Raw genomic sequence first — 54,786 nt, 5'->3', positions numbered from 1 at the left:
TCCAGGTGCAGGTCGGCGATGAACAGCGTGGTCATCGCGACATGATAACGGGATGGCGACGCGGATCGGTTGGCGATGCGGCGGCAATCCGGGCCCCGTCCTACAATGGAGGGCCTTGCCCATCATTGCCTTGCCATGACCGTCCGTACCCGCTTCGCCCCCAGTCCCACCGGCTACCTGCATATTGGTGGCGCCCGCACCGCGCTGTACTGCTGGCTGGCCGCGCGCCGCGCCGGCGGCCAGTTCGTGCTGCGGATCGAGGATACCGACCGCGAGCGCAGCACTCAGGGGGCGATCGACGCGATCCTGGAGGCGATGGACTGGCTGGGCCTGGATTACGACGAAGGCCCCATTTTCCAGACCTCGCGCCTGGCGCGCTACCGCGAGATGGCCGAGCGCCTGGTGGCCGAAGGCAAGGCCTACTACGCCTATGAAACGAAGGAAGAGCTGGACGCGATGCGCGCGGCGGCGATGGAGAAGGGCGACAAGCCCCGCTACAGCGGTGCATGGCGCGAGCGCGGCGGCGAGACGGAGCTGCACGAAGCCCGCCGCGATGATCCCAACCGGGTGATCCGCCTGAAGAATCCGCAGGAAGGCAGCGTGGTGTGGGAGGACAAGGTCAAGGGCCGGATCGAGATCGCCAACAGCGAGCTCGACGACCTGGTGATCTTCCGCCCGGACGGCTATGCCACCTACAACTTCGCAGTGGTGGTGGACGATATAGACATGCGCATCACCGACGTGGTGCGCGGCGATGACCACGTCAACAACACGCCGCGCCAGATCAACATCTACGCGGCGCTGGGCGCGCCGGTGCCGGCGTTCTCGCACCTGCCGATGATCCTCGACGAGCAGGGCGCCAAGCTCAGCAAGCGCACCGGTGCCGCCGACGTGATGCAGTACCGCGACGCCGGCTACCTGCCGCACGCGCTGCTCAATTACCTGGTGCGTCTGGGCTGGTCCCACGGCGACCAGGAGGTGTTCTCGATCGAAGAGATGCAGGGCCTGTTCGACCTCAAGGACGTGAATGCCAAGGCTGCGCGGCTGGATCCCGCCAAGCTGGGCTGGCTCAACCAGCAGTACCTGAAGAGCGATGCCCCGGAAGCGGTCGCGGCGCATCTGCAGTGGCATCTGGAGCAGGCTGGACTGGACCTGTCACGCGGGCCGGCGCCGGCCGACGTGGTGGTGGCCCTGTGCGACCGGGTGCAGACCCTGGCCGAAATGGCCGAGCGCGCGGCGGTCTGGTACCAGCCGTTGACCACGTACGACGACAAGGCCGTGGCCAAGCATCTCAAGCCGGAAACCGGTGCCGTGCTGGCCGATGTGCGTGATCGCCTGGCTGCGCTTGGCGAGTGGAATGCAGAGGCCATCAGCGCCGAACTCAAGCAGGTATCCGAGGCCCAGGACGTGGGCATGGGCAAGGTGGCCCAGCCGATGCGGGTGGCGATTACCGGCACCCAGGTCAGTCCGGATATCGGCCATACGGTGTACCTGGCGGGGCGCGACGAGGCGCTGGCCCGGATCGACGCGGCGATCGCGAAGATTCCCGCAGCTTGAGAGAGGGGTGGTTCGCCACCATCATCAAGTCATGGTCAACGCCTGCACCGATCCCAAGCACCATGTCCACGATGCCGTCGGCTTCGTGGCCGCGGTCAAGGCTGCCTGCAAGGAGCGCGGCCTGCGGCTGACGCCGATCCGCGCCTATGTGCTGGGGTTGATCGCCGAGGCCGACCGCCCGCTCAAGGCCTACGACCTGCTCGATCGGGTGCGTGATGGCGGGGGGCCGGGCGCTGCGGCGCCGCCGACCGTGTACCGGGCGCTGGATTTCCTGCTCGGCAACGGCTTCATCCACCGATTGGCTTCGATCAACGCATTCGTGGCCTGCCACCATCCCAGCAGCCGCCCGCACTCGGTGCCGTTCCTGATCTGCGATCAGTGCCACGAGGCGGTGGAGCTGGAAGACGAGCGGGTGGTCGAGTCGCTGGAGTCCCGCGCCCGCGCGCTGGGCTTCACCCCGCTGGCGCAGACCCTGGAAGTGCACGGCCTCTGCGCCGCCTGCGCAGAAAAAGCCCAGTTGTAGGAGCGCGCCATGCGCGCGAAGCCGCGTGACGATTGGCTTCGGGCAATGGCGTCGGCCGGTCCACCGGGACCGACGCCCCGCGGCAATGATCATATTCACGCGGCTTCGCGCGCATGGCGCGCTCCTACAGGTGGAAGGCGCAGGCGGTGATCAGAAGAACACGCGCACGCCGGCGGTGACGTTGCGGCCCGGGAGCGGCGCCAGGTCACTGAGGAACGAGGTGTGCGGCCGGGCTTCTTCATCCAGCAGGTTGTTGCCGTCGACGAACAGTTCCCAGGCCCGCCCGCTGGCGGTATCCAGGTGCCAGGTCAGGCCGGCATGGACCATGGTGTAGCCGGCCGAAGGATCCTCATGCTCGGCGGTGCGTTTCTGCGAGTCGTAGCGGATGGCGCCCAGGTTGGCGCGCAGTCCGTCGCCCGCCGAACGCCAGCGCAGCTCGGCGCCCAGGCGGGCCGGTGCGATGCGGGGCAGGTTGCCATCCAGTGCGATCTGCGCGGTGTAATCGTGGCTGTGGCTGCCGTGTGGAATGGAGAACGACACCTCGCGGGTGCCCGAGCCGTCCAGCCGCGCACGGACCACGTCGCCAAACGAGCGCAGGGTCCACTGCCCGCGCTCGTCATCGATGAAGGTCCACTGCACTTCCAGTTCGCCGCCGGTGAACCGGGTATCGGCCTGGTTCCAGACGCGCGCCGGTGCGCCGTCATCCACCACGCCGGTGTCGGCCTGGTAGATGAAATCGTCGTAGCGCACGTGGTACAGCGAGCCGCTGATCAGCAGGCCGTTGTGGTGCCAGTGCATGCCCAGCTCGGCGCGGTTGGCGGTTTCCATGTCCAGATCCGCGTTGCCGAACTCATGGCTGCGGGTAGCCACGTGCAGACCGTTGGAGTAGAGCTCTTCCGCGGTGGGTGCGCGCTGGGCACGGTCCAGTCCGAAGGACAGATGGAGCCGGTCGGTGAGATGCCAGCGCGCAGCGATCGAAGCGCTCAATGCGTCGAAATCGCGTGAGGGGCCGGAAACCAGGTCAAGCCGGTTCTGGTCGTAGCGGGCGCCGAGCTCGACATCCAGCCCATCGAAGCTGCGCTCACCGATCCAGAACACGCCCGTGTCCCGGGTGCGGGAATCGGGTACGAAGGCTTCGGCGCCCAGCGCTTCGAACTTGCGCCGCGATGCCTGCAGGCCGAAGGCGCCGTTCCAGCCCGCCAGCGGCTGATGCACCAATTCCAGCCGGCCTTCAACCGATTCGTTATCAAACACCGTGCCGGCGACGTTGTCCTCGTACTCGGTGTGGGTATAGACGTTGTGGGCGAGCTTGATGCGCAGGCTTTCAAACCCGTCCAGGTCGTCCAGCCCGCCGCGCAGTTCGCTGCGGCGCTGGTCCATCACGATGTGTACGCCGTGGTCTTCGTGATCGTCATGGGCGTGACCGTGACCGTGGCCGTGATCATCGTGCGCATGCCCGTGATCGTGATCGTGCCCGGGGTGCACGTGGCCCGGCACGCCATAGCGCGAGTTGAACAGGCTGTGGCCCACGCCCAGGAAGCCGCGATCGCCCACCCACGACATGCCCAGCGCAGCGCTGTCGGTCCTGAGAAAGCTGTCCGGCAGCCGGCCGTAGGCGGCGTCATCCCCCTCGGGCTCAAGCTCCGCGTAGCCCGGGATGCGGTAGTCGCCGGTCTCCCGGTGCAGGGCATCGAAGTGGAAGACCAGATTGCCCGAGGCCGAGGTGCCGTCCAGGCGCATCATGCCGCTGCGTTCGTCCGCCACGCTGCCTGCACGCAGTTCGGCGCGGCCCTCCAGGGGCTCGAAGGTGGTGGTTTCCGGAATGCGGCCGTCGATGACATTGACCGCACCACCGATCGCACCGCTCCCGTACAGCAGGGTGGCGGGGCCTTTGAGCACTTCGATCTGGTTGGCCATGAACGGCTCGATGCTGACCGCATGGTCGACGCTGACCGTGGAGACATCTCCGGAGGCCAGGCCGTCGCTGAGCACCTGCACCCGGGCGCCGTCCATGCCGCGGATGATCGGGCGGCCTACGCCCGGCCCGTGGTAGGACGACTGGATGCCGGGCAGGCGATTGACGGTCTCGCCGAGCGAGGAGGCCTTCATCTCGTCCAGGCGCTCACCGGCCAGCACTTCGATCGGCTGGGTCAGGTCTTCGGCCGATTTGGCCAGCGGGCTGGCGCGCACGATCACCGCGTCCAGATCGGCCGGTTCGGAGTGGCGGGGATCCTGCGCCCAGGCGGCCAGCGGGGTGGCGAGGGCGGCGGCGAGCAGGGCAATGCGGGGGGCGGGGAGGCGTTTCGGGGACATTTGGCAGATGGGTATCACGGGGAGACGGAATGTTATAATATTTCATCACTGTGCATCAGCGGCCGAAGGTCATGGGCATCACCGACTCCAATCTGCGCAAAGCCGATCGCGTTGGACTCGCGGCGTCGTTCCTGTGCGCCATCCACTGCGCGCTGCTGCCCCTGGCGCTTGCGGTGCTGCCGGCGCTGGGCCTCAACGTGGGCGGCTGGATCGATTTCGACCAGGCCTTCGTGGTGTTTGCCACCGTGCTCGGCTTGACCACGATGACCCTGGGCTACCGCCGCCATCGCGCCTTCCGGGCCTGGGCCCTGCTGGTGCCGGGGCTGGCGCTGGTGTGGGCGGGCTCGTTCACTTGGCTGCACGACCACGGCCCGGCCCACGTAGGAATCATGGTGACCGGTGGATTGCTGCTGGCGGCGGCGCATTTGCTGAATCTGCGCCTGACCCACGCCCGACCTGGCTGATTGCAGGCCTCGCGCATGCTAGCATTTGCAGGTTACGCGCCGGAAACCCGGCGTGCTGGCCTCATCTGCATATTCAGGAGCACACAATGGGCAAGGGCGATCGCAAGACCCTCAAGGGCAAGCGCTACAACTCCAGCTACGGCAACAGCCGGCTGCACCGCGTCAAGCAGGCAGCCGCTGCCACGGAATCCGCTTCCACCGCTGGCAAGCGCGTGGCCAAGCCGACCAAGAAGGTCGTGTCGAAGAAGACCGTTGTAAAGGAATAATCGTCCCTGAGGCGATTTGAAAAAGCCCGCTTCCAAGCGGGCTTTTTGGTTTCCGCGAGCCAGGCCCGGTGCCGCTGGCCCGGGGGCTTCTTTTCCTGTTGCGCGCACCCATGCGCGGATGGTATTTGCGGGGTGCAACCAAACAGGAAGGTCGTCATGAGAATCAATGGAAACCGTTTTCTGGTCATCTATTCCGGGCTGCTCACCGCAGTCATGTGCACGGTCGTGCTGACCGGGGCCACCTCCACCGGCAAGGCATCGTTCCAGGAGATTGATGTGCAGCGGCTCAACCTCCGCGAGCCCGATGGAACGCTGCGCTACGTGCTCTCCAGTTCCGCGCATTTTCCCGGAGCGATCATCCGGGGCGAAGAGTATCCGCACCCGCGACCACAGGCCGGCATGCTGTTCTACAACGACGAGGGCACCGAGGTTGGGGGACTGATCTTCGCCGGCGCTCGTGATGGGGAAGGCAACGTATCTTCGGGAGGTAGCCTGACTTTTGACCGCTATGAACAGGACCAGATCGTGCAGATCATGGGCTTGGACCGTCGCGGTCGGCAGCTGGCCGGGATGCAGGTGTCGGATCGGCCGGATCGGTCGATTGCCGAGGACTTCCAGGAAAATGCGCAGCTGGACAATCTGCCTGCGGATGAGCGCAGGGAGCTGATGCGCGAGCGCCATGCGGAAAGCTACTACGGCGCCAACCGTCTGTTTGTTGGCCGCAACGGTGGCGGTGACGCCACTCTGGTGCTCAACGATGCCGCGGGGAACCCGCGCATGGTCCTGAAGGTGGCACCGGAGGGGGAGGCTTCGATCGAGTTCCTGGACGATGCTGGCGAAGTGGCCCACCGCCTGGCACCGGAGGTTTCGGCGCAGTAGGCGGGCTGAACAGGGCATTGGCATCTGCATGCGGACGCCAATGCCCTTCAGTCAGTGCGATGGAGCTTCAGCGCCCGGCGGCGGCTTCGATCGCGGTCCAGGTCCGCAACATGTTTCCACCCAGGATCTTGCGGATGTCGTCATCGCTGTAGCCGCGCTGCTGCAGGCCGGCGACCAGGTGCGGGAAGTCGGCCACTGTGCGCAGGTTCTCCGGCAGGTCGCCGCCCACGCCATCAAAGTCCGAGCCCAGGCCGATGTGGTCGATGCCGACCAGCTTCACGCCGTGGTCGATCTGGTCGAGCACCGGCTCGATGGTGATGTCCGGCACGGGGTGGGTTTCTTCCCAGTTGCGTTCGAACGCGCTGCGGTCTTCGGTGGGCTCGCCGGCAGCCCGCAGCTCGGCGTTGCGGCGTTCAAACTCGTCGGCGGCTACGAAGTAGGCCTGGATGTCAGCGGCTGCCTGTCCATCCAGGAACATGGTGCCGAACGGAATCTGGATCACGCCGCCGGTTGCTGCGATCTCCTTGGCCAGTTCGTCATCCAGGTTGCGCTCGAAGCCCGGGGTGAAGTGGCGGAAGCCCGAGTGGCTGGCGATGACCGGGGCGGTGCTGACCTCGATCACGTCGCGTGCGGTCTCGTCGGACACGTGCGACACGTCAACGATCATGCCCAGCCGGTTCATCTCTGCAATCACTTCGCGGCCGAACGGGCTCAGTCCGTTCCACTTGCGCTCAAGCGTGTAGGACGAATCACCAATGCGGTTGTTGCCGCTGTGGGTCAGGCCGATGTAGCGCACGCCGCGATTGAAGAAAGCCTCCACCTGGGAGACGTCGTCGCCCAGCGGCCCGGCGTTCTCCATGCCCATGGACAGCAGCACGCGACCGCCTTCGCGCAATGTTTCCACATCGCCGGGCGAGGTGAGGATGGCGAACTTGTCCGGGTGCCGGCCTGCCAGCGCTTCCACCGCGTCGATCTGGTTGTGGGCATGCTGGCGCGCGGTGCCGGCCTCGTCGCGGCCATGCGAGGTGTAGATCGCCATGAAGCCCACGTCCAGGCCGCCGGCGCGTGCGCGTGGGTAGTCGAACTCGCGGTCCGGGGCGTCGACACCGAGATCGGCCCAGCGGCTGAGCAGCAGGCCGGGCGCGTCGATGTGGGTGTCGACGATGATCGCGTCCTGTGCGAGCTGGCGGGCCGCTTCGGGCGCATCCTGCGCGGTCACGGTGGAGGCGGCGAACATGACGGCGGCGGCAAGCAGCGAGCGACGAAGCATGGAATCTCCAGAGGTGCGAAAAGGCAGCCCCGAAAGATACGCCATCCACACTCGCGTGTAGAACGCGATCAGATGATGCGCTGGCCTGCGGCGTGCACGCTGCGGGCTAGCTGGCCGCCCAGCCAGTAGCAGAGCTCGGCGGGCTGGGCCACGTTCCAGTGCACGAAGTCCGCGCGCATGCCCGGGCGCAGCACGCCGCGGTCATCCATGCCCAGCGCCCGCGCCGCGTTGACGGTGGCCGCGCGCAGCGCTTCTTCAGGGGTCAGCCGGAACAGGGTGCAGCCCAGCTGCATGCCCTGGCGCAGGGACAGCAGAGGCGCGGTGCCGGGATTGCAGTCGGTGGCGAGCGCCATTGGCACGCCGTGGGCGCGGAAAGCATCGATGGGCGGCAGCCGGGTTTCCCGCAGCACATGGAAAGCGCCGGGCAGCAGCACGGCCACGGTGCCGGCCTGGGCCATCGCTTCCACGCCGGCCGTCGAGGTGTATTCCACGTGGTCGGCCGACAGGCCGTCGAACTGGGCCACCAGTCCGGCACCGCCGCCATCGCTGAGCTGGTCGGCGTGCAGCTTCACCGGCAGGCCGAGCGCACGTGCGGCTTCAAAGACGCGCCGGGTCTGTTCGATGCTGAAGCCGATGGTCTCGGCGAACGCATCCACCGCATCCACCAGGCCCTCGTCGTGCAGGCGCGGCAGCCATTCCACCACGGCGTCGATGTAGTCATCGGCGCGGTCGGAAAACTCGGGGGGCAGGGCGTGTGCGGCCAGGTAGGTGGTGCGGACCTCGACGCCAAGCTCTTCACCGATGCGTCTGGCCACGCGCAGCATGCGGCGTTCGCTGTCGAAATCCAGGCCGTAGCCGGACTTGATCTCCAGGGTGGTCACGCCATCGGCCACCAGTGCCTGCGCGCGCGGCAGTGACTCGGCCAGCAGCTGGTCCTCGCTGGCCGCACGCACGGCGCGCACCGAGGACACGATGCCGCCACCGGCGCGGGCGATGTCCTCGTAGCTGGCGCCCTGCAGGCGCTGCTCGAACTCGCCGGCGCGGTTGCCGGCAAACACCAGGTGGGTATGGCAATCAACCAGCCCCGGCGTGACCAGGCCACCGCCCAGGTCGATCACGTTGCCCGACAGCGTGTTGGGGTCGGCAGGCAGGGCGGTGCGCGGCCCGGCGTGGACGATCACACCATCGCGCCAGCCCAGCGCGCCGTCTTCCACCAGGCCGTAGCCGCTGTCGCCGTCCAGCGTGGCCAGCGTGGCGCCGAGGACCAGTCCATCCCAGGGAGTACGTTCGGATTCGCTCATGCGGCTGATTCTACGGGAGCGCCACGTAGGGTTCTGTGCAAGGCGTAGCTGCGCATGGCCACCGCACGGGCCACAATGTGGTCATGGACAATCCCGTGACCCGCACTGCCAGCGGCTGGCGCCTGCCCGCCATTCCCAACCTGCATTCGCATGCGTTCCAGCGCGCCATGGCCGGCATGGCCGAACGGCGCACCGACCCGGCCGATTCATTCTGGACCTGGCGCGAAACCATGTACCGCTTCGCCGGACGGATGACCCCCGACAGCATGCGCGCGGTGGCCGCGCAGCTGTACGTGGAAATGCTGGAAGCCGGTTACGGATCCGTGTGCGAGTTCCAGTACGTGCATCACCAGCCCGATGGTCGGCCCTATGACGATCCAGCGGAAATGTCGCTGGCGCTGGTGGAAGCGGCGCGCGACACCGGCATCCGCATGACCCTGCTGCCGGTGCTGTACATGAGCGGCGGGTTCGATGGCCGGCCGCTGACGGATCGGCAGGCGCGCTTCGGCCACGATGTGGACGCCTACCTGCATCTGCTGGATCGCCTGCAGAAACTCGAGGATTCACAGCTCAAGGTAGGCGCCTGTTTCCACAGCCTGCGCGCGGTGCCCGAAGACGCCATGCGCCGTACCCTCGCAGCGTTGCCGCAGGACATGCCGGTGCATATCCACATCGCGGAACAGACTGCCGAGGTGGAGGACAGCGTGGCCGTGCGCGGCGCGCGCCCGGTGGAGTGGCTGTATGACCACTTTGAAGTCGACGCGCGCTGGGCGCTGGTGCATGCCACGCACCTGACCGCGGACGAGACCCGCCGTGTTGCCGCCAGCGGCGCCACGGTGGTGCTGTGTCCGACCACGGAAGCCAACCTTGGCGACGGCCTGTTTCCGCTGCGTGCTTATCTGGATGCCGGCGGCCGCTGGGGGATCGGTTCGGACTCCCACATCTCGGTCTCGCCAGTGGAGGAATTGCGCTGGCTGGAATATGGCCAGCGGCTGGTGGCCCAGCGCCGCAACATCGCGGTGGAGCCTTCTGAGAGCGTGGGCGAAAGCCTGCTGCACGTCGCATTGCAGGGTGGCGTGCACGTGACCGGCTTCGGGCCGCTGGATGACTGGATCGAGCTGGACGCCGAAGCCCCGGTGCTGGTGGGCGCAACCGCAGGTGACGTGGCGGACCGCTGGGTATTCAGCGGCAACCGGCCGTTGGTGGAGACGGTGTGCATCGATGGCAGCACGCTGGTCAGCGACGGCCGGCATCGCGATCGTGACGCTATTGCCGCGCGGTATCGCAGGGCGATTGGGGAGCTTTCCGGGTCCTGACCGGGGCCTCCCGGCTACGGCGGGGCCCTTCAGTCCCCCGCGGCGAAGAAGGGGCCTTTTTCCCGGTCCATGAAAATTTCCGCGCCTGGCCGCGACCAATCTTCATGAGTCTCGGAAATAAGGAACTGATGCAGCAGATGGATACCCAAGCGGCGTTCACCGCCATGCTGGAGGAAAACCAGCCCGCGCTGGCGCGCCTTGCGCGGCGTTACGCCGGCCCGGATGACTGGCACGACCTGCTGCAGGACATGCACCTGCAGCTGTGGCGCAGCTTTGACAGCTTCGATGGCCGCGCGCAGCGCTCCACCTGGGTATACCGGGTAGCGCTCAATACCGCGCTCAGCCAGCTGCGCAAGCCGCGTCGCGATCACGTGCCACTGGACCAGGCGCCCGAGCGTGGCGACCTCGGCCATCCGCTTGATCCGCTGGACGTGCTGGACGCCTTCCTGGCCACACTCGATCCGGTCCCGCGAAGCCTGCTGCTGCTGGATCTGGAAGGACTGCCGCGCGAGCAGGTGGCCGAAGTGCTGGGACTCACCCCCAACGCCGTGGCGGTGCGCATGACGCGCCTGCGCCAGGCCTTCGAGCGCTTCGTGGAGGAATGACAATGGACAAAATGGACTGGGACAAAATGAAGCAGCAGTGGAGCGATCAAGCTCCGGTCGCCCCCGCCGCGTCTGTCGACAGCCTGCGGCGGCAGGATCAAAAGCTGCGCACGCGGGTGAAGTGGCGCGACCGTGTGGAGACCGCCGCGGCGGTACTGGTAGCAGTGTGGTTTGCATTGACGGCGATGGGTCTGGCCGTAGAGCAGGAGTGGGTGGGAGCTGGATTTGCTCTGTTGCTGGTGACGTGGGCGGTGCTGGTGCCACTTTGGCTGCGGCGCACGCGCCGACAGGTTCCGGAGCCAGAACCCCATTTGCCACTGATGGAAAACCTGGTGCGCCAGCGTGACGGGGCGCTGGCCCAGGCGCGGATGCTGGAGCAGGTGTGGCTGTGGTATCTCGCACCACCGCTGGTGGGCCTGGTGGGGCTGACGTTGGCCAAGAGCGGCCTGTCCACCTTTTCCTTCGTGTACCTGCCGGCGGTGGGGATGCTGTGCGCCGTCCTTGCCTGGGTCAACCGACGCACGGCGAAGCGGCAATTCCGCGCCCACGCCGAACGCCTGCAGCACCAGATTGATACAGTTTCCGGAGAGGGAGAAGAACCATGAATGGAATATTTTCTGCCGTGCTTGCCAGTACCCTGATCGCAGTTTCCGGAGTAGTGAGTGCCATGGACGACGCATCACTGGGCGACATCCTCGACCGACGCGTGCTGGGCGACAGCAGCGGTGTCTGTATCGCCGCCGCCGTGGTCGAGGGCGACCGCGTTAGCCGGGCGTGGCGCTGCGCCGACCCGGCGGATGCCGGACGGATCGGTCCTGACGTGGCCTTCGAGATCGGTTCGGTCACCAAGTCCATGGCCGGCATCCTGTTGGCTGATCTGGTGCTGAGCGGCGGCGTGTCGCTCGATGATCCGCTGGCAAACCACCTGCCCGAGGGCACGGTGGTGCCGGATTACGAGGGCCAGCCGATCCTGCTCCGGCACGTGGTCACGCACACCTCGGGGCTGCCGCGGCTTCCGTCCCGGCTGCAGGTCGAAGACGTCGGCGATCCCTATGCCGGCTTCACGCCCGTAGCCCTGCTGGCCTCGCTGCAGGACGTGGCCTTGGAACAGGTCCCGGGCGAAACGTTCGAATACTCGAATTTCGGCACGATGCTGCTGTCCCTGGTGCTGTCCCGCACGGGCGGCAGGGATTTCGAACAGCTGCTGGACGAGCGGCTATTTGCCCCATTGGGCATGGCGCACGCCCACGTGGCCGACCGGCCGGAAGGTGTGCAGGTTGCCGCGGGGCACACGCCGGACGGTCAGGAGACTCCGCCGTGGACTTTCGTGCCCGAGCTGGCTGGGGTGGGCGGCGTACGCGCCACGCTGGATGACATGGTGCGTTACGTCCGTGCCCAGCTCGGCGGCGCGGCCGGGTCGCTTGGTGAAGCGATCCAGCTGGCCCAGCAGCCGATTGAAACCGGCGCCGACCAGGCCATGGCGATGAACTGGCTGCTGATGCCGATCGGTGACCGGCTGGTCCATGCGCATGATGGCGGGACCGGCGGATTCTCTTCGATGGTGGCCTTTGATCTTGAACGCGACCGTGCGGTGGTGGTGCTGGCCGACACGGGGCTCGCCGCCTCGGGCGGTGTCAACGATATTGCCGGCCATCTTCTGGATCCGAGTATTCCGTTGAGCCAGCCGCGGCGCCCGGTGGATCGGCCGGCAGTGGCCCCCGTGCTTTCACCCGAGCAACTGCGTGATTACGCGGGCACCTGGGCGCTGATGCCGGGTTTCGATCTGGTGGTGCGCGAACATGAGGGTGTGCTGCACGCGCAGGCGACGGGGCAGGGCGAATTCCCACTGGATCCGGTCGCCGAAGACACGTTCGAGGCTGCGGCATACGGCATAGAGATCCGGTTTTCGCGTGATGCCTCGGGCGAAGTCATCCGGTTGGATCTGCACCAGGCTGGGGATGTGATGCGTGCCCAAAAACGCTGATGCGCGCATCCGGCCCGGCATCCGGATGGCCGATCGGCGAAAATGACCTGGATCAAGGCGCCGACCGCCTTGGGCGGTCACGCTGACTGGTTCCGGATCAGGAGTTGCAGGCATGAAGTTTGACGTGGTGGTGGTGGGTGCGGGACCGGCGGGGCTGTGCTTCGCCCGCTCGCTGCGTGGCAGCGGTCTGTCGGTTGCAGTGGTGGAAAAGCAGCCGATGGAGGCGATTGCCGATCCTGCCTTCGACGGCCGTGAAATCGCCCTGACCCACGCCTCACGCCGCATCCTGGAAGCGCTGGGGCTCTGGGAGGCATTTGATCCGGCGGATATCTCCGATCTGCGCGATGCCAGGATCAGCAATGCGGACTCTGCCCATGCGCTGCGGATCAGCGCCAGCGACGGTCGCAGCGAGCGGCTCGGCTGGCTGGTGCCCAACCACGTGATCCGGCGGATCGCCTACCAGGCGGTCAGTGCACAGGACGATGTGGAGCTGGTGGCAGGCTGCGGCGTGCAGGCGGTTGCCCACGTCGACGATGGCGTGGCCGTGACCCTTGAAGATGGTCGCCACATCCAGGCGCGATTGCTGGTGGCAGCCGACAGCCGGTTCTCACAGCTACGGCGGATGCTGGGCGTTGGTGCCCGGTCGCGCGATCACGGGGTGCGGATGATGGTGTGCCGGTTCAAACATACTCAGCCGCATCGCCACGTGGCCTGGGAATGGTTCGATTACGGCCACACGCTGGCCCTGCTGCCGCTGAACGGCAACCTGTCTTCCGCCGTGCTCACGCTCAGCCCCGCGCAGATGGAGAAGGTCCATGCGATGGACGATGCGGAGCTGGCGGCCGACCTGCAGCGGCGCATGCGTGACCGCCTGGGCGAAGTGACCATGACCGGCACCCGCCACGTGTACCCGCTGGTATCGGTCTACGCCGACAGCTTCGTTGCCCGGCGCGCGGCGCTGATTGGCGATGCGGCAGTGGGCATGCACCCGGTGACCGCGCATGGGTTCAACCTGGGACTGCAGGGCCAGGCGCGCTTGGCCGAAGCGGTGCTGGCCGCCCATCGGGCGGGCACGGATATCGGTTCCGATGCCGTGCTGGCGCGCTACCAGCGCAAACACCATGCAGCGGCATTGCCCATCTACGCCGCGACCCGCACGGTCCTGCGGCTGTACAACGATGAGCGGCCGGTGGCCCGGCTGTTACGCAGTGCCACCCTGCGGGTCGCAAACCGGCTGCCGCCGTTCCGGCGTGCGATCGCCGCGCACCTCACCCAGGCGTAGGCGCGGCTAAACCGGGCTGGCGGGCAGGGCGCCCTCAAGTTCCAGCAGGAACTGCTTGGTAGGCAGGCCGCCGCCAAAGCCGGTGAGCGCGCCGCTGGCGCCGATCACACGATGACAGGGCACCACGATCGGCAGCGGGTTGCGGCCGTTGGCAGCACCGACGGCGCGCGAGGCCGTAGGGCTGCCGAGGCTGGCGGCCAGCTGGCCGTAGCTGAGGGTCTGTCCGTAGCTGATTGTTTCCAGCGCCTGCCACACCCGGCGCTGGAACGGGGTGCCCTGCGGCGCCAGCGGCAGGTCGAAACTGCGCCGGGTTCCGGCAAAGTATTCCCGCAGCTGCTGCTCCGCGCGCTGCAGCAAAGGATGGTCACCTTCCTGCCAGCTGGAGTCCCGCTTCACCGGGTGCTTTGCATCGTGGAATTCGATGGCGCGCATGCCCGCGTCGGACGCGGCCAGCAGCAGCGGGCCGATGGGGCTGTCAATGCGGGTGTGGAAAATGATCATGGTTGCCTGACTTTGTGGGCGGGGTCGTTACTGATCGGCGTGCTGGTGCAGGGCCGGCAGCAGGGCGGCAGGGTCGCCGTCATGGTCCGCCGGTTCCACTCCTATCAAACGCGCCAGCAGCGGATAGACGTCCACGTTGTCGATCGCGGGGATGCGCTTGCCGCTGGCGAATGACGGGCCGTTGGCGATGAACAGCGCACGCATCGACGGCAGTGCCGGGTCATAGCCATGCGAACCGCGGGTGCCGGGCGGACGCCGCTCGATGAACCGGGCCGGCAGGGCATCCCAGCCTTCGTCCATCTGGCAGACGATGGCGGGGATGCGGCGGTGGGTGCCGTAGTGCCAGCGTGCGGGAAGCTCTTCCTTGCGCCAGCAGGCGTAGCGTTCATGCTCGCCCAGCAGTGCCGCAGCGGCAGCGGCCTCGCGTCCGGCGACGGGCTGGAAGCCGACCACCTGGCCGAAGCTGACCGGCTCGACATCGTCCGGATCCACCATGCTTTCAAAGGCCACCACGTTGCCTTCCGGCACTTCGGCCATGCCGTGATCGGACACGATCACCAGATCCACGCTGTCCTGCAGCCCGGCGGCGCGGATGCCTTCCACCAGCCTGCCGATCTGCGCGTCTACCGCACGCATGGCTTCGCGCATTTCCGTAGAGGTCGGGCCGTTGGCATGCGCGGCACTGTCGGGATGTTCGAAATACAGGGTGGCCAGGCGCGGGCGACTGTCCGCCGGTGCGCCCAGCCATTCCAGCACCGTGCCGACGCGGTCCGCCTTGGGCAGCTTGGCGTCGAACAGGTTCCAGTGCGTGGGACGCACGCCGCGCACTGCGGCCTCGCTTCCGGGCCAGAACATGGTGGCGGTGACCAGACCGGCGTTCTCTGCGGTCACCCACAGCGGCTCGGCGTCATTCCACCAGCGGGCATCGCCCACCGCGTCGCGGTCGCTGAGCATGAAGCGGCCGAGCTCCAAGCTGGACATGGAGTTGTGGACCACGCCGTGCCGGTCGGGCCGCAGGCCGGTGACCAGGGTGTAGTGGTTGGGGAATGTGAGGGTGGGGTACGAAGGGTTCATCCACTCCGCCTGCACGCCCGTGGCAGCCAACCGGGAAAGATGCGGTGTGTCCCCGCGCGTCAGGGCGTCAGGGTGCACGCCGTCCAGCGAGATCAACAGCAGGGTGTAGGGACTGGTTTGCGCCGGACCCTGAGTTGGGGCGGAGGGGGCTGAAGCACAGGCGGCCAACAGCAGCGTCAGCAGCAACGCGAGGGTGCGGTGTGGGAGGAGAATATTCATGGGTTGGAATGATAAGCGGCAAAGATGACTGCGGCTGGCGCCTGAGGCGGCGATGAACACTGGTATATGAATGGCGCCATCTCCACGCGCGCTTTTCAGCGCGGGTCGTATTCTGCCAAGTTCCACCGTGACGCCTGCGAGGTACCCCATGAACAAGTTGCTCATTGCCATGGCTGCGTCCACAGCCCTTGCGTTGGCCGGTGCAGGAGCCGGCGCCATCGCCCAGGAAATCGAGCCCGAGGAGCAGGGCCGCGAAGAGGCCAGGGAAGACCGGGCCGAGCGCGATCGGATCTCAGACCGCTTCTGTATCCAGCAGACCGGCTCGCGCATCATCGCCAACCGCAACGCCCGTTCGAAGGCGGAGCGCACAGAGTGCGTGGCTTCGGGTGGCCGGGTTTACACCCGTGAAGACATCGAGAGAACAGGCTCCACCGATCTGATGGACGCGTTGCGACGCCTGGATCCAGCCATCCGCTGATCGCCCACCGTCCGCAGTTGCTTTCGACGCCCGGCTCTGCCGGGCGCTTGCGTTTGCGCGGTGCGATAATCGGCGCGCCCGCCAGCGCGTGGGCATCGACCCACCTGCGTTATGGAGCCACCCATGCCCGACTCCCAGTCCGACCCCCGCCTTGATCCTTCCCGCACCATCCGCGCCCCGCGGGGAAGCGAGCTGTCCTGCCGCTCCTGGCTGACCGAGGCGGCCTACCGGATGATCCAGAACAATCTGGATCCGGAGGTGGCCGAACGGCCGGAAGAACTGGTGGTGTACGGCGGCATCGGCCGCGCCGCGCGCGACTGGAAAAGCTACGACGCCATCCTCGAATCGCTGCGCAATCTGGGCGACGACGAGACCCTGCTGGTGCAGTCCGGCAAGCCGGTCGGCATCTTCCGGACCCACCCGGACGCACCGCGGGTGCTGATCGCCAACTCCAACCTGGTGCCGGCCTGGGCCAACTGGGAGCACTTCAACGAGCTCGATCGGAAAGGCCTGATGATGTACGGCCAGATGACCGCCGGCTCGTGGATCTATATCGGCTCGCAGGGGATCGTGCAGGGCACCTACGAGACGTTCGTGGAAATGGGTCGCCAACATTTTGGCGGCAGTTTGAAGGGCAAGTGGATCCTGACCGCGGGCCTCGGCGGCATGGGCGGCGCACAGCCGCTGGCGGCGAGCCTGGCCGGCGCGTCGTCGCTGACCATCGAATGCCGGCAGAGCTGCATCGATTTCCGCCTGCGCACGCGCTACGTGGACGAGCAGGCGACCGATCTGGACGACGCGCTGGCGCGGATCGAAAAATACACCTCCGCCCGTGAAGCCAAGTCCATTGCGCTGCTGGGCAACGCCGCGGAGATCCTGCCGGAGCTGGTCAGGCGCGGCGTGCGCCCGGACTGCGTCACCGACCAGACCAGCGCCCATGATCCGGTGCACGGTTACCTGCCCATTGGCTGGACGGTTGAGCAGTGGCTGGCGCGGCAGAAATCGGACCCGGTGATGGTTCGCGATGAAGCGATGAAGTCGATGCGGGTACACGTGGAGGCGATGCTGGCCTTCCATGCGCAGGGAATTCCCACCGTCGATTACGGCAACAACATCCGCCAGATGGCTTTTGACCAAGGCTGTGCGAAGGCGTTTGATTTCCCCGGGTTCGTGCCGGCGTACGTGCGGCCGCTATTCTGCCGCGGCATCGGCCCGTTCCGCTGGGTGGCCCTGTCCGGCGACCCGGAGGACATCTACAAGACCGACGCCAAGGTCAAGGAACTGATCCCCGACGACGAACACCTGCACACCTGGCTGGACATGGCCCGTGAGCGGATCAGCTTCCAGGGCCTGCCCGCGCGGATCTGCTGGGTGGGGCTGGGCCAGCGCCACAGGCTGGGCCTGGCGTTCAACGAGATGGTCCGCAACGGGGAGCTGAAGGCGCCGGTGGTGATCGGTCGCGACCATCTGGATTCAGGCAGCGTGGCCAGTCCCAACCGTGAGACCGAATCCATGCTCGACGGCAGCGACGCGGTCAGCGACTGGCCCCTGCTCAACGCCATGCTCAACGTGGCCGGTGGCGCCACCTGGGTCAGCCTGCACCACGGCGGCGGCGTGGGGATGGGCTACAGCCAGCACAGCGGCGTGGTGATCGTATGCGATGGAACGGAAGAAGCCGACCGCCGTCTTGAACGCGTGCTGTGGAATGACCCCGGCACCGGCGTGATGCGCCACGCCGATGCCGGCTATGAGATCGCGCGCCAGTGCGCGAAGGAACAGGGGCTCAAGCTGCCGATGCTCTGAAAACCACGCAGGAGCGCGCATAGCACGCTCCTGCCGCCGGGGGTCAGCCGGCGTTCGGATCGTCGAACAGGGCCTCGTAGTTGGAGACGGCACCCTGCATGTCCTGCACGGGAGCGGTGTCCGAGGAGTCCGCCTGCAGCGCCTGGCTGCCGGCCATCAGGCGGGCAAGTATCGCGTGCAGGGCCACGTCGGGTTCGGTGGGCAGGCTGCAGTTTTCGAACATGTAGTCAATCGCAGCGTCGACCTCGGTGGCCTGTGACTGCACGGTGGCTGCGTCCGGATCGCTTGAAAGACTGGCGACGGCCCCACGCACCCGCGACATGCCTTCGATCAGCGGTGCATCGGGTTGCCACGGGGTGTGGTTGTCGGGCACCGGGAAATCGACGCCCACGGCGTGGGAAACATCGTGGTCATCGTGTGCGGCATGGGAATCATGATCGCCGAGCGGGTGCACTTCGCTGTCAGCCGCGGTCACCTGGGCGGAAGCCGTGGTGTCCTGATCAACGGGGGCCGGAGCTTCCTGCGCGCAGCCGGCGGCGAGCGTGCCGAGTGCCAGGGCCAACGCAAGCACGAGAGGAATCTGTATCGGTTTCATGGAATCTCCTGCAGGTGGATTTATCACTCGATACTCGCATGTGCCAGCAGATGTCGCCGTGACCTGGATCAGGTGAAAGGGATGCACGCGTTCTCAGGGGGAGTTCGGCGACCCGGGCATTGCTACAGCGCCGCGATCCTGAACCTGCGGCCCTTGATCTTGCCCTCGCGCAGGCGCGCCAGTGCCTGCGGCGCCTGGGCCCGCGCGATGGCCACGTAGGAACGCGTGGCCTGTACGACGATCTTGCCGATCGCTTTTGCGGGCAGACCGGCATCGCCGGTGAGCGCACCAAGGATGTCGCCCGGGCGCAGCCTGTCGGTTTTGCCGGCGTCGATGCGCAGGGTTGCCATCAATGCTTGCGGCACGTCCTTGGGCTTGCCAGCCACCGGCTGGGCACGCTCGCGGGGCAGGGTGCGGGACTGGTGCTCCTCGATCGCCTCCATCCGCCGCAGCTCCTGCGGCGTGCACAGCGTCAGCGCGAGGCCCTCGCGGCCGGCGCGCCCGGTGCGGCCGATGCGGTGCATGTAGGTGTCCGGATCCGAGGGCACGTCGTAGTTCACGACCGCCGACAGGTCGTCGATGTCCAGGCCGCGGGCGGCGACGTCGCTGGCTACCAGCACGTTGCAGCTGCGGTTGGCGAAGCGCAGCAGGGTCTCGGCGCGGTCGCGCTGTTCCATGTCGCCGTGCAGGGCCAGGGCGTCGAAACCGTAGTGGGCGAGCGACGCGGCAACCTCGTCCACGTCGCGGCGCATGTTGCAGAACACCAGGCACGATTCAGGACGGTGCCCGAGCAGCAGCGCGGCCAGCAGCGGTGCCTTGCGCGCCGGGTCAGTATCGATCACCACCTGCTTGATGGCAGGAGCATTGGCGGCGCCCTCGACGCTGACCTCGGCCGGGTTGCGCAGCGTGGTCTTGGCCAGCGCACGGATCGCATCGGGGAAAGTGGCGGAAAACAGCAGGCGCTGGCACTTGGCCGGGATGTGGCGGGCAACCTCGCGGATCTGCTCTTCAAAGCCCATGTCCAGCATGCGGTCGGCTTCATCGAGCACGAAGGTTTGGACACCCCCCAGCTGCAGCGCTTGCTGGCCGAGCAGCTCGAGGATGCGCCCGGGCGTGCCGACCACGATGTGCGGCGGATGGGTGAGCGATGCCAGCTGCGGGGCCAGCGGAATGCCGCCGCACAACACGCTCAGCTTCACGTTTGGCACGCCGGTGGCGAGCCTGCGCAGCTGGTCGCCGACCTGTTCGGCCAGCTCGCGGGTCGGGCACAACACCAGCGCCTGGGTTCGTACTGCAGTCGCGTCCAGCCGCTGCAGCAGGCCCAGGCCGAAGGCGGCGGTCTTGCCGCTGCCGGTCGGCGCCTGCGCGATAACGTCGCGGCCTTCCAGGATGGGGGGCAGGGCCTGCGCCTGGACCGGGGTCATGGCGGTATAGCCGAGGGCCTCCAGCCCCTGCAGCAGGGTGGGAGGGAGCGGAAGGAGGGTAAAGGGGGGCGAAGTATCCATGCCTCCATGATCGCACCGCGACGCGCGCAAGGTGAGAGTTGTCTGCTCAAGTTGCCTGCAGCTGGCAGCCGACTGGCGGAGCAGTGGTTTTCATGTGTGGGTCAGGCCAGCGGCGGCGGGTAGGGGCGCTCGTGCAGCAACCGGGCCAGGTGCACGGCGTTGCTGGCCAGCGTGGCGGTCGCGGAGGCGGTCTTTTCCGGTGTCTGCGGCAGATCCTTGTAGTCGGTTTTCTGCATGGCTTCGCCAACCCAGTAGGTCGCGCCCGCGGCGGGAATGGTGAAGCCGAGGTCGGCCAGGCCTTGGTAGAGCTCGGCGACCACGTGGTGGGCGCCATCCTCGTTGCCCACCACCGCGACCGTGGCCACCCGGCCGAAGGTGGGAAAGCAGCCGCTTTCGTCGATCTCACCGAGGAAGGCGTTGAGGCGCTCGAGGACGCGCTTGGCAATGCTGCTGGGCTGGCCCATCCAGATTGGAGTGGCGACGACCAGGATGTTGGCGTCGAGGATGCGTTGGCGCAGGCCCGGCCAGGCATCGCCATCGCCTTCGTCTGCGCGCACACCTGGCTTCACATCGTGGTCAACGACACGCGCGCTGTCGCCGCTGACATCGTGCCCGGCCAGGGCCTTGAGCACCTGGTCGAGCAGCAGCTGGGTGGAGGATGAGGCCGGGGAGGCGGTCAGGGTGCAGTTTAGGCCAAAAGCGGAAAGGGGCATGGGGTGCTCCTGTTGGTTCAGGGTCGACGCTAGCGCCTGGCCCGCTAAGCGCGCGTCAACCCGAGATCCCAGTGATCCCCGTGATCCGGGTGAGAGTCCGTGCACGCGGCCTTACGTTCGCATCCGCCACGATTTGGCGGAGTCACGGTGCAGGAACGGATTGCATGGGCGTAATGGATCAGGTGGGGGCGGCGCTGGCAGCCGAGTTCGCGATACCGAGCGCGGGCACGATGACAATCATTGTGGTGCGGGTGCTGTGTGCCGCGGTGCTGGGCGGGATCATCGGCTGGGAGCGCGAGAGCAAGGGGCGCGCGGCCGGGCTCAAGACCCACATGCTGGTGTCGATCGGCGCGGCGCTGTTTGTGCTGGCGCCGCTGCTGGCCGGCGTCGATTCCAGCGATATCACCCGCGTGATGCAGGGCATCGTCCAGGGCATCGGCTTCCTCGGTGCAGGTGCCATCCTGCGCGGCGAGGACGGCAGTCGGGTGGAAGGCCTCACCACTGCGGCCGGGATCTGGATGACCGCGGCGATCGGCATGGCCGCCGGCATGGGCCAGGAAATGGTGGCCGTCGTGGTGACGGTGATGGCCCTGGTGGTGGTGGGCGTGCTGCCCAAGCTGGAGAAAAAGAAGCAGGATGAGCCTCTGGATCGGGGCGCCTGATCCAGCCCTGCCCCATGCCGGGCATGCGTCATCTTCACGTATTGATGAATGCGGGCCGCGCATCATCCAGTCGATCAATTTTCTGACGGAGCATCAAGCAATGGGCAATGGACAGGGTTCGACCGGCAATGTCATTGCCGCAATCTGCAGCTTCTTCATCCCGGGCCTGGGCCAGCTGGTGCAGGGGCGCGTGCTGTCGGCGATCCTCTGGTTCGTTGCGGCCTGCATCGCGTTCGTCATCACCTGGCTGGTGACTTTGTCGCTGCTTCCGTTCGGTTGGTTTCTGGTGAGCGTGCTGTCGTGTATCAATGCGGCGGTTTATCGACGCTGAGTCCCCCTTTTTGGGAGTAGAGGATTTTCGGAGTAAAGGAAATGCCCGTCGAAATCCAGATGCTGGCCTGGTCAATCCTGTTGGGAGTCGCGCAGCTGTTCCTGGCCGCTGCGCTGATGACCAGGCAACGCGGTCTGAAATGGAACGCGAGCGCGCGTGACGGCGACCCCGAGCCGCTGACCGGCGTAGCCGGGCGGGCCGACCGCGCGATGCACAACTTCCTGGAAACGTTTCCGTTCTTCGCAGCCGCCGCGTTGGCGGTGGTCGCCACCGGCAGCGGGGACGCGATCACCGCGTTGGGCGCCCAGCTCTGGTTCTGGGCCAGGGTGGTTTACGTGCCGCTGTACCTGGCAGGAATCCCCTATGTGCGCTCCATGGTCTGGGCCCTGGCGCTGCTGGGCATGCTGATGGTGTTGTCCGGCCTGCTTTGACTGGCTGAGTCCTGATTCACCCGGCATTACAACGCGCCCGCACGCGGCCCCTAGACTGGACGCCTGATGCCGCGTCCATGATCGCCCGGCACTCGCGTTGCGGAGATTTCATGCTGTTTCAATCGTTGAAAGCCTGCCTGCTGCTGTCCGTGCTGCTGCTGGCCGCGTGTCGCCCGCCGGCGCCTGGGCAGGACGCGCTGATGGTGGAAACAGAGGAAGTGGACATTGCGACCGATGGCGGCGCGGTGAGCATGGCACCGGTGGATCCGTCCGCTGCTGCGAATCGGGACAGTCAGCCATCCCTGCCGGATCCGGCTCCCGTCGAAGAAGCGCTCGACTGGACGCCAATCCCGTTGGAGGAAGGCAGCGTTTCCATCAGCTGCGAGCTGGACTACGTCTCCGCCGGCGACGGTGAGCCGGTCGCCGTGCTGGACCATGAGTCATTGACGGCCGCCCTCAGCCCCTGTGCAGAGCGCGGCGTGATGCGCATGCGCTACGAAGGCCGGTTGACGGGTGAGTTCACCGACCTGATCGAGCGGGTCATCGCGGTCGCCGACGAGCTGCACATCGACAAGCGCGTGCTGGATCTGGATTCGGCCGGTGGCCAGGTGGAGGATTCGATGGAAGCCGGCGACATGATCGCCGAATCGGGTTGGGCCCTCTGGGTACGCGAAGGCTCGGTGTGCCACAGTTCCTGCGTGTTCATCCTCAGTGCCGGCGACAGCCGCCTGATCACCGGCCGGGTAGGGATCCACCGGATCATCCGCATGAGCTCCTCCGCCACCACGCGGCGCGAGCTCAACGCCGAGTTGCGCACCGTGTACGACCGGGTCCGGGCCTACCTGGAGCGCAACGGTGCGGCGGTGGCCGTGGCCGACATGATGATGGTGGTGCCCAACCGCAGCCTGCGTCTGCTGACCGTCGATGAGCTGCAGCGCTACGGGCTGGATGGGGTCAATCCGGCCCAGGACGACCTGGACCGGCTGCGGCTGATGCGCAAGTGCGGCGAGGATTTCGTGCGTCGCCGTGACTCGTTCGTGCGCGCCTTCGACACTCGTTGCAAGTTGCCGGGCACTGACCTCGAAGCGCTGAGTGTCTGTGGTCTGGACCTGCGCGCCAGCTACGGATTCCCGGACGAAACCTGCCCGGCCGAAAGCCCGCTGTCGGAGTTCGACCTGGCCGCAGACTTCGTGTTCGCCCCCGGCGCCGAGACCGCTCAGGGCGAGGTGGAAGGCGCGGCAGGTGCCGAAGTGGAAGCGCCCACATCCGGTGATGCGTCCGGCTCGCAGTCGATGAATCCCCCGGACTGACGCTGCCACAGCCGGGCGTACAGGCCACCTGCCTGCACCAGTTCCTCGTGCGGGCCGTCCTCGACGATCCGGCCCTCGTCCATCACGATCAGGCGGTCCATGGCGGCGATGGTCGACAAGCGGTGCGCGATCGCGATCACCGTCTTGCCTTCCATCAGCCGCGTCAGGTTGTCCTGGATCGCCGCTTCGATCTCTGAATCCAGGGCCGAAGTGGCTTCGTCCAGCACCAGGATCGGCGCGTTCTTCAGCAGGACCCGGGCGATGGCCACGCGCTGGCGCTGACCGCCGGACAACGTCACGCCGCGCTCGCCAACGTGGGCATCGTAGCCACGCCTGCCCTTGTTGTCGGTCAGGGCGAGGATGAAATCGTGCGCGCGCGCCTGCCTGGCAGCCTCGATCATTTCATCGTCGCTGGCATCTGGGCGCCCGTACAGCAGGTTCTCGCGCACCGAGCGGTGCAGCAGCGAGGTGTCCTGCGATACCACGCCAATATGCGCGCGCAGGGTGTCCTGCTGGACGCCTGCAATATCAGTGCCGTCGATGAGGATCTGTCCGGATTCGCGGTCGTGGAAACGCAGCAGCAGATTCACCAGGGTCGACTTGCCCGCGCCCGAGCGCCCGACTACGCCTATTTTCTCGCCCGGGCGGATATGCAGCGTCAGGTCTTCAATCACGCCGCTGCCCTTGCCGTAGTGGAAGCTCACCCGGTCAAAGCGGATGTCTCCGTTGACCGCGGACAGGGGCGGGGCGCCGGGCGCATCGTCCACGGTGGGCGGCAGCGAGATCGAGTTGATCCCGTCATGCACGGTGCCGATGTTCTCGAACAGCTGCGAAATTTCCCACATGATCCATTGCGACATGCCGAGGATGCGCAGGGCGAATGCCACGATCACCGCGATCGCGCCAGGGCCGACCGCGCCCTGATGCCACAGCCACAGGGACAGCGCCACGGCGCTGAACAGCAGGGCCATGTTCAGCGCGTAAAGCAGGGTCCAGGCTCCCGTTGCCAGGCGCATCTGCCGGTACACCGTGCCAAGGAACCCGTCCATCGCCTCGCGCGCGTAGGCCTGCTCGCGCTGGGAGTGGGAAAACAGCTTGACCGTGGCGATGTTGGTGTAGCTGTCCACCACCCGGCCGGTCATCACCGAGCGCGCATCGGCCTGATCGCGCGCCACCCGCTCCATGCGCGGCACGAAGACCCACATCAGCAGCGTGTAACCGCCGGCCCAGGCCAGGAATGGCAGCATCAGGCGCCAGTCGGCTGCCCCGGCCACCACCAGCGCGCCAATGAAGAACACCAGCACGTAGTTGCCGATATCCAGCAGCTTGAGCACGGTTTCCCGCACCGCCAGCGAGGTCTGCATCAGCTTGGTGGCGATGCGTCCGGCAAATTCATTCTGGAAATAACCCATTGACTGGCGCAGCAGGTAGCGATGCACGTTCCAGCGGATCCGCATGGGGAAATTGCCCAGCAGGGTCTGGTGCTGGATCAGCGAGTTGGCCAGCACCAGCAGCGGCAGCACCAGCAGGATCAGCAGGCCCATGCCCAGCAGGCGCCGGCCTTCCTCGGCCATGAATTCGGCCGGCGTGGTGTTGCCCAGCTGGTCCACCAGTGCGCCCAGGTAGGCGTACATGGCCAGCTCCGCCAAGGCGATGCCGGCCGTGGTCAGGGCCATCAGGACCAGCCACTTCTCCGTGCCGCGGGTGTAATGGCGGCAGAAGGCATACAGGCTGGCCGGCGGCTGGGCGGGCGGGTCCTGGGGGAAGGGCTCGAGTCGGCGTTCAAACCAGCGCAGCATCGCGGGTCCGGGGGTGGCGGGAGAGGCCGTGATTGTGACAGGACCCCGCTTCAGGGTTGTCTCCGGGAGCCGCGACCGCAAGGTGGCGGGGAAAGGTGCGCCTATACTGCGCCGGTTCAACCATGGACCTGCCGATGAATCGTTTGCTCCGCATCCCGCATACCCTGGCGCTGCTGTTCGCCATCATGGCCGCCGCGCTGGTGGCTACCTGGCTGCTGCCCCAGGGGCAGTTCGAGATGACGGTCAACGAGGCCGGCAATACGGTGGTGGTGCCCGGCACCTACCAGGACGCGACGGAGCGGGTGAACCTGTCCCCGCTGACCCTGTTCACCGTGGTGCCGCGGGCGATGGCCGCGGCGCAGGACATCATTTTCTTCGTGCTGATCGTCGGCGGGGCGTTGGCGGTGCTGCGGGCCAGCGGGCTGATCGATGCGGTGCTGGGCTGGACCCTGAAGCGGGTGGGGCACAGCCCGAAGCTGCTGATCATCATCGGCATGGGGGTGTTCGCGATCGGCTCGGGCACCATCGGCGTGGCCGAGGAGTACATCCCTTTCGCGGCGATGCTGATTTCACTGTGCCTGGCGATGCGCATGGACGTGATTACCGCCATGGGCATCCTGATCTGCGGCTATGGCATCGGCTACGGGGTTGCGGTGATGAACCCGTTTACCGTGATCGTGGCGCAGGGCGTGTCGGGGCTGGAGCCGGCCTCGGGCTGGCAATTCCGGCTTGCCCTGTTCGTGCCGTTCGTGGCGATCGGCGTGCACCACGTGTGGAGCTACGCGCGCAAGGTGCAGCAGGACCCGGATGCGAGCCTGATGAAGGGTATCGAGCCGCTGCATGCACCGCCGGCCGAATACCCCCCGCTGGATGCACGCAGGCTCGTGTTGTTGCTGGCCGCGATGGTGGCGCTGGGACTGATGATCTGGGGCATTTCCACCCAAGGCTGGTATCTGGTGGAGCTGGGCGCGCTGTTCATCGGCCTGGCCCTGTTCACCGGCCTGGTCGGCGGGCTGGGGGTCAACGCCACCGCGCGCCAGTTCGGCGATGGGGCGGCAGAGCTGGCCATGACCGCGCTGCTGATCGGCTTCGCCCGCTCGATCGCGCTGATCCTGGAAGAAGGCGTGGTGCTGCACACCATCGTGGACGTACTGGCCACGCCGCTGTCGCTGCTCGGCGCGCACCTGGGGGCAGTGGGCATGATGTTCGTGCAGCTGCTGATCAACTTCTTCATCCCGTCCGGCAGCGGCCAGGCGTTCGTGACCATGCCGATCATGGCGCCGCTGGCGGATCTGGTCGGCATCAGCCGGCAGACCGCGGTACTGGCATTCCAGTTCGGCGACGGCTTCGCCAACATGCTGTTTCCGACCAACGTGATCCTGATGAGCATCCTCGGCATCGCCGGGATTCCCTACGATCGCTGGCTCCGCTTCGTACTGCCGCTGTACCTGAAGATGCTGGTGGCCGGCTCCGTGGCGCTGGTGATCTCGGTGATGATCGGCTACCAGTAGCAGGGCCACCCGCCTCCTTCGGCACGAGCGCGCATGCCGTGCTCGTGCAGTAGACTCCGGCGCTGGTGTTTTTTCAGCGGAAGCCTTGATGACGCGTAAGGATCAGACCCCCACCGCCAACCAGGCGCAGCCGAACTGGATCACCCGCCTGCTCAACACGGTGGAATGGCTGGGCAACCTGTTGCCGCATCCGGTCACCCTGTTCGCGCTGCTGGCGCTGGCGATCCTGCTGGTGTCCGGGCTGTTGGGCTGGATGGGGGTGAGCGTTCCGGATCCGCGTCCGGAGGGCACCAGCGGGCGCGCGACGGACGGCGTGATCCGGGTGATCAGCCTGCTCGATCCCGAAGGCCTGCGCCGGATCGTGACCAGCCTGGTCACCAACTTCACCGGTTTCGTGCCGCTGGGCACGGTGCTGGTGGCGATGCTGGGCGTGGGCATCGCCGAGCGCTCGGGGCTGCTGACCGCGGCGATCAAGTTGCTGGTGCTGGGCGCCCCGAAGAACCTGGTCACGGTGGTGGTGGTGTTCGCCGCGATCATGTCCAACACCGCTTCGGAAATGGGCTACGTGGTGGTGATCCCGCTGGCGGCAGCGATCTTCCACGCGCTGGGCAGGCACCCGCTGGCCGGACTGGCGGCCGCGTTCGCCGGCGTGTCCGGGGGTTACAGCGCGAACCTGCTGATCGGCACGGTCGATCCGCTGCTGGCGGGCATCACCCAGGAAGCGGCGGAGCTGATCCACCCTGGTTACGAGGTGCACGCGGCGGTCAACTGGTATTTCATGATCGTCAGCACGTTCCTGGTCACGGCGATGGGCTGGTTCGTGACCGCCAAGATCGTCGAGCCGAAGCTGGGCCCGTACGACCCGACCAAGCTGGATGAAACCGCCGAGCCGATCAGCATGGATCCGGTCACCCCGGCCGAGCGCCGCGCGCTGGCGTGGGCGGGGCTGGTGGCGCTGCTGGTGAGCATCGGCATCGCCCTGCTGGTGGTGCCGCAGGGCGGCTGGCTGCGCCTGCCCGGCATCGAGGACGACACGCTGGCCAGCCTGCGGCCGTTCCTGACCGGCATCGTGGTGCTGGTGGCGGTGTTCTTCGCCATTCCCGGCATCGTCTACGGCGCGCTGACCGGCGAGTTCAAGAGCGATCGCGACGTGATCAACGCGATGGCCAAGTCGATGTCGACCATGGGCCTGTACATCGTGCTGGTGTTCTTCGCCGCCCAATTCGTGGCGTTCTTCAACTGGACCCAGCTGGGCCAGGTGGTGGCGGTGGTGGGCTCCAACTCGCTGCAGGCGATTGGGCTCACGGGGCCGCTGGTGTTCCTGCCCTTCATCATCATCTGCGCCATCATCAACCTGTCGCTGGGCTCGGCCTCGGCGCAGTGGGCGGTGACCGCGCCGATCTTCGTGCCGATGCTGATGCTGGTCGGCTACAGCCCCGAAGTGATCCAGGCGGCGTACCGTATCGGCGATTCGGTGACCAATATCATCACCCCGATGATGAGCTACTTCGGCCTGATCCTGGCCTTCGCCACCCGCTATCAGAAGGACATCGGCGTGGGCACGCTGATCGCGATGATGCTGCCGTATTCGGTGATCTTCTTCATCGGCTGGACGCTGCTGTTCTTCCTATGGGTGTTCGGCATGGGCCTGCCGGTGGGGCCGGGCGCGCCGACGTATTACACGCCGGGCTAGTGAGACCGTGATCCGCTATTTCTGATCGGAACCCTTTTCCGCCTTCACACTTGCGGCCGACTTTGGGATAGTTGGCGGGGCCAGCCGGACAAACGCGCCGGTACGGGGAAGGGAGAGAACCGCATGGGAAGGATCGGAGCAGCGCTGCTGCTGGGGTTGTTGTGCGCGCTGGTGTCACCGCACGCCGGGGCGAGGGTGGATATCGGCCAGTTCGTGGAGCCGGACAGTTTCACCAACATCAAGCTGTCCCCGTCAGGGGAGTATTTCGCGATGACGGTGCCGGTCGAGGGCCAAACCGGCCTGGCAGTGATGCGCCGCAGCGACCGCCAGCTCACCGCGACTTTCCGCTTCAGAAGCGGGACCCATGTCCACGATTTCTGGTGGGTCAACGACGACCGGGTGCTGATGTCGATCGCCGAGAGCTTCGGCAGTCGTGATGATGCGCTGCCAACCGGTGAGCTGTACGCGATGGACGCGGACGGCAGCCGCCGTGAGTTGCTGGTGGGTTGGCGCGTGCAGGTTGAGCAGACAGGCACCAGGATCAGGACAGGCCGGCGCGAAGAAATGGTGGCGGCATACCTGGTTGATCCGCTGCCCGACGACGATCAGCACGTGCTGATTGCAGTCCATCCTCTCGCCACGGATCCCCACACCCGGGTTGAGCGTATGGATGTGTATACCGGGCGGCGGGTACGCGTCACCGGTGCTCCGGTGCAGCGGGCGCGGTTCCTGACCGACAACCGGAACCAGGTGCGCTTCGCCCTGGGCGCCGGGACGGACAACCACAGCCAGCTCTATTACCGGCCCGATGACAGCAGCGAGTGGATGCTGTTCAACGATGAACGCAGCAGCGACCGTGTGGTAGCGCCGCTGGGCTTTTCCGACGACGATTCAACCGTTTACCTGCAGGTGGAGCAGCCACAGGGGCCGGATTTGATCGAAGCGCTGGACGTGGCCAGCGGGGAGCGCCGCGAGGTGCAGCGGGATGACGTGGTTGATCCCATGCCGATCCTTCGCGATGGCTGGGGCGCGCCGATCGGGGTGCGTTATCTGGGGGACGGAGTACGAAGCGCGTTCTTTGATGAGGAGTCAGAGGATGCGCGCCTGCACCGCAGCCTGGAGGCGGCTTTCCCGGGTTACCGGATCGATCTGCCCTCGGCCACGGCGGACGGCAGGTTGAAGCTGGTGCTGGCCAGCAGTGATATCGAACCCGGCAGTTTCTATCTGTTCGACACTGTCGACAAGAAGGCCGACTTCCTGCTTGCCCGGCGCGAGAAGATCGATCCGGCCAGCATGTCGCCTGCACGTGGGGTGGCGATCCAGGCGCGCGATGGGCTTGTCCTGCACGGCTTCCTGACCATCCCGAAGGGATCGGACGGGACAGGGTTGCCGCTGGTGGTCATGGTCCACGGTGGTCCTTACGGCGTGTTCGACAGCTGGGGGTTTGATACCGATACCCAGCTGCTGGCCGGTGCCGGCTACGCGGTGCTGCGGGTCAACTTCCGCGGATCGGGCAACTACGGGAGGACCTTCCTGCAGGCTGGGGCCCGGCAGTGGGGCCAGGCGATGCAGGACGACCTGACCGACGCCACCCACTGGGCCATCTCGCAGGGCATTGGCGATCCTGATCGCATCTGCATCTACGGGGCAAGTTACGGCGGTTATGCCGCACTGATGGGCGCTGCGCGGGAACCTGACCTGTACCAGTGCGCCATTGGCTACGTGGGTGTCTATGACCTGCCGCGGATGAGCAGGGAGAACCGTGGAATCGGCCGCTGGGCGCGTACATGGACCCGTGAGTGGGTGGGGGACGACCCCGGCGAACTTGCGGCGTTGTCACCGGACCGGCTGGCCGGGCAGATCAAGGTGCCGGTATTCCTGGCCGCTGGTGGCGAGGACCAGGTGGCTCCAATCGGCCACAGCCACGGCATGGAGCGCGCGCTGAAACGTGCGGGCGTTCCCGTCGAGACGCTCTATTACCCGCGGGAAGGTCACGGCTTCTTCGTGGCCGAGCACCGTCGCGAGTTCTATCAGCGGCTGCTTGGCTTCCTGGATGAGCACCTGGGGCAATAAGCTGTCAGGGGACCTGCGCGCGTGACGCGCGCAGGTCGGCCATGCAGCTGTCGCGTAGCACCGCCAGCGCCCGGTCCTTGCGGGTCGGGGTGATGGCGGCCACGCAGTCGCGTGGGATGCGCACCTTGAGCTCACGCATGTGCGCATCCAGCGCCGTGGCCAGGATGCAGGAGTCGGCCGCAATGCCGGTCAGGACCAGGCCATCGACTTTGAGCTCCGCCAGCAGCGCTTCCAGCGGGCTGGCCATGAAGGCCGAGTGCTTGGGCTTGAGCACGAAGTAGTCGTCAGGTTCCGGCTGCAGGTGCTGGGCGATCGCAGCGCCTGGCATGCCATCGTGCATGCACACCGCCACCAGTTCGCGGAAGTCGGCCTGCCACTGCATGAAGTTGTCGTTGACGTAGATGACCGGAGCGCCCGCGGCGTGCCAGCGGCGCCGCAGGGTGGCGATCCGCCGCGCGGCCGGCATCGCTGCACGTGCCAAGGCCTCACCCCCTTCAAATTCGAAGGTGTTGATCATGTCGATGATCAGCAGGGCGGAGCGGGTCATGATCGGTTCCGGGGTCACAGGGAGAAGGCTGGCCTGAAGATGGTCATGACCACCGGCGCAAGACCGTGTGAACCGCATCGGCTACCATCGGCGCTTTGCCCAAATCCGGAGCACTCCATGAAGCTGCGAACCGCTTTGCTGCCGCTGTGCCTGCTGGCAGCCGTTCCTTCGCTGGCCCTGGCCGAGCGTGGTCTTGAAGGCCGCGATCTGGCCAGCATGCCGCGGGTCTCCTCGCCCACGCTGTCGCCCGATGGTGGCCGGCTGGTGTTCTCGCAGCGCACGGTGGATTTCGAAGCCGACAGCGCCAGCAGCGCGCTGTACCTGCGTGATCTGCGTACCCGCGATATCCGCCCGCCCCACCAGATCACTCCCGAGGGCTGGAGCGTGTCCGCGCCGGCGTTCTCCGCGGATGGCAACACGCTGTATTTCCTGAGTGCGAAAAACGGCAGCCAGCAGCTTTATTCCATGCCCGCCAGCGGCGGCGAGCCGCGCCAGCTCACCGATTTCGCCATGGGCATCGGCACCTGGCAGCTGTCCCCGCGTGGCGACCGCTTCGCATTCAGCGTGGATGTGTTCCCGGACTGCGGCGCGGACTTCAGCTGCACCAAGGCGCGGCTTGATGAGCGCGAGGCCGGCAAGACCACCGGCGTGCTGTACGAGCAGCTGTTCGTGCGCCATTGGGACACCTGGAAGGACGGGCGTCGCAACCAGCTGTTTGCAGCCGAGCTGGCGCAGGGCGGTGACCCGGTAACCGCGGCGGTGTCGATCAGCCATGCGCTGGCGGGTGACATTCCGGCCAAGCCGTTCGGCGGTGCTTCGGATTACACCTGGTCGCCCGACGGTGCCACGCTGGTCGCCAGCGTCAAGACTATCGAAGACTCCGAGCAGGCCTGGTCGACCGATTTCGACCTGTACCGGATCAATGCCGACGGCAGCGGCACGCCGGTGAACCTGACCGTGGACAACCCGGCCGTGGATACGGGCCCGGTGTTCAGCCCGGATGGCGGCACCCTGTATTACCGGGCGATGGCCCGGGCCGGCTTTGAAGCCGACCGCTATGCGCTGATGGCCATGGATCTGACCACCGGCGAGCGCCGCGAGATCGCGCCGGACTGGGATCGTTCGCCGGGTAACGTGGCAGTTTCGGCTGATGGTTCCACCCTGTATGTTTCCGCGCAGGACACCGGCCACTACCCGCTGTTCCAGGTCGACGTGGCCAGCGGCGAGGTCACCGAGCTGGTGTCCGATGGCACGGTGACATCGTTCACCGTGGCCGGAGACACTCTGGCTCTGAGCCGCAACTCGATGGGTACCGGCGACGTGGTGTACGTGGCCCAGCCGGACGGCTCGGGCCTGCGCCAGATCACCCAGAGCGCGACGGAAATGCTCGACGGCGTGGCGATGGGCGAGTACGAGCAGTTCTCCTTCCGCGGGGCCAACGACGCCACCGTGTACGGCTGGGTGGTCAAGCCGGCCGGCTACCAGGAGGGCCAGCAGTATCCGGTCGCTTTCCTGATCCACGGCGGTCCGCAGGGCAGCTTCGGCAATGGTTGGAGCTACCGCTGGAACCCGCAGACCTACGCCGGCGCCGGCTACGCGGTGGTGATGGTCGATTTCCACGGTTCCACCGGCTACGGCCAGGACTTCACCGACGCGATCAGCGGCGACTGGGGCGACAAGCCGCTGGTCGACCTGCAGAAGGGCTGGGAGTACGCGCTGGGCGAGTACGACTTCCTCGATGGCGACCGCGCCTGCGCGCTCGGCGCCAGCTACGGCGGCTACATGGTCAACTGGATCGCCAGCCAGTGGAACGCGCCGTGGAAGTGCTTCGTCAACCACAACGGCGTGTTCGACACCCGCTCCATGGGCCTGGTGACCGAGGAGCTGTGGTTCACCGAGTGGGAGCACGGCGGCACGGTGTACGACAAACCGGAAGCCTACGAGCGTCACAATCCGGCGCGCCACATTGGCGACTGGAACGTGCCGATGCTGGTGGTCGCAGGGCAGAAGGACTACCGGGTGCCGGTGGACCAGAGCCTGTCGGCGTTCACCGCGCTGCAGCGGCAGGGGATCGAATCGCAGCTGCTGTACTTCCCCGATGAGAACCACTGGGTGCTCAAGCCCAACAACAGCGTGCTCTGGCACGAGACGGTGAAGGCCTGGATGGATCGGCACACCGGCAACTGATCGTTTGACCTTGCCGCCCGGCATCCGTGCCGGGCGGTTTTTTGTCCGCTTCACAGGAGTTAATCGCCAATGGCGATCCAGTCCGCTGCAAACACCGCGCTGATCACCAACGATATTGTTGTGTTTGGCCTGATCGCCGCCTCTTTGGGCGGCATCTTCTATCTGGCCAGTGGTCCGACGCCGTTCTGGAAAAAGTTCTTCGCCTGGGTGCCGGCCCTGCTGCTGTGCTACTTCGTGCCGGCGATCTACAACACTGCCGGGCTGATCGACGGCGAGGCCAGCCAGCTGTATTACTTCGGCAGCCGTGTGCTGCTGCCGGTAGCACTGGTATTGCTGACCCTGTCGGTGGATCTGAAGGGCGTGCTGAAGCTGGGACCCAGGCTGCTGTTCGTGTTCTGTGCCGGCACGCTGGGCATCGTGCTGGGCGCGATCGTCAGCTTCCAGCTGCTGGAATGGTTCTGGCCGGCGGCGGTCGCCGGGGATACGTGGCGCGGCATGGCGGCGCTGTCGGGCAGCTGGGTGGGCGGCGGTGCCAACATGGTGGCCATCCGCGAGATCTACGAGGTTGACGCCACCCTGTTCGGCCAGTTCGCGGTGGTGGACGTGGCTTATGCCAGCCTGTGGCTGGCGATATTGCTGTTCCTGGCCAACCGCGCCAAGCAGATTGATGCGCGCAGCGGCGCGGATACCGCCGCCATCGATGAGATGCGCGATCGCATTTCCGCCTACGAGGCGGCCAATGCACGCATCCCCACGCTCACCGACCTGATGGTGATCGTCGGTCTGGGTTTTGGCATCGTCGCATTGGCACACGCGGTGTCCAACCCGGTGGCGGCGTGGTTTGCCGCGAACATGGAGTGGTCCAGCCGCTTCAGCCTGGACTCGAACTTTGTATGGATCGTGGTGCTCTCAACCCTGGCTGGTCTGGGCCTGAGCTTTACCCGGGTGCGCCGGTTGGAGAACGTGGGGGCCTCGCGCATCGGTACCGTGTGCCTGTATTTCCTGATCGCCTGTATCGGCATGCAGATGAACTTCTTCCGCCTGGCCGAGCGCCCGGAACTGCTGGTGATTGGCGGCATCTGGATGGCGGTCCACGTGCTGACCCTCTGGGGCGCGGCACGACTGGTGAAGGCACCGCTGTTCTACTTCGCGGTCGGTTCGCAGGGCAACATCGGCGCGGCTGCGTCGGCGCCGGTGGTCGCGGCTGCCTTCCATCCCACGCTGGCGCCGGTGGGCGTATTGCTGGGTACGGTGGGCTACGCTACCGGCACCGTGATCGCCTACTCCATCGGCCAGATCCTGCGCGTGATGGCTGGCCAGTAAGAGCGCCCGGCGTGCTCCTGCTCGGATGCGCTCAAGGGGACGCAGGCTGTGCTGGCGGACGACCGAGGGCCAGCCACAGGGCCGCGTGGATCGGCAGCAACAGGCAGATCCAGGGCATGTTGCGCTGGGGCAGCACCGGCATCCAGTTCAGGAACAGTGCGAGCACGCTGGACGCCGCGATTGCTGCCAGGATCCAGCCGAACAGCTGGCCCGGTGCGCACCCACGGACCACACGCCATGCGCCGGGCAGCAGCAGAAGGCACAGCGGGTTGAACAGCAGGATGTTGTAGTTGTTCCAGCCGAAGCGGTGCTCGGTGCCGAACCAGATGAAGGCGATCAGCAGCCCCGCCAGGGAGCAGATGAGCCAGAACGGCAGGGCAGCTGCCGCCAGCCGTGCCGGTGCCCGGGCGCCCACCCCTATGGTGGCGCCGGCCACGATCAGCCCGGCCAACAGCCAGGGCCACCAGTGCCGCCGTGCTTCGGCCGGTTCGGGGGCCAGCCGATGCGCAACCAGATCCGCTTCTTCCATCACCAGCGGGCGCCCGTCCGGCAGGCGCACATCGCGCAAGCCCTCTGCCAGGCGCATCGGAACGAACGCCTCCTGCCAGCGCGAGTTGGGCCGGTCGGCTGCCGGCCCCAGGCCGATGTCGAAGCCCAGCCACATCCACGGTGTGGGCGAGGCCAGCCGCACCGCGTCGGCGCGGTAGGTGTTGCCGCGCGAGCGTCCGTGCAACTGTGTTGCCAGCATGCCGCCCAGCGCCTCATCCAGCGCATCGCGTACCCGGGTGGAGCAATTGTCGAGAAAGTAATCGTAGCGATAGCGGGCGTTTTCGGGCCTGGCGTTTTCCTGCAGGCTGGCGGCGAGGGCGCTGGCCTGGTCGGGCGCCAGCTCAAGCCACTGGATGGACACGCCCCGGCCGACCTGCTGGTAGTAGGCGAGGTCCTGCGACAGGGGCAGGGCCGCCAACATGTAGTACATGTGTCCGCGGATGAAGTTGCCGGTGAATCCCGGCTCGTCCATGTCGAAGTAACCGAAGTTGTACGAAACCGGTTCGCCCAGGGCGGGGTCGTCCACGACGATCGCGTTATGGCCGAAGCGTTCGAAGAAGATATCCCCGGGCTGCATCGTGGCCACGCCTATTCGCGGTGCCGCGAAGGCTGCCGAAGACAGCAGGCACAGCACAAGCAGAAGCAACACCGCAGGCGCGCGCCATGCGCCCGAAGCTGCGTGACGTTGGGGCGTGGTCACGTCTCTTCCGCTTCCGGATGCACGCTCACATGCAGCGAATGCAGGCGGCGCGAATCGGCCCGGGCCACGCGGAACCCGAACCGGCCCAGCGTCAGCTCTTCGCCGGCCTCCGGCAAATGGCCGATCGCCGCGGTGATCAATCCACCGATGGTGTCGTACTCGTCGTCGCAGAAATCGGAGCCAAACCGCTCGTTGAAGTCCTCGATCGGGGTCAGCGCGTCCACCAGGTACTGGCCGTCGGCCTGGGCCGCGATCAGGGCAGCGGGATCATCGGCTTCGTCGTACTCGTCATCGATCTCGCCGACGATTTCCTCCAGCACGTCCTCGATCGTGATCAGTCCGGCCACACCGCCGTATTCGTCGATCACGATCGCCATGTGGTTGCGTGACTGGCGGAACTCGCGCAGCAGGATATCCAGGCGCTTGGATTCCGGGATCAACACCGCCGGCCGCAACAGGCTGCGGATATCGGGCTCCCCGGCGCCCGGCAACGCGCCGCGCAGCAGGTCCTTGGCCAGCAGGATGCCGAGCACCTCGTCCTTGTCTTCGCCGTGGACTGGAAAGCGCGAATGGCCGGACTCGACCACCAGCGACATCACTTCCTCGTAGCTGGCGTCGATCGGCAGGGACACCACCTGCGAGCGCGCGATCATCGCGTCGCCCACGGTCATTTCCGAGATCGACATCGCCCCTTCCATGGTCAGCAGCGTGTCGGGAAGGATCAGGCCGCCGGCCTGGGCGTCGCGCAGGATCTCCACCAGGTCTTCCCGGGTGGTCGGCTCGCCAGAGAGCGCCGAGCTGATGCGGTCCAGCCAGCTGCGGCGTTTATCATTGGTGTCTTGCGGTGAAGGTCGACTGTCGTCTTCTGCCATTTCGGTAACGTGAACGCCCAACGGGGCTACCCGCGAAGTCTAGCGCGGAACCCGCGTTTCATCACGACTGGCCAGTCGCCGGTATCCAGCCTGCCACAGCCACTCCAGCGGACCGTGGCGGAACCGTTTCAGCCACAGCCGGGCCAATATCAGCACCAGGGCGCTGACGGCCAGGAAAATGGCGATCGTGCCGGGAACCCGGAGGGCCTCGGGCATCTGGCCCGCAAGGCCCAGTCCCCAGCCGTAGCAGAGCGTCGAGGCGATCAGGTTCTGCAGAACATAACCGCTCAGCGCTACCCGCCCCAGATCGGCCATCCAGCGTCCGGCCGCGCCCGGAGCCGGGCGGCCCACGTACCACTGGGCCACCAGCGCCAGCAGGCCCATGGAGATCAGCGGGGCGGTCGCATAGCGGGCGAAGATCCCGCCAGCCGTGCCGCCGCCCAGGCCGATCAGCAGGTCCAGCGGCAGGCCAATGCCGAACCCGATGATCATCAGCCGGCGCCGCAGCCCGGCGCCTTCCGACGCCAGCACGCCGCGGGCGTATAGCCTGGCGCCGGCCAGGAACAGGGCGACGGTGAGGCAGAACACGAAGATCGCCTCTGCGCGGAACAGCAGGAAGTAGCGCAGCCGCAGCTGCACCAGCTGCCACCAGGATCCGTCCACGTAGGGATTGAATGCGGGCAGCGGGCCATCGATGGAATCGTCCAGCATCACCCCCACGCTCAACAGGCTGAGCAGCACCAGGTGCAGGCACGCCGCAGCCCACATCCATGCGCGCTGCGACCGGTCGCTGGACACCAGCAGCCAGGCCACCACCGCGCCGCTGACGGCATAGCCCATGAGGATGTCGTATTCGAACACCAGCACGTAATGCAGCAGGCCATCGACGAACAGCAGCGCCGGTCGCCACAGGTAGGGACCGGGCCAGTGTCGGCCGCGGGCCTGCGCCGAGCGCTGCTGGATAGCCAGGCCAATGCCGAACAGGATCGCCAGCAGGCCGAGGAACTTGCCCTGCGGCAGCTGTTGAAGCACCGCCTCGACCGGGCCGCGGGCCGCGGCGGCACCGAAATGACCGTGGATGACCGCCAGCGACGCATGCGGATGGGTGAAGATCCAGATGTTCGTGGCGAGGGTGCCAAGGATGGCGATGCCGCGCAGCACGTCCAGCGCGGGAAGGCGTTGTGCGCCCGATCCTGTCATCACGGTCGTCCCTGATCCATGGGTGGAAAGGTTTTCAGGCCCGTGCTGCCAGGCAGTCAGGCGTCCAGGTACGGGTCGGCGATGCCCAGCGCGTCCAGGATTTCGCGCTCGAGCTGTTCCATCGCTTCGGCTTCGCGGTCATCGTCGTGATCCCAGCCCAGCAGATGCAGGGTACCGTGCACGGTCAGGTGGGCGTAGTGCGCGGCGGGCGACTTGCCCTGTTCGCGGGCTTCGCGGGCCACCACCGGGGCGCAGATCACCAGGTCGCCCAGCAGCGGCATGTGGAAATCTTCCGGCAGACCTTCGGGCAGCTCGGCCGGGAAGCTGAGCACGTTGGTGGCGTAGTCCTTGCCGCGATAGTGGCGGTTGAGGGCGCGACCCTCGCTCTCGTCGACGATGCGGATGGCGAGGTCGGCTTCGCGGATGCGCCCGGCCAGCGCGGCCGTGGCCCAGCGGCGGAAGCTGATCGCGGCGGGGACGCCCTTGCGCGGGATCGCGTAGGCCACCGACACATCCAGACGTGCGGACCCTTGGGTCATTGCGCCCTCCATTCCCAAAGTCTGTGATGTGCCATGGTCTGCATCCTGTCCGGAGCCGCTGCCAGTTTACGCCGAAGGAGTGGCCACGGAGTCCTGCGCATCGCGCCGCTCGTAGGCGGTGACGATGCGGGCCACCAGCGGGTGGCGGACCACGTCGCGCGATTCGAAGAAGGTGAAGCTGACGCCTTCCACGTCATGCAGCACTTCCACCGCATCGCGCAGGCCGGACTTCACGTGCTTGGGCAGGTCGATCTGGGTGAGGTCGCCGGTGACCACGGCGGTGGAGCCGAACCCCAGCCGGGTCAGGAACATCTTCATCTGCTCGATGGTGGTGTTCTGTGCCTCGTCCAGGATCACGAACGCGTCGTTGAGGGTGCGCCCGCGCATGTAGGCCAGCGGCGCGATTTCGATCACGTTGCGCTCCAGCAGCTTGACCACCTTTTCCACGCCAAGCATTTCGTACAGCGCGTCGTAGAGCGGGCGCAGGTAAGGGTCAACCTTCTGGCTCAGGTCGCCGGGCAGGAATCCGAGCTTCTCGCCGGCTTCCACCGCCGGGCGCACCAGCACCAGCCGCTCCACCTTCGATTCGTTCAGCGCTTCCACGGCCATGGCCACGGCGAGGAAGGTCTTGCCGGTGCCGGCCGGGCCCACGCCGAAGTTGATGTCGTGGGTGGCGATCGAATGCAGGTATTTGGCCTGGTTCGCGCCGCGCCCGCGCACGGTGCCGCGCTTGACCTTCACCGCGACTTCCTGCGGCGCGTAATCGTCGCGATCGTGGTGGAGGTTGGCGTGGCTCATGCTCACGTTGATGGCGTGGCTGTCCAGGGTCTGCGTGGCGGCTTCCTCGTACAGGCCGCGCAGCAGTTTTTCCGTTTTGGCCACGACGTCCGCGTCGGTTCCGCTGACCCGGAACACATTGCCCCGGTTGGCAATCTCCACGCCGAGGCGCAGTTCGATCTGGCGCAGGTGGCCGTCAAAAGGGCCGGCGAGATTGGCCAGCCTTTCGATGTCGGCGGGATCAAGGGTGAAGTCGCGGTGTTTGGTATCGGTCATAGGCGGCAAGGGTAGCGCACCCCGCACTGTGCAGGCGCGTGAATCCGGTCGCGCCACTCGGGGTGGGGAAGGCCGGTTCAGCCCCGGTTCTTCTTTTAATTGATTGGCTAATTAATATTGGCACATGGATAAAAAGCCACCACGCAACTCCGGTGCCGAGCGCGCCAGCAACGTCGCGCGCGAGTCTGCATGTCAGCCTGGGCGACAGCCCGGACGTCCGGCAGGCAACGTCGATCGCCGCGCGCTGGCGCTTGATGCCGCACTGCATTGCTACGTGCACCGCGGCATCGCCGCCACCACTCTTCGCGACATCGCCACCCAGGCCGGGGTGACGCCCGCTGCACTGCATTACTACTTCGAGGACACAGCGGGTCTGCGTGATGCGGTGATCGCCGAGCGGCTGATGCCGGTCTTTGAACAGGTGCGCGGCGGACTGATCGGCATGCCCGATGCCAGCCTGCGTCAGGTGCTGGTGGGGTTCATCAACCACCTGTGCGCACTGGTGGAAGAGCACTCGTGGCTGTCCGCGCTGTGGATCCGCGAGGTGGTCAGCGAGGGTGGCAGTCTGCGTGATCTTCTGGTCAATCGGATGGCGCCGGAGATCACCCGCATCCTCACCGCACGCATTGCGGCGGAGCAGGAGGCGGGCCGACTCAACCCGGCGCTCGATCCCCGCCTGCTGATGGTCTCGCTGGTTGGCCTGACCCTGTTTCCGGCCGCCGGGCTGCCGATCTGGCAGCAGCTGTTCGAAGACCAGCCACTCGACATCCACCACATCCGTACCCACGCGCTCGCCCTGATCGAGCGCGGACTGGAGCTTCCCGAATGAGTCCTCGCATCACTCTGCGGCGTGGCGCCGCTGCGCTGGCCGTGTTGGCTGCAATCACCCTGGTCGGCTGCGGCAAGACCGGGCCGCAGGCACTGGGCACGCTTGAATATGACCGCATCACCGTGCCTGCGCCCGAGGGCGAACGGATCACCGGCATCCACGTGCGCGAGGGCCAGCAGGTGGGCGAGGGCACCGCGCTGCTCACTCTCGAGCGCACCCGCGGCGATGCCCGCCTGATGGCCAGCCTGGCCGAAGCCAGCCAGCGTCGCGAAGCGCTGTTGGAGCTGCAGGCCGGGCCACGCCAGGAAGATATTGCCCAGGCGCGCGCCAGCCTGGCCGCAACCCGGGCCCAGGCGCGGGACGCCCGTGCCCGCTATCAGCGCCTGGCGCCGCTGGGCAGTCAGCAGCTGGTCTCCGCCGCCGATGTGGATGCCGCCCGCGCTGCCGCGGAAAGCGCGGAAGCGCAGGTGCGCGCCGGCCAGGCGGCACTGGATGAGCTGCTCAATGGCGCTCGGCCCGAGCAGCTGGCCCAGGCCAGCGCCGCGCTGCAGGCCGCGCAGGCACGGTTCCGGGCCGAAGAGGCCACGGCGGAAAAGCTCAGCGTGGTCGCTCCGCGCGCTGGCCGTGTGGACAGCCTGCCGTATCGCAGCGGTGACCAGGCGCCAATCGGCGCGCCACTGGCCGTGCTGCTGGTGGGCGACGCGCCCTATGCGCGCATCCACGTGCCGCAGCCGATCCGCGAACAGGTGGACGTGGGCGACCGCGTCCGGGTGCGGCTTGAAGGCAGTGGGCGCACGTTCGCCGGCGAGGTGCGGATGATCCGCAGCGAGCCCGCCTTCACTCCTTACTACGCATTGACCGGCGATGACGTCGCGCGCCTGGGCTATCTGGCCGAGGTGCAGCTGGAGCCGGCGGCGGGCAGGCTGCCCGCCGGTCTGCCGGTGCTGGTTGAGTTCAACGCTGGTGGGCGGGCGCAATGATGGACGGCGCAACAAGGGAAGGCGCGCTTCCTGCCCAGGCCGGCGATGACACGGCCCCGGCAGCCATCCGCGCCCGCGGCCTGACCCGGCGCTTCGGCGACCTGATGGCCGTGGACGGCGTGGACCTGACCGTGCCGCGGGCCAACGTATACGGTTTCCTCGGCCCGAACGGCTCCGGCAAATCGACCACCATCCGCATGCTGTGCGGCCTGCTGACGCCCAGCGACGGCGAGATCGAGGTGCTGGGCCTGCGCGTACCCGAACAGGCCGAAGCACTGCGCCTGCGGATCGGCTACATGACCCAGAAGTTCTCGCTGTTTGAGGACCTCACCGTGCGCGAGAACCTGGAGTTCCTTGCCGCCGTGTACGGGCTGAACCGTGCGGAGACCAGGCGTCGGGTGGATGAGCTTGTCGAGCGCTACCACTTCAGTGACCGCCAGAAACAGCTGGCTGGGACCATGAGCGGTGGCCAGAAGCAGCGTCTGGCCCTGGCGGCGGCGGTGATCCATGAGCCGGAGCTGCTGTTCCTGGATGAGCCGACCAGCGCGGTGGATCCCGAGTCGCGGCGCGACTTCTGGGAGAAGCTGTTCGAGCTGGCCGATGCCGGCACCACCCTGCTGGTCTCCACCCATTACATGGACGAGGCCGAGCGCTGCCACCGCATCGCCATCCTCGACCGCGGCGTGCTGGTGGCCGACGGCGCGCCGGCGGATCTGGCGGGCGACCTGGCCGGGCGCAGCGTACAGGTGCATGCACGCCATCCGCGTCGTGCGCAGCAGGCATTGGCCGGGCTGCCCGGCGTGATCAGTGCCGCCCAGATCGGCAACAGCCTGCGGGTGCTGTCCGCGCCTGGCCGCGACAGCGTGGATGCGATCCGCGAAGCGCTGGCCGGGGCAGGGCTGGACGCGGAAGTGGAGCCGGTGGGGGCCAACCTGGAAGACGTGTTCGTCGCCGCCACCCACGGGCGCGCCGCTGAAGGAGCGCGCGAATGAAGAACCTGCGCCGCATGTGGGCCGTGGCCCTGAAGGAGCTGCGGCAGATGGGCCGCGACCGGATCAGCGTGGTGATGATCGTGCTGATCCCGGTGGTGGATCTGCTGCTGTTCGGCTATGCGATCAACCTCAACCCCCGCAACCTCGAGGCTGCCGTGGTGGACCAGGCCAGTACTGCCACGTCGCGCGCTGCGGTGATGGACATGGCGGCGACCGGCGTGATCGACCTGGAGCGGGTCGCCGACAGCCCGCAGCAGCTGGTGGACATGCTGCGGCGTGGGGAAGTCAGCGTGGGTATCGCCATTCCGCCCGACTATGAGCGCCGCCTGGTCGACGGACGGGCTGCGGTGCAGGTGATGGTGGATGGCACCGATACCGTGGTCCAGGCTGCGGCAAACCAGCTGGCGCAGATGCCGCTGGAAGGTCCCAATGGCGTGCATCCAGCGGGGCACGCGCCGCAGATCGAAGTGGTGAGTTTCTACAACCCCGAGCGGCGCTCGGCCGTGACCATCGTGCCCGGGCTGATCGGCATCATCCTCACCATGACCATGATGATGTTCACCGCCATGGCCGCGGTGCGCGAGCGCGAGCGCGGCAACATGGAGCTGCTGATCGCCACCCCGCTCAGCCGCAGTGCGCTGATGATCGGCAAGGTGCTGCCCTACGCGGTGATCGGCCTGATCCAGACCACGCTGATCCTGGCGCTGGGGTTCTGGCTGTTTTCCATTCCGCTGCGCGGCAGCCTGGTGGACGTGTACATCGCCGCGATCCTGCTGATCTTTGCCAATCTGTCGATCGGCCTGCTGATCTCAACGCGTACCCGCACCCAGTTCCAGGCGATCCAGGTGGCGATGCTGGTGTTCCTGCCCTCGATCCTGATCTCCGGCTTCATGTTCCCGTTCGCCGGCATGCCGGACGTGGTGCAGTGGGGCGCGGAACTGCTGCCGATGACCCAGTTCCTGCGCCTGATCCGCGGGGTCATGCTGCGCGGCGCCAGCATCTGGGAACTGTGGCCGGCGGTGCTCGCGCTGGTGGCGTTCACCGCCGTCACCATGACCATCGCCATCAGCCAGTTCCGCAAGCGGCTGGATTGAGCCGGCGCGCGTCGGCCCCGTAGGGCCGACCTACGTACTTGTAGGAGCGCGCCATGCGCGCGAAGCCGCGTGAATCCTGTCCCCCGGTCGATAGCCGCCAGCATGAGGGACCGTCGGGCCGTCGGCGTGGCTCCGGAAATCCCACCGGAGGGGATCCATCAGGACCACAAGATCATTCACGCGGCTTCGCGCGCATGGCGCGCTCCTGCCGGAGGCGGTCAGGCGAGCTGGACCCGTCCACGCAGCGAGTTGCTGAATGCCCCGGTGATCACCACGTCGACGAACTGGCCGATCAGCCGCGGCGGGGCGGGGAAGTTCACCGAGCGCATGTTCTCGGTCTTGCCGGTCAGCTCGTTCGGGTCCTTGCGCGAGGGGCCGGTCACCAGCACCTTCTGCACGGAGCCAACCATCGCCCGGGAAATGCCGGCCGAGTGTTCGTTGATGTGCGCCTGCAGCCGCGACAGCCGCGCGTGCTTGACCTCGTCGGACACTTCGTCCGGCAGATCCGCGGCGGGCGTGCCGGGGCGGCGCGAATAGATGAAGGAGAAACTCTGGTCGAAGCCCACGTCCTCGATCAGCTTCATGGTCTTCTCGAAATCGGCATCGGTCTCGCCGGGGAAGCCGACGATGAAGTCCGAGGAGATCGAGATGTCCGGGCGCACCGCGCGCAGCTTGCGGATCTTCTGCTTGAACTCGAGCGCGGTGTAGCCGCGCTTCATCGCCGCCAGCACCCGGTCGCTGCCCGACTGCACCGGCAGGTGCAGGTAGTTGGCCAGCTGCGGCACGTCGCGGTAGGCCTCCACCAGCGAGTCGGAGAACTCCAGCGGGTGCGAGGTGGTGAAACGGATGCGGTCGATGCCGTCGATCTCGGCGATGGTGCGGATCAGCAGGCCCAGGTCCGCCAGCTCGTCCGTGCCCTCCATCGGCCCGCGGTAGGCGTTGACGTTCTGGCCCAGCAGGTTGACCTCGCGCACGCCCTGATCGGCCAGGCGCATCACTTCCACCAGCACGTCCTCGAGCGGGCGGCTGATCTCGGTGCCGCGGGTGTAGGGCACCACGCAGAAGCTGCAGTATTTGCTGCAGCCTTCCATGATCGAAACGAACGCGCTGGGGCCTTCGGCACGCGGCTCCGGCAGGCGGTCGAACTTCTCGATTTCCGGAAAGCTGATGTCCACCTGCGGCCGGTCCTGTTCGCGGCGGGCGCGGATCAGCTCCGGCAGCCGGTGCAGGGTCTGCGGGCCGAACACCAGGTCCACGTACGGCGCGCGTTTGATGATCGCTTCGCCTTCCTGCGAGGCCACGCAGCCGCCGACGCCGATCAGTACCGGCTTGCCGTCCTTCTTCAATGACTTCCAGCGGCCCAGCTGGCTGAACACCTTCTCCTGCGCCTTCTCACGGATCGAGCAGGTGTTGACCAGCACAACATCCGCCTCTTCGACGTTGTCGGTCAACTCCAGGCCTTCGGCGGCGGCCAGCACATCGGCCATGCGCGACGAGTCGTACTCGTTCATCTGGCAGCCGTGGGTCTGGATGAACAGCTTGCCGCGCACCGGTGGCGCCGGGGGAGCGGGCTCCGTCGAAGCGGAGTCAGGGGTGGACTGGGCCTGGGGGCCGGGGATGATGGTCGTGGTCATGGCAGGTCCGGGGCGCGGCGGGTAGTCCGGGCCGGATGGCGGTTCAAGGGCCGGATAGTCTAATCGGTCGGGACCGGAAGCCTGCACCTGGGAAGCCTGCACTTGGCAACCGGTGCCAATCGGGGGAGACTCCGGACAATGAAAGGGGTCAGGGGACTTATTGCAGCGTTGTGCATATGCGCGGCCGTTCCGGCTGCGGCGGGCACCCTGTATCGATGCGTCGGCGCCGACGGCGTCTCCCAGTACGTGAGCAAGCGGATCGCCGGGGCCAGCTGCACGGTTGCCGCCAGCTACCGCCCCGAACGCCCCCGACCCCGGGCCACGCCGGCTGCCGCTCCCGCCAGCTCCGGCAGCGCCCCGGCAACGTTCATGGGCGGCGGGTCTTCCGCCAGCAAGCCGGCTGCCGCCCCGGCACCTGCGCCAGCGGCCCGTTCCGGTGGGCGGCGGGTCAGCGGACAGGTCTATTCCTACGTCAAGGACGGCGTGCGCCATTACAGCAGCACCCCGCCGCGCGGCGGGGCCGCGACTGGCGCCACTGCCATGCGCACCATCAGCTACAACTTCATCGAACAGTGCTTCGCGTGCGGATCACCGGGGGTGAGCTTCGCCAACGTGCGGCTGAATACCGACGCCTTCAATGCGGAAGTTGCCGCCGCGGCGCGCGAATTCGGGGTGGAGGAGGCCATCGTGCGTGCGGTCATGCACGCGGAATCGGCTTTCAACCCGAAAGCGTTGTCGCATGCCGGCGCCCAGGGCCTGATGCAGTTGATGCCGGCCACCGCGGCCCGCTTCGGGGTCACCGATGCCTTCGACCCGACGCAGAACATCCGCGGCGGGGTGCAATACCTGGCGTGGCTGCTGCGCCGTTTCAACGGCGACCTGACCCTGGCTTCGGCCGGCTACAACGCCGGTGAAGGCGCCGTGGACCGTCACGGCGGCGTCCCGCCGTATCGCGAGACGCAGACCTACGTGCAGCGGGTGGCAACGCTGGCCGAGCGCTATCGCGGACAGCTGGCGGTGGCCTCCACCAGCGGCGTGCACTGACGCCGGATCCGCCCGCCCCACGCATGCGGATGGCTGTCAAGAGATTGTCGGTCGATTCAGCCTTCCGTTACACTCCATTGTCTTTGGCGGCCGGTCCGTTCTTCGGGTGGGCCGCTTGAATCGATTTTCAACAGCTAGCGATCAGGTTTGCGGAGTGCCGGATGGCCAATGAAGCGGTGATCGATCCTGCCAGCGGCGGCGAGGATCCAGTGAACACGGGCAGGCGCAGGTTCCTGACCGCCACCACAGCAGTGGTCGGTGCGGTCGGGGTCGGTGCTGCGGCCATCCCGTTCATCAAGTCCTGGAATCCCAGCGCGCGGGCGTTGACCGCCGGTGCGCCGGTGACGGTGGACATCAGCGGCCTGCAGACGGGCCAGCGCATGATCGTGGAGTGGCGCGGCCAGCCGGTGTGGGTGGTTCGTCGCACCCAGCAGATCCTGGATCTGCTGCCTACCCTGGACAACCTGCTCAGCGATCCGCAGTCCGACAACGCCGACCAGCAGCCCGGTTACGTGCTTGAAGGCGACCCGGCGCTGCGTTCGCTGCGCCCGGAAGTGCTGGTGCTGGTGGGAATCTGCACCCACCTGGGCTGCTCGCCGGAAATGGTCGCCGAAATCGGCCCCGCGCCGTTCGATGCCGACTGGAAGGGCGGGTATTTCTGCCCGTGCCACAAATCCAAGTTCGACATGTCCGGCCGCGTCTACGCCGGTATGCCTGCGCCGACCAACCTGGTCGTTCCTCCGCATCACTATGTCGATGACAACACGATCGTCGTCGGTGTCGACCCTGAAGGAGCGGCTTGAACATGTCCAACATCTTCACCCGTAGCGCCAATGGCGTAATGGACTGGGTCAACGAGCGGGCACCGGCGCTGATGCCGATGTACCGCAAGCACATGACCGAGTACTACGCACCGAAGAACTTCAACATCTGGTACATCTTCGGCGTGCTGTCCACGGTGATTCTGGTCAACCAGATCGTCACCGGCATCTTCCTGACAATGCACTACAAGCCCTCGGCCGCCGAGGCGTTCCACTCCGTCGAATACATCATGCGCGACGTGGAGTGGGGCTGGCTGATCCGGTACATGCATTCCACCGGTGCGTCGTTCTTCTTCATCGCCGTGTACCTGCACATGTTCCGCGGGCTGATGTACGGCAGCTACCAGAAGCCGCGCGAGCTGGTGTGGATCCTGGGCATGCTGATCTACCTGGTGCTGATGGCCGAGGCGTTCCTGGGCTACGTGCTGCCGTGGGGCCAGATGTCGTTCTGGGGTGCGAAGGTGATCATCTCGCTGTTTGGCGCGATCCCGATCATCGGCGGTGGCCTGGTCGAGTGGATCATGGGTGACTACCTGCCCAGCGATGCCACCCTCAACCGCTTCTTCGCCCTGCACGTGATCGCGCTGCCGCTGGTACTGCTGCTGCTGGTGGTGCTGCATCTGGGCGCGCTGCACGAGGTGGGTTCCAACAACCCGGACGGCGTGGAGATCAAGCAGGGCCCGAAGGGCAACCGCTGGTCGCCGACCGCTCCGCGCGATGGCGTGCCGTTCCATCCGTACTACACGGTCAAGGACACGTTCTACGTTGCGGCGATGCTGTTCCTGGCAGCGTTCGTGATCTTCTTCGTGCCCGAGTTCGGCGGCTGGTTCATCGAGCACGACAACTTCGTCGAAGCCAACCCGATGGTCACCCCCGAGCTGATCAAGCCGGTCTGGTACTACACGCCGTACTACGCGATGCTGCGGGTGATCCCCGACAAGCTCGGTGGCGTGATGGTCATGTTCGGCGCGATTGCGATCCTGTTCGCGGTGCCGTGGCTCGACCGGGCCAAGGTCAAGTCCTACCGCTACCGCGGTTTGATGTCGAAGGTGCTGCTTGGCCTGCTCGCCATCACCTTCGTGTGGCTGGGCAAGATCGGCGCCGGCCCGGGCACCGACGCGACCGAGACCATTGTTGGCCGCGTCCTGACCTTCTACTACTTCGCTTTCTTCATCACCATGCCGATATGGACGAAGATGGACAGCACCAAGCCTGTGCCGGAACGGGTGACGACACATGACTAAGAATCTCTTTGCCCGCACGACCGCACGTGCCACCGCGGTCCTCGCCGGCCTGCTGCTGTCCTTCTCCGCACTGGCGGCGGGCGGCTCGGCCGGAATCATGCAGTCGGGCACCGACCTGAGTGACCGCGGGTCGCTGCAGCGCGGCGCCAAGCTGTTCATGAACTACTGTTCGGCCTGCCATTCCCTGGAGCACCTGCGCTACTCGCGCATGGCCGAGGACCTGGGGCTGAGCGAAGAAGAGGTGATGGAAAACCTCAACTTCACAGGCGCGGCATTCGGCGAGCACATCGTCTCGGCGATGCCGGCTGACCAGGCCGCGGACTGGTTCGGCGTTGCACCGCCCGACCTGTCGCTCACCGTGCGCTCCAAGATCGGCGGCCCGGACTGGGTCTACACCTTCCTGATGAGCTTCTATCAGGATGACTCGAGCGCGCTGGGCTGGAACAACACCTGGTTCCCCGATGTGTCCATGCCCAATCCGCTGTGGAACCTGCAGGGCCCGCAGCGGCCCGTGCTGGGGGTGGCCGACGAGTTGGGCACGCCGACCATCGAGCGTCTGGAGCTGGCCCAGCCTGGCAGCCAGAGCGCCGAAGAGTTCCAGCGCAGCGTGCGCGACATCACCGCTTTTCTCGAGTACGCCGCGGAGCCGGCAGCACTCAAGCGCCAGGGCATCGGCGTCTGGGTCCTCCTGTTCCTGGCGTTCTTCACGCTTCTGACCTGGTTGCTCAAGCAGGAGTACTGGCGGGACGTGAAGTAAACCGCAGGTTGCAGAGCGGATCCGGCTGGAGTGCCGGGTCCGCATTGCCGGGCGCGCTCTGCGCGGTATCCGGCCGACGCGGATGAAAACCGGGGAACCGTGGCGACCGCACGCAAGGGGTGGGCGGCGCCTGATGCAGCTGGCGGAATCCGGCTGCTACTGGAGAGGGCCAAATGACGGCTGCGAGTCCACGTATGCGCAATGCGCTTACCCTGTTTTCTTCCGATGACGATGTGCTGTGTCATCGGGTCCGCCTGGTGCTTGCGTCAAAGGGGGTCGCCCACGACCTCATCTCCGTGGATCCACAGGATCCGCCGGAGGACCTGATTGATCTCAATCCCTATCATTCCGTGCCCACCCTGGTGGAGCGCGACATGGTGCTGTACGCGGCCAGCGTGGTCTGCGAATACCTGGATGAGCGCTATCCGCATCCGCCGCTGATGCCGATCGAACCGCTGGCGCGGGCGCGACTGCGCCTGGCCATGCTGCGCCTGGAGCACGACTGGGTGCCGCAGATCCAGAAGATCCAGCGCGGAACCAAGCGCGAGGCGGATGACGCGCGCAAACGGCTGAGGGAGCTGGTGACCGCGTCGGTGCCGCTGTTCAAAGCGCACAAGTTCTACCTCAACAGCGAGATGAGCCTGGCCGACTGCGCCATGGCGCCGATTGTGTGGCGCCTGCCTGCACTGGGGGTTCCCCTGCCCAGGGATGGCAAAGTGATCGAGGACTACGGTGGCCGGATGTTCCGCAACCCGGCGTTCGAGCGCAGCCTGACCGCCGCTGAGCGCAAGCTCAACGACCTTCCGGGCTGAGCCTGACGGGCCGCCCTGGGCCCGCAGCGGTTAAACTTGCCGCATGAGCAATGAAGAAAATTTCCCGGCGATGACCAGCCACCGCCCGTACCTGTTACGGGCGTTATACGAGTGGATCGCTGACAACGGTATGACCCCCCACCTGCTGGTGGACGCGGAGCAGCCCGGCGTGCGCGTCCCAGCGCATACCGTCAAGGACGGAAAAGTGGTGCTTAACGTGGCCGAGCGGGCCGTGGTGCGCCTGCAGCTGGACAATGATTCGGTGCGCTTTTCCGCCCGCTTTGGCGGGGTCAGCCATCCCGTCGACGTGCCCATGGCTGCAGTGGTTGCCATCTATGCGCGTGAAACAGGGCAGGGCATGGTGCTGCCGGAAGACGTGGGCGGCCCGCAGCCCGATCCCGATGGCAACCCACCTCCGTCGCCAGATGGGGACGGCAACGGCGATGGTCCCGGTGCGGAACCCACGCCGCCCAAGCGCGGCCACCTGCGCGTGGTGAAGTAGGTCGGGGCTACGTCCCCGACGCGCGCGAGCCACGCATCCCGGCGTTCACCATGAACCATGGATCCCTCGCGTCGGCCGCGTAGGGCCGACCTACGGCAGTTCGCTGCCAGTCCTTACAGGACCGCTGAACGACACCAGCTTTTCGCCCTGCAACACCATGCGGCCGACGTGGCGCTGTACGCCATCGTCGGACCAGTAGAAGCGGAAGCTGTATTCCATCCCCAGGCGCCCGTCATGGCGCCGGCGCAGGCGCAGCCGCTCTGCATGCACGCTCTGATCCAGCAGCTGCACTCCCGCGCGCTGGCAGGCGTCGCGGCCCAGGGCAGTGGCCCGCTCGGCGGCCGCTCTCGAGGCGCTCCAGAAAGCAGCGCCCGCGGCCCCCACGATCATTGCCAACGTCATCCATTCCATGGCGTCATTGTGGCCCAAAGGGCGGGCCCGGCGAACGGCTCAGGCCGGTGGCGGACCCAGCTTCATGGACAGATCGATGGCGTGTACATGCTTGGTCAGCGCGCCGATGGAAACGAAGTCCACGCCGTCCTCGGCCACCGTACGCAGGCTGCCCAGGTCCACGTTGCCTGAGACTTCAAGCGGGATCCGGCCATGGAACGGTTCGCCCTTGGCGATCCGCACGGCCTCGCGCCGGTCGTTGGCGGTGAAGTTGTCGATCAGGATGCGGTCGCAGCCGGCATCCAGCGCCTCGTGCAGCTGTGCGATGGTTTCCACCTCGACGATCAGCGGCAGGGCGGGGTGCAGCTGGCGCGCGCGGGCAATGGCGGCGCTGACCGAGCCGGCCACGCGCACATGGTTTTCCTTCAGCATCACCGCGTCGTACAACCCCATGCGGTGGTTGACTCCGCCGCCGGCTTGCACGGCATATTTCTGCGCAAGACGCAGGCCGGGCAGTGTCTTGCGCGTGTCCAGGATCCGGGCCCGGGTGCCGCGCACCGCGTCCACATGGGCGGCGGTGGCGGTGGCCGTGCCGCTGAGCGTCTGCAGGAAATTCAGCGCCGTGCGTTCGGCGCTGACCAGGGCACGGGCGCGTCCTTCAAGGGTGGCCAGCACCGTGCCGGCCGTGACGCGGTCGCCTTCGTCGACATGCCAGTCGATCCGCACGGCGGGATCAAGCGCACGGTGGCAGGCGTCGAACCACGGCCGGCCGCAGACCACCGCATCTTCCTTGCACAGCAGATAGGCGCTGTCCGCGGTGTCGGGCAGCAGGGCCGCGGTCACGTCACTGTCGCCCAGATCCTCGGCCAATGCGCGGGCCACATCGGCCTCGATCACGGCCTGCGGTGGTGGTTGCAGGGCCATCGGTCAGGCTTCCGTGAATCCGTCCACGTTGGAAGTGGGGATGGCCTCGTCGGCCAGCAGCACCGGGATGCCCTCGTCGATGCGGTACACCAGCTTGCGGTCGCGGGTCACCAGCGCCTCGCGCAGGGCAACGGTTTCAGGGGTGTCGTCGGAGCGGTTCACCTGGCCGGCCGCAATCGCCGCATTGAGTGCTTGCAGGCCGTGCTTTTCAAGCACGGACAGCGACTGGCGGGTGGCCGGGCAGACGAGGATATCCAGCAGTTTGCGGTCCATGAATCCCTTTTGTGTCGAAAGATGAAAGAGGCTGGGGAAAAGCGTAACACCTGTGCCGCAGGGTCGGCCCGAACCGGCTAAAATGGCGCTTTGCCGACGAGGATCCGCATGTCCGCCACGCCAGCAGATTCCGCAGCGCCGATTGTTGGCGTTGTCATGGGTTCGCGTTCCGATTGGGACACGATGCAGCACGCGGTCGAGAAGCTCGAAGCGCTCGGCGTGCCGCATGAGGTGCGCGTGGTATCCGCGCACCGCACGCCCGATGTGATGTTTGAATACGCGGCCAGTGCCGCGGGCCGCGGCCTGCGCGCCATCATCGCCGGCGCCGGCGGCGCGGCGCACCTGCCGGGCATGCTGGCCGCCAAGACGGCGGTGCCGGTGCTGGGAGTACCGGTGCAGTCGCGTGCGCTCAACGGCATGGACTCGCTGCTGTCCATCGTGCAGATGCCCTCCGGCGTGCCGGTGGCCACGTTCTCCATCGGCGCGGCAGGCGCGGCCAATGCCGCCCTGTTCGCGGCGGCCATGGTGGCCGGCACCGATGCCCGTATCGCCGAAGCGCTGGATGCTTTCCGCAGCCAGCAGACTGAAGCCGTCGTCCTCGACAGTGATCCGCGCAAATGACCGACAAGTCTGCAAGGTCGGTGGTGGGGATCCTGGGCGGCGGGCAGTTGGCCAGGATGCTGGCGCTGGCAGGTGTGCCGCTGGGGCTGCGTTTCCAGGTGCTGGATCCGGCCGCCGACGCCTGTGCCGGACAGATCGTGCCGCAGCTGGCTGCGGGCTATGACGACCAGTCCGCGTTGGAGGAGTTCGCCGCCCGGATTGATGTGGCCACGTTCGATTTCGAAAACGTGCCGGCGGGCTCTGCCCGGCAGCTGGCCGAAAAGGTCAAGGTGTTCCCCAACCCGGAGGCGCTCGCTGCTGCCCAGGACCGGATGACGGAAAAGACCCTGTTCCAGCAGCTGGATATTCCGGTGCCCGCGTTCGAGGACGTGGCATCGCGCGAAGGGCTGGACGCGGCGATTGCCCGTATCGGCACGCCCTGCATTCTCAAGACGCGTCGCCTTGGCTATGACGGCAAGGGCCAGTTCCGCATCCACAGCCCCGGCGATGCCGCGCAGGCCTGGGAAGCGCTGGGCGCGCAGGCGGAGAAGGTCGGGCTGATCCTGGAAGCCTTCGTGCCGTTTGATCGCGAGCTGAGCGTGGTGGCGGTGCGCGGGCGCGATGGTGAATTCCGCACCTGGCCGCTCACTTGGAACTGGCATGTGGACGGCGTGCTGTCAGCCAGTCTCGCACCCGCGCCCGGGGTTGATCCGGCACTGGCCGCGACCGCGTCCGGCTATGCGCGTCGGCTGGCGGAAAAGCTTGATTACGTGGGCGTGTTCGCGCTGGAGCTGTTCTGCCGCGGCAATACGCTGATGGCCAACGAGATGGCACCGCGGGTGCACAACTCCGGCCATTGGACGATCGAAGGCGCGCAGACCTCGCAGTTTGAAAACCACCTGCGCGCGGTATTGGGGCTGCCGCTGGGTGCAACGGACGCGATTGGCCATTCCTGCATGCTCAACTGGATCGGCGACATGCCGGACCCGGCGCCGGTGCTGCGCGAAGCGGGGGGCCATTGGCACGATTATGGAAAGCAGGCGCGCGTGGGCCGCAAGGTGGGCCATGCCACGTTGCGCGCAGATGCGCCGCAGACCCTGGCAGCGGCCCTGCAGCGCGTCGGTGACGCACTCGGCCGACAGGATCAGGTGAGCCCGGTCATCGCCGCACTGCAGGACTGACCTGCAACGACCGGGTCAGACCATGCGGGCAGTGACGGCGTCCCAATCGACCAGCTGCCAGAACGCTTCCAGGTACTTCCCGCGATCGTCGCGGTAGTCCAGCACGTAGGCGTGTTCCCACAGACTGCAGGCCAGCAGGACCCGGTCGGTTCCGGTGAGCGGGGTGACCGAGTGCGGGGTGACGGCAATCGCCAGGCGTCCGTCCGTGCGCTGCAGCAGCCAGGCCCAGCCGGGGCCAAAGCTTCGCAGTGAGGCCTCGTTGAAGTGCTTTTCCAGCCCCGCCAGGCTGCCGAACGTCTGCTTGATCGCGTCGGCCAGCTTGCCCTGCGGCTCGCCGCTACCACTGTCCTCGTCGCTATCCTCGGCGGACGCCTTCAGACCGCTCCAGTAAAGCTCCATCGCCCAGGCCTGGGCCGCGCATTCGGCCATCGCGCCCTGGCCCTTGCGGGCGATGTCTTCAAGCGCCATCTCCGCGAACACGGTGTCGGCGGCAAGCGCTTCCAGCCGCTCCAGATACCCACGCTGCAGGTGCCCGTGGTGCAGATCCAGGGTCTCGCCTGAAAGGTGCGGTTCCAGGGCAGTACGTTCGTAGGGCAGTGCGGGCAGTTCGAAGGGCATGCGTGGTGGATGCAAGGATTACAATGGTCCGGATTCTAACCCCAGACAGTGATGCCGGCCCCGGAACCACCGCGACCGTCGTCGCAGGAGTTGTTCATGCCAACCATGCAGCGGATCCGGGACGAGGTGGAACAGCACCCGATCGTCCTTTTCATGAAGGGAACCCCGCAGTTCCCCATGTGCGGATTTTCCAACCGCGCCGCGCAGGCGCTGCTGGAGTCCGGTGTGGAACAGCTGCATACGGTCAACGTGCTGGAAGAGCCGGAAATCCGTGCCAACCTGCCGCGCTATTCCAACTGGCCTACCTTCCCGCAGCTGTTCATCAACGGCGAGCTGATCGGCGGCAGCGATATCACCCTGGAACTGCACGAGTCCGGCGAGCTGGCACGGATGGTGGCGGAGATCGACAAGCCGTGAGCGAGACAGCATCTTCCGCCCCTGCAGCGCCCGAAGCACAGGCGCCGCTGGCCGGGCGTGTCGTACTGGTGGTTGGAGCGCACGGCGGTCTGGGCCGCGAAGCGTCGCTGGCCTGCGCGGCCGCGGGTGCGCGGCTGGTACTGCTGGGGCGCAAGGTGCCCCGGCTCAACCGGGTGCACGATGCCATCGCTGCTCAGGGCGGTGAGGCTGCGCTGTATCCGCTGGATCTGGAGGGTGCCGGTCCGG

The 54,786-nt window shown here is 66.7% G+C and carries 56 protein-coding genes (2 of these 56 running past the window's edge); 35 read left to right on the top strand and 21 right to left on the bottom strand.

The genetic code is table 11. The annotated features are described in order from the left end of the window. Positions 1-35: the 5' end (the start) of a UDP-2,3-diacylglucosamine diphosphatase gene (lpxH, locus tag WCE59_RS08270; protein WP_343258273.1), read on the bottom strand. Its footprint begins 706 nt before the window's first position; 35 of the gene's 741 nt are visible here — the first part of the coding sequence; the start codon lies at positions 33-35; the stop codon falls past the left edge of the window. A gap of 100 nt (positions 36-135) precedes the next feature. Here lpxH and gltX point away from each other — a divergent pair, with 100 nt between their 5' ends. Together gltX and WCE59_RS08260 are read left to right on the top strand one after the other, a co-directional pair. Next, positions 136-1,557: a glutamate--tRNA ligase gene (gene gltX / locus WCE59_RS08265; RefSeq protein ID WP_343258272.1), complete on the top strand. Its 1,422-nt coding sequence runs from the start codon at positions 136-138 to the stop codon at positions 1,555-1,557. Positions 1,558-1,588: 31 nt separating this feature from the next. Continuing rightward, the gene (locus WCE59_RS08260) at positions 1,589-2,080 is read left to right on the top strand and encodes a Fur family transcriptional regulator (protein ID WP_343258271.1); all 492 of its coding nucleotides are present in this window, start codon (positions 1,589-1,591) and stop codon (positions 2,078-2,080) included. A gap of 150 nt (positions 2,081-2,230) precedes the next feature. On the opposite strand, the gene WCE59_RS08255 is transcribed toward WCE59_RS08260, so the two are convergent. After that, complete coding sequence (locus WCE59_RS08255) at positions 2,231-4,393, bottom strand: TonB-dependent receptor (RefSeq protein WP_343258270.1); 2,163 nt, start codon at positions 4,391-4,393, stop codon at positions 2,231-2,233. A 71-nt stretch (positions 4,394-4,464) separates the two neighbouring features. On the opposite strand from WCE59_RS08255, the gene WCE59_RS08250 reads away from it, so the two are divergent. The 3 genes from WCE59_RS08250 (at position 4,465) to WCE59_RS08240 (ending at position 6,002) form a co-directional block, all read left to right on the top strand. Further along, positions 4,465-4,857, top strand: coding sequence for a MerC domain-containing protein (locus WCE59_RS08250; protein WP_343258269.1), 393 nt, complete (start codon positions 4,465-4,467; stop codon positions 4,855-4,857). An 86-nt stretch (positions 4,858-4,943) separates the two neighbouring features. Beyond that, entirely contained in the window at positions 4,944-5,123 is a 180-nt protein-coding gene (locus WCE59_RS08245; protein WP_343258268.1) for a 30S ribosomal protein THX, read from the top strand. Positions 5,124-5,279: 156 nt separating this feature from the next. Beyond that, entirely contained in the window at positions 5,280-6,002 is a 723-nt protein-coding gene (locus tag WCE59_RS08240) for a hypothetical protein (RefSeq protein WP_343258267.1), read from the top strand. A gap of 67 nt (positions 6,003-6,069) precedes the next feature. Here WCE59_RS08240 and WCE59_RS08235 read toward each other — a convergent pair whose 3' ends face one another. Next, a complete protein-coding gene (locus WCE59_RS08235) occupies positions 6,070-7,272 on the bottom strand; it encodes a dipeptidase (RefSeq protein WP_343258266.1) in 1,203 nt (400 codons plus the stop codon). Between the two features lie 68 nt (positions 7,273-7,340). Further along, positions 7,341-8,573: an imidazolonepropionase gene (gene hutI, locus WCE59_RS08230; protein ID WP_343258265.1), complete on the bottom strand. Its 1,233-nt coding sequence runs from the start codon at positions 8,571-8,573 to the stop codon at positions 7,341-7,343. 83 nt (positions 8,574-8,656) lie between these two features. Here hutI and WCE59_RS08225 point away from each other — a divergent pair, with 83 nt between their 5' ends. From WCE59_RS08225 to ubiM, 5 genes are all read left to right on the top strand, one after another. Further along, complete coding sequence (locus tag WCE59_RS08225; RefSeq protein WP_343258264.1) at positions 8,657-9,889, top strand: formimidoylglutamate deiminase; 1,233 nt, start codon at positions 8,657-8,659, stop codon at positions 9,887-9,889. Positions 9,890-9,993: 104 nt separating this feature from the next. Next, positions 9,994-10,494 carry an RNA polymerase sigma factor gene (locus WCE59_RS08220; RefSeq protein WP_343258263.1) on the top strand — a complete coding sequence of 167 codons (501 nt, stop codon included), beginning with the start codon at positions 9,994-9,996 and terminating at the stop codon, positions 10,492-10,494. Between the two features lie 11 nt (positions 10,495-10,505). Further along, on the top strand, positions 10,506-11,099 hold the full coding sequence (locus tag WCE59_RS08215; RefSeq protein ID WP_343258262.1) for a hypothetical protein: 594 nt from the start codon (positions 10,506-10,508) through the stop codon (positions 11,097-11,099). Between the two features lie 62 nt (positions 11,100-11,161). Further along, positions 11,162-12,478, top strand: a complete 1,317-nt coding sequence (locus tag WCE59_RS08210; RefSeq protein WP_343258260.1) for a serine hydrolase — start codon at positions 11,162-11,164, stop codon at positions 12,476-12,478. Between the two features lie 112 nt (positions 12,479-12,590). Beyond that, on the top strand, positions 12,591-13,760 hold the full coding sequence (gene ubiM / locus WCE59_RS08205) for a 5-demethoxyubiquinol-8 5-hydroxylase UbiM (protein ID WP_343258259.1): 1,170 nt from the start codon (positions 12,591-12,593) through the stop codon (positions 13,758-13,760). A 6-nt stretch (positions 13,761-13,766) separates the two neighbouring features. Here the strand turns inward: ubiM and WCE59_RS08200 are convergent, their stop codons facing one another. Further along, positions 13,767-14,261 (bottom strand): methylated-DNA--[protein]-cysteine S-methyltransferase, encoded by a 495-nt coding sequence (locus WCE59_RS08200; protein WP_343258258.1) that lies wholly within the window; start codon positions 14,259-14,261, stop codon positions 13,767-13,769. A 27-nt stretch (positions 14,262-14,288) separates the two neighbouring features. Next, positions 14,289-15,554: an alkaline phosphatase family protein gene (locus WCE59_RS08195; protein WP_343258257.1), complete on the bottom strand. Its 1,266-nt coding sequence runs from the start codon at positions 15,552-15,554 to the stop codon at positions 14,289-14,291. Between the two features lie 148 nt (positions 15,555-15,702). Here WCE59_RS08195 and WCE59_RS08190 point away from each other — a divergent pair, with 148 nt between their 5' ends. Then, a complete protein-coding gene (locus WCE59_RS08190) occupies positions 15,703-16,032 on the top strand; it encodes a hypothetical protein (RefSeq protein ID WP_343258256.1) in 330 nt (109 codons plus the stop codon). Positions 16,033-16,155: 123 nt separating this feature from the next. Further along, the gene (gene hutU, locus WCE59_RS08185) at positions 16,156-17,835 is read left to right on the top strand and encodes a urocanate hydratase (RefSeq protein ID WP_343258255.1); all 1,680 of its coding nucleotides are present in this window, start codon (positions 16,156-16,158) and stop codon (positions 17,833-17,835) included. Between the two features lie 43 nt (positions 17,836-17,878). Here the strand turns inward: hutU and WCE59_RS08180 are convergent, their stop codons facing one another. The 3 genes from WCE59_RS08180 to WCE59_RS08170 all read right to left on the bottom strand — a co-directional run bounded on the left by WCE59_RS08180 (position 17,879) and on the right by WCE59_RS08170 (position 20,648). Then, complete coding sequence (locus WCE59_RS08180; protein WP_343258254.1) at positions 17,879-18,430, bottom strand: DnrO protein; 552 nt, start codon at positions 18,428-18,430, stop codon at positions 17,879-17,881. A 122-nt stretch (positions 18,431-18,552) separates the two neighbouring features. Next, positions 18,553-19,935 (bottom strand): ATP-dependent RNA helicase DbpA, encoded by a 1,383-nt coding sequence (gene dbpA / locus WCE59_RS08175; RefSeq protein WP_343258253.1) that lies wholly within the window; start codon positions 19,933-19,935, stop codon positions 18,553-18,555. A 101-nt stretch (positions 19,936-20,036) separates the two neighbouring features. Further along, a complete protein-coding gene (locus WCE59_RS08170; RefSeq protein WP_343258252.1) occupies positions 20,037-20,648 on the bottom strand; it encodes a flavodoxin family protein in 612 nt (203 codons plus the stop codon). Positions 20,649-20,812: 164 nt separating this feature from the next. Here WCE59_RS08170 and WCE59_RS08165 point away from each other — a divergent pair, with 164 nt between their 5' ends. From WCE59_RS08165 to WCE59_RS08150, 4 genes are all read left to right on the top strand, one after another. Next, positions 20,813-21,310, top strand: coding sequence for an MgtC/SapB family protein (locus WCE59_RS08165; protein WP_343258251.1), 498 nt, complete (start codon positions 20,813-20,815; stop codon positions 21,308-21,310). Beyond that, complete coding sequence (locus WCE59_RS08160; RefSeq protein WP_343258250.1) at positions 21,285-21,641, top strand: hypothetical protein; 357 nt, start codon at positions 21,285-21,287, stop codon at positions 21,639-21,641. Before WCE59_RS08165 ends, WCE59_RS08160 begins: the two co-directional genes overlap by 26 nt. A 41-nt stretch (positions 21,642-21,682) precedes the next feature. Then, positions 21,683-22,072, top strand: a complete 390-nt coding sequence (locus tag WCE59_RS08155) for an MAPEG family protein (RefSeq protein ID WP_343258249.1) — start codon at positions 21,683-21,685, stop codon at positions 22,070-22,072. A gap of 110 nt (positions 22,073-22,182) precedes the next feature. Then, positions 22,183-23,382, top strand: coding sequence for a COG3904 family protein (locus tag WCE59_RS08150; RefSeq protein ID WP_343258248.1), 1,200 nt, complete (start codon positions 22,183-22,185; stop codon positions 23,380-23,382). Here WCE59_RS08150 and WCE59_RS08145 read toward each other — a convergent pair. Then, on the bottom strand, positions 23,289-25,181 hold the full coding sequence (locus WCE59_RS08145; RefSeq protein ID WP_343258247.1) for an ABC transporter ATP-binding protein: 1,893 nt from the start codon (positions 25,179-25,181) through the stop codon (positions 23,289-23,291). The genes WCE59_RS08150 and WCE59_RS08145 overlap by 94 nt on opposite strands. A 134-nt stretch (positions 25,182-25,315) precedes the next feature. Here WCE59_RS08145 and WCE59_RS08140 point away from each other — a divergent pair, with 134 nt between their 5' ends. From WCE59_RS08140 to WCE59_RS08130, 3 genes are all read left to right on the top strand, one after another. Next, the gene (locus WCE59_RS08140) at positions 25,316-26,692 is read left to right on the top strand and encodes a YfcC family protein (protein ID WP_343258246.1); all 1,377 of its coding nucleotides are present in this window, start codon (positions 25,316-25,318) and stop codon (positions 26,690-26,692) included. 88 nt (positions 26,693-26,780) lie between these two features. Beyond that, positions 26,781-28,385, top strand: a complete 1,605-nt coding sequence (locus WCE59_RS08135; RefSeq protein ID WP_343258245.1) for an AbgT family transporter — start codon at positions 26,781-26,783, stop codon at positions 28,383-28,385. Positions 28,386-28,508: 123 nt separating this feature from the next. Next, positions 28,509-30,458, top strand: coding sequence for an alpha/beta hydrolase family protein (locus tag WCE59_RS08130; RefSeq protein ID WP_343258244.1), 1,950 nt, complete (start codon positions 28,509-28,511; stop codon positions 30,456-30,458). A 4-nt stretch (positions 30,459-30,462) separates the two neighbouring features. Here the strand turns inward: WCE59_RS08130 and WCE59_RS08125 are convergent, their stop codons facing one another. Further along, positions 30,463-31,005: a cysteine hydrolase family protein gene (locus WCE59_RS08125; protein WP_343258243.1), complete on the bottom strand. Its 543-nt coding sequence runs from the start codon at positions 31,003-31,005 to the stop codon at positions 30,463-30,465. A gap of 117 nt (positions 31,006-31,122) precedes the next feature. Here WCE59_RS08125 and WCE59_RS08120 point away from each other — a divergent pair, with 117 nt between their 5' ends. Further along, positions 31,123-33,192, top strand: a complete 2,070-nt coding sequence (locus WCE59_RS08120) for a dipeptidyl-peptidase 5 (protein ID WP_343258242.1) — start codon at positions 31,123-31,125, stop codon at positions 33,190-33,192. Between the two features lie 69 nt (positions 33,193-33,261). Further along, positions 33,262-34,515: a DUF819 family protein gene (locus tag WCE59_RS08115; protein ID WP_343258241.1), complete on the top strand. Its 1,254-nt coding sequence runs from the start codon at positions 33,262-33,264 to the stop codon at positions 34,513-34,515. Positions 34,516-34,546: 31 nt separating this feature from the next. Here the strand turns inward: WCE59_RS08115 and WCE59_RS08110 are convergent, their stop codons facing one another. The 5 genes from WCE59_RS08110 to WCE59_RS08090 all read right to left on the bottom strand — a co-directional run bounded on the left by WCE59_RS08110 (position 34,547) and on the right by WCE59_RS08090 (position 39,428). After that, entirely contained in the window at positions 34,547-35,713 is a 1,167-nt protein-coding gene (locus tag WCE59_RS08110; RefSeq protein WP_343258240.1) for a lipoprotein N-acyltransferase Lnb domain-containing protein, read from the bottom strand. Between the two features lie 47 nt (positions 35,714-35,760). After that, positions 35,761-36,636 (bottom strand): HlyC/CorC family transporter, encoded by an 876-nt coding sequence (locus WCE59_RS08105; protein WP_343258239.1) that lies wholly within the window; start codon positions 36,634-36,636, stop codon positions 35,761-35,763. A gap of 39 nt (positions 36,637-36,675) precedes the next feature. After that, positions 36,676-37,836: a DUF418 domain-containing protein gene (locus WCE59_RS08100; protein ID WP_343258238.1), complete on the bottom strand. Its 1,161-nt coding sequence runs from the start codon at positions 37,834-37,836 to the stop codon at positions 36,676-36,678. A 56-nt stretch (positions 37,837-37,892) separates the two neighbouring features. After that, positions 37,893-38,375, bottom strand: coding sequence for an rRNA maturation RNase YbeY (gene ybeY / locus WCE59_RS08095; RefSeq protein ID WP_343258237.1), 483 nt, complete (start codon positions 38,373-38,375; stop codon positions 37,893-37,895). 66 nt (positions 38,376-38,441) lie between these two features. Next, complete coding sequence (locus WCE59_RS08090) at positions 38,442-39,428, bottom strand: PhoH family protein (RefSeq protein ID WP_343258236.1); 987 nt, start codon at positions 39,426-39,428, stop codon at positions 38,442-38,444. A 124-nt stretch (positions 39,429-39,552) separates the two neighbouring features. Between WCE59_RS08090 and WCE59_RS08085 the strand changes: the two genes are divergently transcribed. From WCE59_RS08085 to WCE59_RS08070, 4 genes are all read left to right on the top strand, one after another. Further along, a complete protein-coding gene (locus WCE59_RS08085) occupies positions 39,553-40,257 on the top strand; it encodes a TetR/AcrR family transcriptional regulator (RefSeq protein WP_343258235.1) in 705 nt (234 codons plus the stop codon). Next, positions 40,254-41,237, top strand: a complete 984-nt coding sequence (locus WCE59_RS08080) for an HlyD family secretion protein (protein ID WP_343258234.1) — start codon at positions 40,254-40,256, stop codon at positions 41,235-41,237. The genes WCE59_RS08085 and WCE59_RS08080 overlap by 4 nt, the downstream gene beginning before the upstream one ends. A gap of 65 nt (positions 41,238-41,302) precedes the next feature. Next, complete coding sequence (locus tag WCE59_RS08075; RefSeq protein ID WP_343258342.1) at positions 41,303-42,229, top strand: ABC transporter ATP-binding protein; 927 nt, start codon at positions 41,303-41,305, stop codon at positions 42,227-42,229. Beyond that, positions 42,226-43,323: an ABC transporter permease gene (locus WCE59_RS08070; RefSeq protein WP_343258232.1), complete on the top strand. Its 1,098-nt coding sequence runs from the start codon at positions 42,226-42,228 to the stop codon at positions 43,321-43,323. The genes WCE59_RS08075 and WCE59_RS08070 overlap by 4 nt, the downstream gene beginning before the upstream one ends. Positions 43,324-43,541: 218 nt before the next feature. Here WCE59_RS08070 and miaB read toward each other — a convergent pair whose 3' ends face one another. After that, positions 43,542-44,957 carry a tRNA (N6-isopentenyl adenosine(37)-C2)-methylthiotransferase MiaB gene (gene miaB / locus WCE59_RS08065; protein ID WP_343258231.1) on the bottom strand — a complete coding sequence of 472 codons (1,416 nt, stop codon included), beginning with the start codon at positions 44,955-44,957 and terminating at the stop codon, positions 43,542-43,544. Positions 44,958-45,095: 138 nt separating this feature from the next. Here miaB and WCE59_RS08060 point away from each other — a divergent pair, with 138 nt between their 5' ends. From WCE59_RS08060 to WCE59_RS08035, 6 genes are all read left to right on the top strand, one after another. Further along, positions 45,096-46,001: a lytic transglycosylase domain-containing protein gene (locus tag WCE59_RS08060; protein ID WP_343258230.1), complete on the top strand. Its 906-nt coding sequence runs from the start codon at positions 45,096-45,098 to the stop codon at positions 45,999-46,001. A 161-nt stretch (positions 46,002-46,162) separates the two neighbouring features. Beyond that, the gene (gene petA / locus WCE59_RS08055) at positions 46,163-46,804 is read left to right on the top strand and encodes a ubiquinol-cytochrome c reductase iron-sulfur subunit (protein ID WP_343258229.1); all 642 of its coding nucleotides are present in this window, start codon (positions 46,163-46,165) and stop codon (positions 46,802-46,804) included. A gap of 2 nt (positions 46,805-46,806) precedes the next feature. After that, entirely contained in the window at positions 46,807-48,066 is a 1,260-nt protein-coding gene (locus tag WCE59_RS08050) for a cytochrome b (protein WP_343258228.1), read from the top strand. Next, a complete protein-coding gene (locus WCE59_RS08045) occupies positions 48,059-48,823 on the top strand; it encodes a cytochrome c1 (RefSeq protein ID WP_343258227.1) in 765 nt (254 codons plus the stop codon). Before WCE59_RS08050 ends, WCE59_RS08045 begins: the two co-directional genes overlap by 8 nt. Positions 48,824-48,996: 173 nt before the next feature. Beyond that, a complete protein-coding gene (locus WCE59_RS08040) occupies positions 48,997-49,635 on the top strand; it encodes a glutathione S-transferase N-terminal domain-containing protein (RefSeq protein ID WP_343258226.1) in 639 nt (212 codons plus the stop codon). Between the two features lie 43 nt (positions 49,636-49,678). After that, positions 49,679-50,137 carry a ClpXP protease specificity-enhancing factor gene (locus WCE59_RS08035; RefSeq protein WP_343258225.1) on the top strand — a complete coding sequence of 153 codons (459 nt, stop codon included), beginning with the start codon at positions 49,679-49,681 and terminating at the stop codon, positions 50,135-50,137. Between the two features lie 90 nt (positions 50,138-50,227). On the opposite strand, the gene WCE59_RS08030 is transcribed toward WCE59_RS08035, so the two are convergent. From WCE59_RS08030 to WCE59_RS08020, 3 genes are read right to left on the bottom strand one after another with little or no spacing between them, the layout of a single operon-like run. Beyond that, positions 50,228-50,548 carry a DUF3301 domain-containing protein gene (locus tag WCE59_RS08030; RefSeq protein ID WP_343258224.1) on the bottom strand — a complete coding sequence of 107 codons (321 nt, stop codon included), beginning with the start codon at positions 50,546-50,548 and terminating at the stop codon, positions 50,228-50,230. Positions 50,549-50,587: 39 nt separating this feature from the next. Continuing rightward, complete coding sequence (gene nadC, locus WCE59_RS08025) at positions 50,588-51,451, bottom strand: carboxylating nicotinate-nucleotide diphosphorylase (RefSeq protein ID WP_343258223.1); 864 nt, start codon at positions 51,449-51,451, stop codon at positions 50,588-50,590. A 3-nt stretch (positions 51,452-51,454) separates the two neighbouring features. Further along, positions 51,455-51,724, bottom strand: a complete 270-nt coding sequence (locus tag WCE59_RS08020) for a Trm112 family protein (protein WP_343258222.1) — start codon at positions 51,722-51,724, stop codon at positions 51,455-51,457. A 108-nt stretch (positions 51,725-51,832) separates the two neighbouring features. On the opposite strand from WCE59_RS08020, the gene purE reads away from it, so the two are divergent. Beyond that, on the top strand, positions 51,833-52,345 hold the full coding sequence (purE, locus tag WCE59_RS08015) for a 5-(carboxyamino)imidazole ribonucleotide mutase (protein WP_343258221.1): 513 nt from the start codon (positions 51,833-51,835) through the stop codon (positions 52,343-52,345). Continuing rightward, positions 52,342-53,505: a 5-(carboxyamino)imidazole ribonucleotide synthase gene (locus WCE59_RS08010; protein ID WP_343258220.1), complete on the top strand. Its 1,164-nt coding sequence runs from the start codon at positions 52,342-52,344 to the stop codon at positions 53,503-53,505. Before purE ends, WCE59_RS08010 begins: the two co-directional genes overlap by 4 nt. Before the next feature lie 15 nt (positions 53,506-53,520). Here WCE59_RS08010 and WCE59_RS08005 read toward each other — a convergent pair whose 3' ends face one another. Beyond that, positions 53,521-54,123 carry a superoxide dismutase gene (locus WCE59_RS08005; RefSeq protein WP_343258219.1) on the bottom strand — a complete coding sequence of 201 codons (603 nt, stop codon included), beginning with the start codon at positions 54,121-54,123 and terminating at the stop codon, positions 53,521-53,523. Positions 54,124-54,219: 96 nt separating this feature from the next. Here WCE59_RS08005 and grxD point away from each other — a divergent pair, with 96 nt between their 5' ends. Both grxD and WCE59_RS07995 read left to right on the top strand, forming a co-directional pair. Further along, complete coding sequence (gene grxD / locus WCE59_RS08000) at positions 54,220-54,540, top strand: Grx4 family monothiol glutaredoxin (RefSeq protein WP_343258218.1); 321 nt, start codon at positions 54,220-54,222, stop codon at positions 54,538-54,540. Beyond that, positions 54,537-54,786 carry the start of an SDR family NAD(P)-dependent oxidoreductase gene (locus WCE59_RS07995; RefSeq protein ID WP_343258217.1) on the top strand. 518 nt of this gene lie beyond the right edge of the window, so the window shows 250 of its 768 coding nt (coding positions 1-250); the start codon lies at positions 54,537-54,539; its stop codon lies off the right edge, out of view. The genes grxD and WCE59_RS07995 overlap by 4 nt, the downstream gene beginning before the upstream one ends.

The organism is Luteimonas qiangzhengi (assembly GCF_039548515.1).
GTDB lineage: Bacteria > Pseudomonadota > Gammaproteobacteria > Xanthomonadales > Xanthomonadaceae > Luteimonas.
This window is presented reverse-complemented; position numbering and strand designations above follow the sequence as displayed.

Bases quoted from the DNA above. Each gene is read 5' to 3' on its own strand.
- gltX (WP_343258272.1), top strand. From the start codon at position 136: ATGACCGTCCGTACCCGCTTCGCCCCCAGTCCCACCGGCTACCTGCAT.
- WCE59_RS08260 (WP_343258271.1), top strand. From the start codon at position 1,589: ATGGTCAACGCCTGCACCGATCCCAAGCACCATGTCCACGATGCCGTC.
- WCE59_RS08255 (WP_343258270.1), bottom strand. From the start codon at position 4,393: ATGTCCCCGAAACGCCTCCCCGCCCCCCGCATTGCCCTGCTCGCCGCC.
- WCE59_RS08250 (WP_343258269.1), top strand. From the start codon at position 4,465: ATGGGCATCACCGACTCCAATCTGCGCAAAGCCGATCGCGTTGGACTC.
- WCE59_RS08245 (WP_343258268.1), top strand. From the start codon at position 4,944: ATGGGCAAGGGCGATCGCAAGACCCTCAAGGGCAAGCGCTACAACTCC.
- WCE59_RS08240 (WP_343258267.1), top strand. From the start codon at position 5,280: ATGAGAATCAATGGAAACCGTTTTCTGGTCATCTATTCCGGGCTGCTC.
- WCE59_RS08235 (WP_343258266.1), bottom strand. From the start codon at position 7,272: ATGCTTCGTCGCTCGCTGCTTGCCGCCGCCGTCATGTTCGCCGCCTCC.
- hutI (WP_343258265.1), bottom strand. From the start codon at position 8,573: ATGAGCGAATCCGAACGTACTCCCTGGGATGGACTGGTCCTCGGCGCC.
- WCE59_RS08225 (WP_343258264.1), top strand. From the start codon at position 8,657: ATGGACAATCCCGTGACCCGCACTGCCAGCGGCTGGCGCCTGCCCGCC.
- WCE59_RS08220 (WP_343258263.1), top strand. From the start codon at position 9,994: ATGAGTCTCGGAAATAAGGAACTGATGCAGCAGATGGATACCCAAGCG.
- WCE59_RS08215 (WP_343258262.1), top strand. From the start codon at position 10,506: ATGGACTGGGACAAAATGAAGCAGCAGTGGAGCGATCAAGCTCCGGTC.
- WCE59_RS08210 (WP_343258260.1), top strand. From the start codon at position 11,162: ATGGACGACGCATCACTGGGCGACATCCTCGACCGACGCGTGCTGGGC.
- ubiM (WP_343258259.1), top strand. From the start codon at position 12,591: ATGAAGTTTGACGTGGTGGTGGTGGGTGCGGGACCGGCGGGGCTGTGC.
- WCE59_RS08200 (WP_343258258.1), bottom strand. From the start codon at position 14,261: ATGATCATTTTCCACACCCGCATTGACAGCCCCATCGGCCCGCTGCTG.
- WCE59_RS08195 (WP_343258257.1), bottom strand. From the start codon at position 15,554: ATGAATATTCTCCTCCCACACCGCACCCTCGCGTTGCTGCTGACGCTG.
- WCE59_RS08190 (WP_343258256.1), top strand. From the start codon at position 15,703: ATGAACAAGTTGCTCATTGCCATGGCTGCGTCCACAGCCCTTGCGTTG.
- hutU (WP_343258255.1), top strand. From the start codon at position 16,156: ATGCCCGACTCCCAGTCCGACCCCCGCCTTGATCCTTCCCGCACCATC.
- WCE59_RS08180 (WP_343258254.1), bottom strand. From the start codon at position 18,430: ATGAAACCGATACAGATTCCTCTCGTGCTTGCGTTGGCCCTGGCACTC.
- dbpA (WP_343258253.1), bottom strand. From the start codon at position 19,935: ATGGATACTTCGCCCCCCTTTACCCTCCTTCCGCTCCCTCCCACCCTG.
- WCE59_RS08170 (WP_343258252.1), bottom strand. From the start codon at position 20,648: ATGCCCCTTTCCGCTTTTGGCCTAAACTGCACCCTGACCGCCTCCCCG.
- WCE59_RS08165 (WP_343258251.1), top strand. From the start codon at position 20,813: ATGGGCGTAATGGATCAGGTGGGGGCGGCGCTGGCAGCCGAGTTCGCG.
- WCE59_RS08160 (WP_343258250.1), top strand. From the start codon at position 21,285: ATGAGCCTCTGGATCGGGGCGCCTGATCCAGCCCTGCCCCATGCCGGG.
- WCE59_RS08155 (WP_343258249.1), top strand. From the start codon at position 21,683: ATGCCCGTCGAAATCCAGATGCTGGCCTGGTCAATCCTGTTGGGAGTC.
- WCE59_RS08150 (WP_343258248.1), top strand. From the start codon at position 22,183: ATGCTGTTTCAATCGTTGAAAGCCTGCCTGCTGCTGTCCGTGCTGCTG.
- WCE59_RS08145 (WP_343258247.1), bottom strand. From the start codon at position 25,181: ATGCTGCGCTGGTTTGAACGCCGACTCGAGCCCTTCCCCCAGGACCCG.
- WCE59_RS08140 (WP_343258246.1), top strand. From the start codon at position 25,316: ATGAATCGTTTGCTCCGCATCCCGCATACCCTGGCGCTGCTGTTCGCC.
- WCE59_RS08135 (WP_343258245.1), top strand. From the start codon at position 26,781: ATGACGCGTAAGGATCAGACCCCCACCGCCAACCAGGCGCAGCCGAAC.
- WCE59_RS08130 (WP_343258244.1), top strand. From the start codon at position 28,509: ATGGGAAGGATCGGAGCAGCGCTGCTGCTGGGGTTGTTGTGCGCGCTG.
- WCE59_RS08125 (WP_343258243.1), bottom strand. From the start codon at position 31,005: ATGACCCGCTCCGCCCTGCTGATCATCGACATGATCAACACCTTCGAA.
- WCE59_RS08120 (WP_343258242.1), top strand. From the start codon at position 31,123: ATGAAGCTGCGAACCGCTTTGCTGCCGCTGTGCCTGCTGGCAGCCGTT.
- WCE59_RS08115 (WP_343258241.1), top strand. From the start codon at position 33,262: ATGGCGATCCAGTCCGCTGCAAACACCGCGCTGATCACCAACGATATT.
- WCE59_RS08105 (WP_343258239.1), bottom strand. From the start codon at position 36,636: ATGGCAGAAGACGACAGTCGACCTTCACCGCAAGACACCAATGATAAA.
- WCE59_RS08100 (WP_343258238.1), bottom strand. From the start codon at position 37,836: ATGACAGGATCGGGCGCACAACGCCTTCCCGCGCTGGACGTGCTGCGC.
- ybeY (WP_343258237.1), bottom strand. From the start codon at position 38,375: ATGACCCAAGGGTCCGCACGTCTGGATGTGTCGGTGGCCTACGCGATC.
- WCE59_RS08090 (WP_343258236.1), bottom strand. From the start codon at position 39,428: ATGACCGATACCAAACACCGCGACTTCACCCTTGATCCCGCCGACATC.
- WCE59_RS08085 (WP_343258235.1), top strand. From the start codon at position 39,553: ATGGATAAAAAGCCACCACGCAACTCCGGTGCCGAGCGCGCCAGCAAC.
- WCE59_RS08080 (WP_343258234.1), top strand. From the start codon at position 40,254: ATGAGTCCTCGCATCACTCTGCGGCGTGGCGCCGCTGCGCTGGCCGTG.
- WCE59_RS08070 (WP_343258232.1), top strand. From the start codon at position 42,226: ATGAAGAACCTGCGCCGCATGTGGGCCGTGGCCCTGAAGGAGCTGCGG.
- miaB (WP_343258231.1), bottom strand. From the start codon at position 44,957: ATGACCACGACCATCATCCCCGGCCCCCAGGCCCAGTCCACCCCTGAC.
- WCE59_RS08060 (WP_343258230.1), top strand. From the start codon at position 45,096: ATGAAAGGGGTCAGGGGACTTATTGCAGCGTTGTGCATATGCGCGGCC.
- petA (WP_343258229.1), top strand. From the start codon at position 46,163: ATGGCCAATGAAGCGGTGATCGATCCTGCCAGCGGCGGCGAGGATCCA.
- WCE59_RS08050 (WP_343258228.1), top strand. From the start codon at position 46,807: ATGTCCAACATCTTCACCCGTAGCGCCAATGGCGTAATGGACTGGGTC.
- WCE59_RS08045 (WP_343258227.1), top strand. From the start codon at position 48,059: ATGACTAAGAATCTCTTTGCCCGCACGACCGCACGTGCCACCGCGGTC.
- WCE59_RS08040 (WP_343258226.1), top strand. From the start codon at position 48,997: ATGACGGCTGCGAGTCCACGTATGCGCAATGCGCTTACCCTGTTTTCT.
- WCE59_RS08035 (WP_343258225.1), top strand. From the start codon at position 49,679: ATGAGCAATGAAGAAAATTTCCCGGCGATGACCAGCCACCGCCCGTAC.
- WCE59_RS08030 (WP_343258224.1), bottom strand. From the start codon at position 50,548: ATGGAATGGATGACGTTGGCAATGATCGTGGGGGCCGCGGGCGCTGCT.
- nadC (WP_343258223.1), bottom strand. From the start codon at position 51,451: ATGGCCCTGCAACCACCACCGCAGGCCGTGATCGAGGCCGATGTGGCC.
- WCE59_RS08020 (WP_343258222.1), bottom strand. From the start codon at position 51,724: ATGGACCGCAAACTGCTGGATATCCTCGTCTGCCCGGCCACCCGCCAG.
- purE (WP_343258221.1), top strand. From the start codon at position 51,833: ATGTCCGCCACGCCAGCAGATTCCGCAGCGCCGATTGTTGGCGTTGTC.
- WCE59_RS08010 (WP_343258220.1), top strand. From the start codon at position 52,342: ATGACCGACAAGTCTGCAAGGTCGGTGGTGGGGATCCTGGGCGGCGGG.
- WCE59_RS08005 (WP_343258219.1), bottom strand. From the start codon at position 54,123: ATGCCCTTCGAACTGCCCGCACTGCCCTACGAACGTACTGCCCTGGAA.
- grxD (WP_343258218.1), top strand. From the start codon at position 54,220: ATGCCAACCATGCAGCGGATCCGGGACGAGGTGGAACAGCACCCGATC.